Origin of the sequence: Flavobacterium ginsengiterrae, assembly GCF_039539785.1 — a bacterium.
Classification (GTDB): Bacteria; Bacteroidota; Bacteroidia; order Flavobacteriales; family Flavobacteriaceae; genus Flavobacterium; species Flavobacterium ginsengiterrae.
On sequence record NZ_BAABDU010000011.1, the window covers coordinates 288,357 to 346,027 of the forward strand.

The 57,671-nt window shown below is 33.6% G+C and carries 58 protein-coding genes and 1 riboswitch (2 of these 59 cut by a window edge); of the genes, 35 read left to right on the top strand and 23 right to left on the bottom strand.

The features are described 5' to 3' along the window. From ABD859_RS23710 to ABD859_RS23720, 3 genes are all read right to left on the bottom strand, one after another. Positions 1 to 2,375 carry the 5' portion of a TonB-dependent siderophore receptor gene (locus tag ABD859_RS23710; protein WP_345147333.1) on the bottom strand. 70 nt of this gene lie to the left of the window's left edge, so only the first 2,375 of its 2,445 coding nucleotides appear in the window; it begins with the start codon at positions 2,373 to 2,375; the stop codon falls past the left edge of the window. A 169-nt stretch (positions 2,376 to 2,544) separates the two neighbouring features. Then, a complete protein-coding gene (locus ABD859_RS23715) occupies positions 2,545 to 3,408 on the bottom strand; it encodes a DMT family transporter (RefSeq protein WP_345147334.1) in 864 nt (287 codons plus the stop codon). A 229-nt stretch (positions 3,409 to 3,637) separates the two neighbouring features. Then, positions 3,638 to 4,000, bottom strand: a complete 363-nt coding sequence (locus ABD859_RS23720; protein WP_345147336.1) for a winged helix-turn-helix transcriptional regulator — start codon at positions 3,998 to 4,000, stop codon at positions 3,638 to 3,640. A gap of 117 nt (positions 4,001 to 4,117) precedes the next feature. Between ABD859_RS23720 and ABD859_RS23725 the strand changes: the two genes are divergently transcribed. The 3 genes from ABD859_RS23725 to ABD859_RS23735 all read left to right on the top strand — a co-directional run bounded on the left by ABD859_RS23725 (position 4,118) and on the right by ABD859_RS23735 (position 6,413). Then, complete coding sequence (locus ABD859_RS23725) at positions 4,118 to 4,606, top strand: GNAT family N-acetyltransferase (protein ID WP_345147337.1); 489 nt, start codon at positions 4,118 to 4,120, stop codon at positions 4,604 to 4,606. 5 nt (positions 4,607 to 4,611) lie between these two features. Then, the gene (locus ABD859_RS23730; protein ID WP_345147338.1) at positions 4,612 to 5,097 is read left to right on the top strand and encodes a MarR family winged helix-turn-helix transcriptional regulator; all 486 of its coding nucleotides are present in this window, start codon (positions 4,612 to 4,614) and stop codon (positions 5,095 to 5,097) included. A 344-nt stretch (positions 5,098 to 5,441) separates the two neighbouring features. Further along, on the top strand, positions 5,442 to 6,413 hold the full coding sequence (locus tag ABD859_RS23735) for a hydrogen peroxide-inducible genes activator (RefSeq protein ID WP_345147339.1): 972 nt from the start codon (positions 5,442 to 5,444) through the stop codon (positions 6,411 to 6,413). 87 nt (positions 6,414 to 6,500) lie between these two features. Here ABD859_RS23735 and ABD859_RS23740 read toward each other — a convergent pair whose 3' ends face one another. From ABD859_RS23740 to tssD, 11 genes are all read right to left on the bottom strand, one after another. After that, entirely contained in the window at positions 6,501 to 7,280 is a 780-nt protein-coding gene (locus tag ABD859_RS23740; protein WP_345147340.1) for an alpha/beta hydrolase, read from the bottom strand. 131 nt (positions 7,281 to 7,411) lie between these two features. Further along, positions 7,412 to 7,828 (bottom strand): OsmC family protein, encoded by a 417-nt coding sequence (locus tag ABD859_RS23745; RefSeq protein WP_345147341.1) that lies wholly within the window; start codon positions 7,826 to 7,828, stop codon positions 7,412 to 7,414. A gap of 226 nt (positions 7,829 to 8,054) precedes the next feature. Continuing rightward, the gene (locus ABD859_RS23750) at positions 8,055 to 8,288 is read right to left on the bottom strand and encodes a hypothetical protein (protein WP_345147342.1); all 234 of its coding nucleotides are present in this window, start codon (positions 8,286 to 8,288) and stop codon (positions 8,055 to 8,057) included. A 2,363-nt stretch (positions 8,289 to 10,651) separates the two neighbouring features. Continuing rightward, entirely contained in the window at positions 10,652 to 11,254 is a 603-nt protein-coding gene (locus ABD859_RS23755; RefSeq protein WP_345147343.1) for a hypothetical protein, read from the bottom strand. A 272-nt stretch (positions 11,255 to 11,526) separates the two neighbouring features. Next, positions 11,527 to 12,255 carry a hypothetical protein gene (locus ABD859_RS23760; RefSeq protein ID WP_345147344.1) on the bottom strand — a complete coding sequence of 243 codons (729 nt, stop codon included), beginning with the start codon at positions 12,253 to 12,255 and terminating at the stop codon, positions 11,527 to 11,529. A 256-nt stretch (positions 12,256 to 12,511) separates the two neighbouring features. Further along, a complete protein-coding gene (locus ABD859_RS23765) occupies positions 12,512 to 13,072 on the bottom strand; it encodes a hypothetical protein (protein WP_345147346.1) in 561 nt (186 codons plus the stop codon). A 5-nt stretch (positions 13,073 to 13,077) separates the two neighbouring features. Continuing rightward, on the bottom strand, positions 13,078 to 13,644 hold the full coding sequence (locus tag ABD859_RS23770; protein ID WP_345147348.1) for a hypothetical protein: 567 nt from the start codon (positions 13,642 to 13,644) through the stop codon (positions 13,078 to 13,080). Positions 13,645 to 13,698: 54 nt separating this feature from the next. Further along, on the bottom strand, positions 13,699 to 14,259 hold the full coding sequence (locus ABD859_RS23775) for a hypothetical protein (protein WP_345147349.1): 561 nt from the start codon (positions 14,257 to 14,259) through the stop codon (positions 13,699 to 13,701). Positions 14,260 to 14,262: 3 nt separating this feature from the next. Continuing rightward, positions 14,263 to 15,321 carry a hypothetical protein gene (locus ABD859_RS23780; protein ID WP_345147350.1) on the bottom strand — a complete coding sequence of 353 codons (1,059 nt, stop codon included), beginning with the start codon at positions 15,319 to 15,321 and terminating at the stop codon, positions 14,263 to 14,265. 2 nt (positions 15,322 to 15,323) lie between these two features. Beyond that, positions 15,324 to 17,135 (bottom strand): type VI secretion system Vgr family protein, encoded by a 1,812-nt coding sequence (locus tag ABD859_RS23785; RefSeq protein WP_345147352.1) that lies wholly within the window; start codon positions 17,133 to 17,135, stop codon positions 15,324 to 15,326. A gap of 27 nt (positions 17,136 to 17,162) precedes the next feature. Further along, entirely contained in the window at positions 17,163 to 17,558 is a 396-nt protein-coding gene (gene tssD / locus ABD859_RS23790) for a type VI secretion system tube protein TssD (RefSeq protein WP_345147354.1), read from the bottom strand. A 317-nt stretch (positions 17,559 to 17,875) separates the two neighbouring features. Here tssD and ABD859_RS23795 point away from each other — a divergent pair, with 317 nt between their 5' ends. The 8 genes from ABD859_RS23795 (at position 17,876) to ABD859_RS23830 (ending at position 25,510) form a co-directional block, all read left to right on the top strand. Then, complete coding sequence (locus tag ABD859_RS23795; protein WP_345147355.1) at positions 17,876 to 18,619, top strand: SDR family oxidoreductase; 744 nt, start codon at positions 17,876 to 17,878, stop codon at positions 18,617 to 18,619. Positions 18,620 to 18,920: 301 nt separating this feature from the next. Continuing rightward, entirely contained in the window at positions 18,921 to 20,222 is a 1,302-nt protein-coding gene (locus tag ABD859_RS23800; RefSeq protein WP_345147356.1) for an epoxide hydrolase family protein, read from the top strand. 76 nt (positions 20,223 to 20,298) lie between these two features. Beyond that, on the top strand, positions 20,299 to 20,712 hold the full coding sequence (locus ABD859_RS23805) for a cupin domain-containing protein (protein ID WP_345147357.1): 414 nt from the start codon (positions 20,299 to 20,301) through the stop codon (positions 20,710 to 20,712). Between the two features lie 393 nt (positions 20,713 to 21,105). Then, positions 21,106 to 22,107, top strand: coding sequence for an alpha/beta fold hydrolase (locus ABD859_RS23810; protein WP_345147359.1), 1,002 nt, complete (start codon positions 21,106 to 21,108; stop codon positions 22,105 to 22,107). A gap of 112 nt (positions 22,108 to 22,219) precedes the next feature. Further along, positions 22,220 to 22,630 carry an organic hydroperoxide resistance protein gene (locus tag ABD859_RS23815; protein ID WP_345147360.1) on the top strand — a complete coding sequence of 137 codons (411 nt, stop codon included), beginning with the start codon at positions 22,220 to 22,222 and terminating at the stop codon, positions 22,628 to 22,630. A 111-nt stretch (positions 22,631 to 22,741) separates the two neighbouring features. Further along, positions 22,742 to 23,482: a DUF1223 domain-containing protein gene (locus tag ABD859_RS23820; RefSeq protein ID WP_345147361.1), complete on the top strand. Its 741-nt coding sequence runs from the start codon at positions 22,742 to 22,744 to the stop codon at positions 23,480 to 23,482. Between the two features lie 263 nt (positions 23,483 to 23,745). After that, a complete protein-coding gene (locus ABD859_RS23825; protein ID WP_345147362.1) occupies positions 23,746 to 24,762 on the top strand; it encodes a sensor histidine kinase in 1,017 nt (338 codons plus the stop codon). Continuing rightward, the gene (locus tag ABD859_RS23830; protein ID WP_345147363.1) at positions 24,743 to 25,510 is read left to right on the top strand and encodes a LytR/AlgR family response regulator transcription factor; all 768 of its coding nucleotides are present in this window, start codon (positions 24,743 to 24,745) and stop codon (positions 25,508 to 25,510) included. The genes ABD859_RS23825 and ABD859_RS23830 overlap by 20 nt, the downstream gene beginning before the upstream one ends. A gap of 390 nt (positions 25,511 to 25,900) precedes the next feature. Here the strand turns inward: ABD859_RS23830 and ABD859_RS23835 are convergent, their stop codons facing one another. From ABD859_RS23835 to ABD859_RS23845, 3 genes are all read right to left on the bottom strand, one after another. Then, positions 25,901 to 26,713: a helix-turn-helix domain-containing protein gene (locus tag ABD859_RS23835; RefSeq protein ID WP_345147364.1), complete on the bottom strand. Its 813-nt coding sequence runs from the start codon at positions 26,711 to 26,713 to the stop codon at positions 25,901 to 25,903. Between the two features lie 128 nt (positions 26,714 to 26,841). After that, positions 26,842 to 27,720: an oxidoreductase gene (locus tag ABD859_RS23840; RefSeq protein ID WP_345147366.1), complete on the bottom strand. Its 879-nt coding sequence runs from the start codon at positions 27,718 to 27,720 to the stop codon at positions 26,842 to 26,844. A 205-nt stretch (positions 27,721 to 27,925) separates the two neighbouring features. Continuing rightward, positions 27,926 to 28,327, bottom strand: a complete 402-nt coding sequence (locus ABD859_RS23845) for a DoxX family protein (protein ID WP_345147367.1) — start codon at positions 28,325 to 28,327, stop codon at positions 27,926 to 27,928. Positions 28,328 to 28,486: 159 nt separating this feature from the next. Here ABD859_RS23845 and ABD859_RS23850 point away from each other — a divergent pair, with 159 nt between their 5' ends. The 12 genes from ABD859_RS23850 to metQ all read left to right on the top strand — a co-directional run bounded on the left by ABD859_RS23850 (position 28,487) and on the right by metQ (position 39,185). Beyond that, positions 28,487 to 29,062, top strand: a complete 576-nt coding sequence (locus ABD859_RS23850; protein WP_345147368.1) for a Crp/Fnr family transcriptional regulator — start codon at positions 28,487 to 28,489, stop codon at positions 29,060 to 29,062. Between the two features lie 156 nt (positions 29,063 to 29,218). Next, positions 29,219 to 29,773: a YceI family protein gene (locus ABD859_RS23855; RefSeq protein WP_345147369.1), complete on the top strand. Its 555-nt coding sequence runs from the start codon at positions 29,219 to 29,221 to the stop codon at positions 29,771 to 29,773. Between the two features lie 5 nt (positions 29,774 to 29,778). Next, the gene (locus ABD859_RS23860; protein WP_345147370.1) at positions 29,779 to 29,997 is read left to right on the top strand and encodes a tautomerase family protein; all 219 of its coding nucleotides are present in this window, start codon (positions 29,779 to 29,781) and stop codon (positions 29,995 to 29,997) included. Positions 29,998 to 30,002: 5 nt separating this feature from the next. Next, positions 30,003 to 30,737, top strand: a complete 735-nt coding sequence (locus ABD859_RS23865; protein ID WP_345147371.1) for an SDR family NAD(P)-dependent oxidoreductase — start codon at positions 30,003 to 30,005, stop codon at positions 30,735 to 30,737. Then, positions 30,738 to 31,187, top strand: a complete 450-nt coding sequence (locus tag ABD859_RS23870; protein WP_345147372.1) for a nuclear transport factor 2 family protein — start codon at positions 30,738 to 30,740, stop codon at positions 31,185 to 31,187. A gap of 16 nt (positions 31,188 to 31,203) precedes the next feature. Beyond that, entirely contained in the window at positions 31,204 to 32,289 is a 1,086-nt protein-coding gene (locus tag ABD859_RS23875) for an NAD(P)H-dependent flavin oxidoreductase (protein WP_345147373.1), read from the top strand. A 650-nt stretch (positions 32,290 to 32,939) separates the two neighbouring features. After that, positions 32,940 to 33,039: riboswitch (SAM riboswitch) on the top strand. A gap of 241 nt (positions 33,040 to 33,280) precedes the next feature. Next, positions 33,281 to 34,270: a redoxin domain-containing protein gene (locus tag ABD859_RS23880; RefSeq protein ID WP_345147374.1), complete on the top strand. Its 990-nt coding sequence runs from the start codon at positions 33,281 to 33,283 to the stop codon at positions 34,268 to 34,270. Between the two features lie 98 nt (positions 34,271 to 34,368). After that, entirely contained in the window at positions 34,369 to 35,883 is a 1,515-nt protein-coding gene (locus tag ABD859_RS23885) for an aminotransferase class V-fold PLP-dependent enzyme (protein WP_345147376.1), read from the top strand. Beyond that, the gene (locus ABD859_RS23890; RefSeq protein ID WP_345147377.1) at positions 35,880 to 36,353 is read left to right on the top strand and encodes a cupin domain-containing protein; all 474 of its coding nucleotides are present in this window, start codon (positions 35,880 to 35,882) and stop codon (positions 36,351 to 36,353) included. Before ABD859_RS23885 ends, ABD859_RS23890 begins: the two co-directional genes overlap by 4 nt. A gap of 276 nt (positions 36,354 to 36,629) precedes the next feature. Continuing rightward, the gene (metN, locus tag ABD859_RS23895; RefSeq protein ID WP_345147379.1) at positions 36,630 to 37,661 is read left to right on the top strand and encodes a methionine ABC transporter ATP-binding protein MetN; all 1,032 of its coding nucleotides are present in this window, start codon (positions 36,630 to 36,632) and stop codon (positions 37,659 to 37,661) included. Next, complete coding sequence (gene metI, locus ABD859_RS23900; protein ID WP_345147380.1) at positions 37,654 to 38,307, top strand: methionine ABC transporter permease MetI; 654 nt, start codon at positions 37,654 to 37,656, stop codon at positions 38,305 to 38,307. The genes metN and metI overlap by 8 nt, the downstream gene beginning before the upstream one ends. Before the next feature lie 65 nt (positions 38,308 to 38,372). Then, positions 38,373 to 39,185, top strand: coding sequence for a methionine ABC transporter substrate-binding lipoprotein MetQ (gene metQ / locus ABD859_RS23905; protein WP_345147381.1), 813 nt, complete (start codon positions 38,373 to 38,375; stop codon positions 39,183 to 39,185). A 124-nt stretch (positions 39,186 to 39,309) separates the two neighbouring features. Here metQ and ABD859_RS23910 read toward each other — a convergent pair whose 3' ends face one another. Genes ABD859_RS23910 through ABD859_RS23930 form a run of 5 tightly spaced genes read right to left on the bottom strand, consistent with a single transcriptional unit; the run spans position 39,310 to position 41,929 of the window. After that, positions 39,310 to 39,921 (bottom strand): hypothetical protein, encoded by a 612-nt coding sequence (locus ABD859_RS23910; RefSeq protein WP_345147382.1) that lies wholly within the window; start codon positions 39,919 to 39,921, stop codon positions 39,310 to 39,312. 12 nt (positions 39,922 to 39,933) lie between these two features. Then, positions 39,934 to 40,482 carry a hypothetical protein gene (locus ABD859_RS23915; RefSeq protein WP_345147384.1) on the bottom strand — a complete coding sequence of 183 codons (549 nt, stop codon included), beginning with the start codon at positions 40,480 to 40,482 and terminating at the stop codon, positions 39,934 to 39,936. A 16-nt stretch (positions 40,483 to 40,498) separates the two neighbouring features. Then, a complete protein-coding gene (locus ABD859_RS23920; RefSeq protein ID WP_345147385.1) occupies positions 40,499 to 41,011 on the bottom strand; it encodes a hypothetical protein in 513 nt (170 codons plus the stop codon). Beyond that, the gene (locus ABD859_RS23925; protein ID WP_345147386.1) at positions 40,998 to 41,456 is read right to left on the bottom strand and encodes a hypothetical protein; all 459 of its coding nucleotides are present in this window, start codon (positions 41,454 to 41,456) and stop codon (positions 40,998 to 41,000) included. Before ABD859_RS23925 ends, ABD859_RS23920 begins: the two co-directional genes overlap by 14 nt. A gap of 17 nt (positions 41,457 to 41,473) precedes the next feature. After that, positions 41,474 to 41,929, bottom strand: a complete 456-nt coding sequence (locus ABD859_RS23930; protein ID WP_345147387.1) for a hypothetical protein — start codon at positions 41,927 to 41,929, stop codon at positions 41,474 to 41,476. Positions 41,930 to 42,299: 370 nt separating this feature from the next. Here ABD859_RS23930 and ABD859_RS23935 point away from each other — a divergent pair, with 370 nt between their 5' ends. From ABD859_RS23935 to ABD859_RS23970, 8 genes are all read left to right on the top strand, one after another. Further along, positions 42,300 to 44,204, top strand: a complete 1,905-nt coding sequence (locus ABD859_RS23935; RefSeq protein ID WP_345147388.1) for a sensor histidine kinase — start codon at positions 42,300 to 42,302, stop codon at positions 44,202 to 44,204. Further along, entirely contained in the window at positions 44,201 to 44,944 is a 744-nt protein-coding gene (locus tag ABD859_RS23940; protein WP_345147389.1) for a LytR/AlgR family response regulator transcription factor, read from the top strand. Before ABD859_RS23935 ends, ABD859_RS23940 begins: the two co-directional genes overlap by 4 nt. Positions 44,945 to 45,074: 130 nt before the next feature. Beyond that, positions 45,075 to 45,404 (top strand): DUF4870 domain-containing protein, encoded by a 330-nt coding sequence (locus ABD859_RS23945; RefSeq protein ID WP_345147390.1) that lies wholly within the window; start codon positions 45,075 to 45,077, stop codon positions 45,402 to 45,404. A 469-nt stretch (positions 45,405 to 45,873) separates the two neighbouring features. Then, entirely contained in the window at positions 45,874 to 46,716 is an 843-nt protein-coding gene (locus tag ABD859_RS23950; RefSeq protein WP_345147391.1) for an STAS domain-containing protein, read from the top strand. Positions 46,717 to 46,731: 15 nt separating this feature from the next. Next, positions 46,732 to 47,130: an STAS domain-containing protein gene (locus ABD859_RS23955; RefSeq protein ID WP_345147392.1), complete on the top strand. Its 399-nt coding sequence runs from the start codon at positions 46,732 to 46,734 to the stop codon at positions 47,128 to 47,130. Next, on the top strand, positions 47,111 to 47,527 hold the full coding sequence (locus ABD859_RS23960) for an anti-sigma regulatory factor (RefSeq protein ID WP_345147393.1): 417 nt from the start codon (positions 47,111 to 47,113) through the stop codon (positions 47,525 to 47,527). Before ABD859_RS23955 ends, ABD859_RS23960 begins: the two co-directional genes overlap by 20 nt. Next, positions 47,520 to 48,533: an ATP-binding protein gene (locus ABD859_RS23965; RefSeq protein ID WP_345147394.1), complete on the top strand. Its 1,014-nt coding sequence runs from the start codon at positions 47,520 to 47,522 to the stop codon at positions 48,531 to 48,533. The genes ABD859_RS23960 and ABD859_RS23965 overlap by 8 nt, the downstream gene beginning before the upstream one ends. A 4-nt stretch (positions 48,534 to 48,537) precedes the next feature. After that, positions 48,538 to 50,154 carry a sensor histidine kinase gene (locus ABD859_RS23970; RefSeq protein ID WP_345147396.1) on the top strand — a complete coding sequence of 539 codons (1,617 nt, stop codon included), beginning with the start codon at positions 48,538 to 48,540 and terminating at the stop codon, positions 50,152 to 50,154. Between the two features lie 74 nt (positions 50,155 to 50,228). Here ABD859_RS23970 and nagA read toward each other — a convergent pair whose 3' ends face one another. After that, positions 50,229 to 51,344, bottom strand: coding sequence for an N-acetylglucosamine-6-phosphate deacetylase (gene nagA, locus ABD859_RS23975; protein ID WP_345147397.1), 1,116 nt, complete (start codon positions 51,342 to 51,344; stop codon positions 50,229 to 50,231). A gap of 207 nt (positions 51,345 to 51,551) precedes the next feature. On the opposite strand from nagA, the gene ABD859_RS23980 reads away from it, so the two are divergent. The 4 genes from ABD859_RS23980 to ABD859_RS23995 form a co-directional block, all read left to right on the top strand. Beyond that, complete coding sequence (locus ABD859_RS23980; protein ID WP_345147398.1) at positions 51,552 to 53,732, top strand: HAD-IIB family hydrolase; 2,181 nt, start codon at positions 51,552 to 51,554, stop codon at positions 53,730 to 53,732. An 8-nt stretch (positions 53,733 to 53,740) separates the two neighbouring features. After that, entirely contained in the window at positions 53,741 to 55,258 is a 1,518-nt protein-coding gene (locus ABD859_RS23985) for a glycoside hydrolase family protein (protein ID WP_345147400.1), read from the top strand. Between the two features lie 160 nt (positions 55,259 to 55,418). Beyond that, positions 55,419 to 57,227: a type VI secretion system Vgr family protein gene (locus ABD859_RS23990; RefSeq protein ID WP_345147401.1), complete on the top strand. Its 1,809-nt coding sequence runs from the start codon at positions 55,419 to 55,421 to the stop codon at positions 57,225 to 57,227. A 2-nt stretch (positions 57,228 to 57,229) separates the two neighbouring features. Next, a protein-coding gene (locus ABD859_RS23995) for a zinc metalloprotease (RefSeq protein ID WP_345147402.1) crosses the window boundary here: on the top strand, positions 57,230 to 57,671 show its 5' end (the start). The gene runs 1,331 nt beyond the window's last position; the window shows 442 of its 1,773 coding nt (coding positions 1–442); its start codon is at positions 57,230 to 57,232; the stop codon falls past the right edge of the window.

The following is a 57,671-nucleotide window of genomic DNA, read 5'->3' on the forward strand; positions in this document are numbered from 1 at the left end:
CCGCCCACCCAGTAGGTTTTATTTAAAATATTATTAGCATTCAGCTGAATTTTAAATTTATTGATGTTGTAATACAAAGCACCATTAAACAAAGTATATCCGGGAAGTGTCTGCGTATTGGTCTGGCTCAGCGTACGAGTTGTAGCAAAGTTTGATCCTAATGCCACTCCAAAATCTTTTAAAGCGCCATCTGTAAAGTTGTAACGAGTCCAGATATTTCCCTGTTGTTTTGGCGTGTTTGGTTTTTGTCTTCCAATTTCTTCAGCCAATGGACTATCTGTAATAGAAGCTTCATTGTAAGTATAAGCAGCAGAAATACTCCAGTTGCGGGTAATATTTCCGTTAAGGTCAATTTCAATACCTTTAGATTCTTCCTGACCAATAGAACGCATTAAATCTGGATTTGCCGGATCATTTGCCGGATATAAAGTGTTTTTTTGCTGAATTTTAAACAAAGCCACAGTCACAAAAAGTTTTTCTTTAAACCAAGAAGATTTTCCTCCAAACTCAATCATGTTGCTTTCCAATGGATCAAACGGACCTCCGGCATTTGGATTTGCCAATGTAGAAGCTGTCTGCGGGTTGTATCCTTTTACGTAAGTTCCGTAAAGGTTGATATTAGGATTCATAGTATACGTTAAACCAAAACGTGGTAAAAATGAATGTTGTTTAACCTTCGTTTCATTTGCTTTTTTAAAGTTTACTTTATCTGAATACTCATCGTAACGAATACCAATTAAAGCCTGAAAAGCTCCAAATTTAACATGATCCTGAAGATATACGCCATATAATGAGTAATACGTTGGATCAAACGGACGCGCGACATAAAAATATTTACTCATATCTTTTAATTGCTGCGATCCAGATGGATTTGTCAAGTCAAAATGCGCTACGTTTGGTACCGGATTTCCTTTAGAATCCAATAAATAATTTGCTTTGTTAGCAGGATTATAAGTAGCAATAAAACCATTATTGGCTGCATTTCTGTAACCGCTGGCCTGTAATTGAGAACCTCCTGCAGGTACTTGTTCCTGAGCGTAGTCGAAACCGGCAATTAAGTTATGATCTAAAGCTCCGGTTTTAGCCTGATATTTAAAAAATGTAGAAAGATTATCAATATAACGCTTACGCTTACGCTGAAAAACCTGCATTTCAATAGCTGTCGGGATAGACGATCCGTCTCCTGCAGAAGCATATTTATTAGCACCACGGTGTTCCAAAAGATCTTCTGAATAACCTGTACGAATATATGAAGCCGAAAATGACAAACGATCTGTAAACTGATGATTTAATGAAGTTGTCACGATATACGTTTCTTCATTTAAATAATCATTTGTAGAATTTAATGAGTTTGAAATTTTTGTAGAATATAAATTATCCTCATAAGTAGACTGTCCTCTGTCTAAGTTACTTTTTGACCCCGTATAAATTAAGTCAAAGTTTAAACTTGTTTTATCGTTCGGCAGGAAAGACAGGGAAGGAGCAATCACAATATTTTTATCGAACTGTAAATCTCTAAATGAATTTGCGTTTTCATATCCAAGATTTAAACGATATAAAAGCGATTTATCTTCTGTAAGCGGTCCTGTAAAATCTGCTAAAGCTCTTAAAGTGTTAAAACTTCCTGTAGAAAAACTTACGCTGTTTGCGGCTTGGTCAAGAGGTTTTTTTGTAACACGGTTTAAAACCCCTCCCGGAGAAGCATTTCCAAATAAAGCAGAAGAAGGTCCTTTTAAAACCTCTACACGCTCTAAATAGTTAGCAAGAGGCTGTTTCCAGAAACCAGTAGAAGTTCTCATTCCGTTTAATAACTGCGTGTTGCTTCCTCCGTTAATTCTAAAACCTCTTATTGAGATATCATCATAAAAAGTAAACTGACTCACACCACTGAAGTTTTTTACAACATCGCCTACGCGAATAGCGCCCTGATCTGCAATTAATTCTTTAGTAGCATACGAAACAGCCTGCGGAAGATCTTTCAATGCAATTTCGGTTTTGGCACCAATAAAAGATTTTGTGTTTCGGTATGATTTTTCTTTTCGACCTGTAATCTCTACAGTTTGTAATGTATTTACACTTTCCTGTAAAACGATTGAAAGTTCAAGATTTTCATTTTCATGAAGTTCAACGGTTTTTTCCTGAACTGAAAATCCCATGGCAGAAAAATAAACGGTATAATTTCCAGGTGAAAGATTGTTGATTTCAAAATTTCCCTTATCATCAGAACTAGCGTTCTTTTTAGGACTTTTAATTGATATTGAAGCATAAGAGACGGCTTCATTGTTTTCGGAAACGACTTTTCCGGTAATTCTGGCATTTTGCGCCTGGCCTATATTAAAAAAGGCTAGAAGCAAAAACAAATAGATACATTTCATGAGGGCGATTAATTAAATTTTTGCGCAAATCTAGTTTATTTAGATTAATTACAAATAGTTAATTTTAAATAATTTATCTTTAAATCAGAATAGTTTTAAGAAATCGTTATAGATGTAAGAATAATAAAACAAGCCTCTTTCAAAATACAGAAGAGGCTTGTTTTGTTTTTTATTTTCTAATTGAAATTATAGTTTGCGATATTACAGAAGTAATAACAAAAAGGAGCCCAATGTAAAAGAAAAGATTTACTTCTTTACTTTCGTTAAAAAACAGAAATGCCATAATAATAGCATAAACAGGCTCCAGATTAAAAGTAAGATTTACAGTAAAGGCAGAAAGCTTTTTTAGAACTTCGGCAAACAAAACATACAAACCAACAGTGCAAAATGATGCCAGAATTATGAGATAAAAAATATCTTTTGAACTTGGTAAAAAACTTGCCGTTGGAAAAAAGTATAAATAAACAGGCAAAAGTATTCCTAATCCTAAAGTACCGCCTGTCATTTGATAATAATTAATGAGTCTGCTGTCGTAAATCGTTACCAGTCTTTCGTTAAAAATCGTATAAAGCGCAGCAAATGCCGATGAAATTACACCTAAAACAATGCCAAGCTGATAGGAAGAATCAAAGTGAAAAATAAGTGCAATTCCGGCCAAAGTCAACATACTGAGCAATAATTCTGTAATATTAAATTTCTTTTTGTTGATTAACGGAGCAAACAAAGCAGTAAACAAACTTGTTAAACAATAACACACAACTCCCACAGAAATATTAGAATATTTGATACTGGCATAAAAGAAAATCCAGTGTACGGTAATTAAAAGTCCGGCTTTTGCAATATTGAATTTTTCTCTTAACGAAATATCCTTTGAAACTTTAAATAATTTCAGAATTATAAATAAAATTATAGAAGAAAACAGAACTCGGTACCAAACTAAAAGTCCTTCATTAAGCGAAATAAGTTTACCAAAAACGCCAGTAAAACCGGCAAGTATTACCGCGATGTGTAATAATATATATGATTTTTTCATAAGATTGTCTAAATGTCTAAAAAGACAGGATTATAAATTAATTTAAAAATTGACTTATATGCATAGCAATAACCCCGATGAAATTTCGGTGTAAAACTTACTATAAAGTCTGTGATTAATTTATAATCAAGGAGGAGAAAGACAACCTTTTAGGCTCATAATTTTTGGAGTTTGCCCAAAAATATTTAAAATTTTTTCCTGAGACAAATTTGCAGTAAAAATTAAACAATTAAATACCTGCCTGTTGATTTTTGATATGTTTTCGGTGTGAAATTCCCCATTTAATCATTTCAGAAATAATAGGGCCGAAAGATTTACAATACGAAGTCGATTCATACAGAATTGGAATTTCGGCATCTGGATCTTCTGTTCTTTTTACCATATTATTCAGTTCCATATCTTTCAATTCTTTAGACAACATTCGCGATGTAATTCCCGGAATACTTTCTTTGATATCTTTAAAACGATTATTTCCATTGCAAATCGAATTGATAATTGGCAGTTTCCATTTTCCGCCCAAAACATACAAAGTATCCTGAAGCGCCTGAAATTCTTCTTTTTGATTTCTTACTGGTTGTGTTTCCTGTGCCATATAAATAAAATTAACTGTGAAACTAAAAGAATACAGTAAAACAAAAATATAAATAAATCATAAATATTTTTATTTATGTATTTAACTACGTAGTTTTGTATTGTAAAATTAAATAACATGAAACCTGTAATAAAAAGCATCGCAAACAAATACGAAAACCACGCAGCCAATTTGATCATTAACATACAGCAAAATGAATTTGGAGTACCTATAACCTTAAAAGACCAGCCGGATTTATTCGATATCCAGAATTTTTATTATTCCGGAGGAGGAGGATTTTGGGGAGCTTTTATTGATGATGAATTGGTAGGAACTATTGCTTTGGTAAAATTTGAAGACCATAAAGCTGCGATTCGAAAAATGTTTGTAAAGAAAGAATTTCGAGGAAAAGAATTTTCTATAGCGCAGAAATTGCTGGATACTCTACTTGAATATTGCAGGGAAAACCAAATAAACGATATATATTTAGGAACCGTTTCTATTCTTGAAGCCGCACTTCGTTTTTACGAAAAGAATAACTTTGTGGATATTCAAAAGGATGTACTGCCGGAAAAGTTTCCTTTAATGGCGCCAGACAACGTTTTCCGACACTTAACGCTAAAATAATAAAGATGAATATAATTGACGAATCAGGAATATTAGCCATTTCAACGCGTTTGCAGCGCTTAAGCGAGCAATTACGAAAAGACGGCACTTTATTTTATAAATCATACGGAATTGATTTTGAACCCAAATGGTTTCCGGTGATTTATACTTTATATCATAAAGAAGTTTTAAGTGTGGTTGAAATTGCCAATGAAATAGGGTATACGCATCCGTCTACAATAAGCCTTCTTAAGGAATTGGAAAAACAAAAACTGATTCGGTCTAAAAAAGATAAGGTTGATGAACGTAAAAGACTCATTCAGCTTACTGCAAAAGGGCAGGAATTAATAGAGCAAATGAAACCTGTTTGGGATGTTATGAAAAAAGCCCTGAGCGATATTGCAGATAATCAAAATAATCTTCTTCAGGCTATTAATGAAGCCGAGAATAAAATTATGCATCAAAGTTTTCTGCAAAGGGCATTGCAGATAAAAAGTGAAACAGGGAAATAAAAGAAAAGCGATCTATTACAGATCGCTTTTTTGTTGCTTAAAATTATTTAAGTGGAACTAAATGATAATTCAAGAACGATAAATCCAACATGCTCCAAAAACTACTCCATTTGAATTTACAGCATTCCTAAACCTCATTTCTTATACGTACGATAAACTTTACTTTTTGGATTTCAAAAAATTGAAAAAACTGAATATTTAACATTCTTTTTACTTTTTTGCCTTTACGTAAAAAAGAATCATAGAGAAAACTTTCATTAAGTTCTAATAGAAACAGTCCTCAAAATAAGAAATTAAGGCAACATCTTAGTAACTTAGCATCTCAGTATCTAAGAAACTTATTTATGACCATCCAGCAATTAAAATATATTGTAGCCCTCGACGAAGAACGTCATTTCGCTCGTGCAGCCGAAGTTTGTATGGTTACGCAGCCCGGACTTACGATTCAGTTAAAAAATCTGGAAGAAGAAATAGGAATCAAGATTTTTGACCGAAATAAAGTACCCCTTACGCCTACAGTTTTAGGAACTGAAATTATAACAAAAGCCAAAAAGATTCTTCGCGAAGTTGACGAAATTCGTGACTTTGTTGTAAACCAAAAAAATCTGCTGGAAGGAGAGTTAAAACTGGGTATTATTTCAACTTTATCACCATATCTTATTCCGCTGTTTATTCAGGCTATGAAAGAAGCGGCGCCAAAAGTCCATTTTATTATTAAAGAAGCCAATACAGGTCAGTTAATGAAAGATCTCGAAACCGGAGCACTCGATGTGGTTATTATGGCCACGCCAACCGGAAATCCTAATTTAATCGAGCATCCTATTTTTAAAGAACCTTTCGTAGCGTATTTAAATCAAACGCACCCAATGGCAAATGACGAATTTTATGAAATGCAGCCCGGAGATAAAACCGAATTGTTATTGCTTCATAACGAATTCTGTTACAATGCACAGCTTTTGGATATCTGCGGATTAAAAACTTCTGATAAAATAAAAGAACAATTTACGTATGATATCAGCTCGATAGAAACTTTAAAAAATCTTGTTCGTGCCCATTTAGGATTTGCCATTATTCCGCAGCTTTCTATTTTAAACGAAGCACCTTCGGCACTTTTTAAACCATTTAAAGAACCAATGCCCGTACGAGAAATCAGCCTTGTTGTTTCAGATTCGTTTTCAAAGAAATTACTTCTAGAAAAAATGAACGAAGCCATTTGGAACTGCCTTCCGGAATCGCTCAAAAAAGATTTCACTTACCGAAAAATACGCTGGAACGATTCGCCTTATTTTATTAAGGCAGTCAGCAAGTTTTCTTGAAAAATCTAAATACAAAAAAATCCAAACTCCAACTATAGTAAAAGATTGGAATTCGGATTTTAAAAATTGAAATTTAATTTTTTAGATTTATTTTTTTGAATTTGATGCATCTATAATCACATTTGCCACTTTTTCCGGCTGTGAAATAAATACTACGTGACTACCTTTTATTTCAGTGATTTTTGTGTTCGAACGTTTGTACATTGCATATTGTATACTTGGTGTAATACTTTTATCTTCAGTTGCTACAACGCCGTATGAAGGTTTAGTTCTCCATGCCGCTTTTGTAATTGGTGTTCCAAAGCCCTGAGCGTAAAAAGCACCTTGCGAAGCAAACATAAAATCAGCATCTTCCTTGCTTAAATCGCCTGCAAAACCTGCATGAAATTTCGCTTTATCATAATAAGCAATTCCTTTATCATCTGGAGCCAAAACACCATTTTCGGGAGCAGGAGGCGCAGTTTGTAACCATTGAACTGAATTTTCGCCATTATCAGGCTGTAAAGCTGCAACATAAACCAAAGCCGCAACTTTTGGATGATTTCCTGCTTCTGTAATTACAGTTCCTCCCCATGAGTGACCTACTAAAATTGTTGGTCCGTCTTGTTTGTCCAGAGCCAGATTTGTTGCTCTAACATCGTCTTCTAAAGAACTTAACGGATTTTGAACGATAGTTACATTATATCCTTTTTTGCTCAAAATCTGGTACAAACCTTTCCATCCTGAACCGTCGGCAAAAGCACCGTGAACCAATACTACGTTTTTAATTTGTGGAACTGCTTTTTGTGCGTTTACATGTACTGTAGAAAGTAAGAAAGCAAAGATTATTGCTGCGAATGCTAAATAGCTTTTATATAGTGTTTTCATTTTATTTTTAGATTTTAGATTAATAGAGATTCCAAATTCCAAACTGATTTACCATTTCTACAAGAGACGGAAATCACACAAGTAATTCCTCAAAGCGATTTGGAATTTGGAGTTTAAAAATTGTGATTTATTTATATTAAATTGATTGATAAAGTAATTTCAGTATTTAACAACTTAGAAATTGGACAAATTTCTTTTGCTTTTTGAGCTGTTTTCTGAAAGTCTTCTTCAGAAATTCCAGGAACTTTTCCTGTAAGTTCTAACTGAATTAAAGTAATAGTTCCGTCTTCAAAAGTTACTTTGGCAGTTGTATTTAAATCTTCCGGTACAAAACCCGCTTCAGATAATAAAAAGCTTAACTGCATTGTAAAACATCCAGAATGTGCTGCTGCGATTAATTCTTCAGGATTAGTTCCTACACCTTGTTCGAAACGAGTTTTAAAAGATAATTGTGCGTTGTCTAAAGTTGTGCTTTGGGTACTAATAGTTCCTTTTCCTTCCATTCCTGTACCTTTCCAGTTTGCGTTTGCTCTTCTTGTAAATTTCATGATTTCTATTTTTTAAGATTAAATTTTTAGATGATCAAATCATTTCTTTGATTTTGATGAGACAAAGGTATAGGGAAGGTGTTTATTAATCAAATTAATAATTTTTAGTAGTTATAAAATAAATTTATAAGTTTTGATTTTAAAGGGATTGAAAGGTTTTGTATGAAATAAAAAAAATAAAACCCTCAATCACAAGATTAAGGGTTTTCAATTTTTGCGTGATAATTTACTCCAAATCTAAATATGGATTCAAAACTTCTGCCAGTTCATTTAACCAATAAAAACTGTTTTCGAGTTTATTGATTTCCTGCTGCATGGTTTCGTTTTCCCGAATTAAGCCCAGAGCAAGTACAAAATTAACCTGCCTGATTGCTTTTGCCATTTGTTCAGGATCGACTGTGTTGTTGAAAAAAGTGAGTAATCTTTTTTCGGTTTCTTTTGAAAGGGTGTTTGTACTCATGATCTTAACTTTTAGGGAATATAAAGCCCGTATAGCTGCAGGTGTCCTACGCTGTTAAGAGAGCGTTGCAGTTGTTTCCAATACCGCCACCATACCACACGGGCAAACTTTTTTTCTGAAATCATGTCTTAACTTTTAGGACTGCAAATATATCAAAAAAGGATCAATCTAAATAAGTAAGAAAAAGATTAAAAGAAGTTTTTCAAAATCATTAGCTGTTACTTTCGAAAATGACCGTAAACTAAAAACCCCGATTTTAAAATCGGGGTTTTTGATATTTGTTTAAGCTGAATATCTTGATTTTGTGCACAATTTACAATGATAGATTTCTTATAATAGTTCTTCAATAATTTACACTTTTATGTAAACCTATTTTAGGACAATACACTTATTATCAGTTGCGAACTTTTCATTGCTTATAACTGATGTATAGAATTATACATGCTATAAATAAAGTTATAGAATATCCAGTCCATACATTTCTATTTTCATATTTTTTAATGTATTGATTATTAATATTTCCTTTAAATCCATTAATGATCCAAAAGAAAAATCCTCCAATCCAAATTGAAGTCAATTTAGCCGCAAAAGGTTCTTTTGCCATATTTTATTCCTTATTTTGTTGAAGTTACTTTTAATTTTATTTAGTGCTTTATAAAAAATGTTATAAATTATTTCCTCCTGCTGGCGCGAGCGTCCCGCTCGTGAACATCAAGTTTTGAAGTAATTTGGATTGCGCACACGAGCGGGACGCTCGCGTCAGCGGGTGACAACTATCTTGTTTTACATTTTGAGAAATTACTGGAAAATAAAAAAAACTTATAATTATTGTTTTTTTCAAAATATTGATCATTGAAGAATATAGTTTTGATTATCAAATATTTTGTCTTGATTAGAAGTGAGTTTATTATTTTTCCTGTCCCGTATCCCCTGCTGGCGCGAGCGTCTCGCTCGTGAACATCAAGTTTTGAAGTAATTTTGGATTGCACAATGAGCGCCAGCGGAGTGCATAGACTTTCTGTTAAACATTATCATTTTTAATTTTTACCTGTCGTTTTAGATGTATATAATTTATTTATTACATAAAAAGTTAAAGCTAATTCAAAGACAAAATAACTAGAAATCATCACTATAGATAAAGCATCAAATGATAAATCATCATTGAATAAATTGTATTCAAAAAATGCTATGTAATAAAATTGAAAAATGCTATGTAAATTAAGAATAAGCAAGTACACATATTTTAATTTTGTATCAACAATTTTTTCAATAAAAGCCATTATAAAAATAATGTAACATGCAATGAACGATATTATCAATTCTAAAGCAATTGCAAAAGGACTACCGGAGGTATTCAGAGGAGTATAATGATCTAACGAACTAAATAAACCTCTCAATAAAAAAAAATGAACAAAGAATATTAATATTATAAAAATTATTGTTTTTTTTATTAAAATTTTAATCATGATCATCATATAGTTTATTGAGAATATAAAAGGTCAAAGCCAATTCAAAAGCAAAATAGATTAAAACAATTATTATCGATAAATTATTAAAACGTTCAGGACTTGAAAACAATTTATACTCACTAAACGAGCACAAATAAAATCCTAGAAAGCAGTTTCCAAATACAAGAAAAAGCATTATATTTTTATAATTAAATTTCATCCGATATTCAATAACAGCTACAATAACAGTAAGAATATAAAGCATTAATGTATAAAATAATGCAACAATGAAATTTATACCATGGTCTGTATCTCCATTATATTTAGGATGTAAGCATCTAATCTACTAACTAAAAGTTCTAAAATAAATAAATGAACAAAAAACATTAGAAAAGTTATAGCTGCTATTTTTCTTGTAAAAATTTCATTTTTCAATCTCATTGGTTTTATATAGTTTAATAATAACATAATAAGTCAAAACCAATTCAAAAGCAAAATATATCAAAATGATTATAATTGCTGAAATATTATATCTTTCAGGACGAGTAAAAAGTTGAAATTGATAAAATGTGTTTATGTAAAACTCTAATAAACAGTTTGAGTACATTAAAAATAACATAATCCATTTATAACCAATTTTCATCTTATATTCTACTAGAACAAGAATAATCGAGACTATATAAATTATAAACGAAAAGAAAAGTGTTATAATTGAGTAAATACCATGATCATTACTTTCATAATGTTTAGGGACATATACGTTTAATCTTGTAAAAAAAACAAGTAAGATGAAAAAATGCACAAAAAACATTAAACATCCAATTGATAGTATTTTTTTCATTAGTATTTTAGTTTATAAGCATCGGTGATTTTGCTTGTCCAAATACTTTTCACTAATGATATTTAATCTGACTATTAAAATTTATAATCTTTTAATAAACAAACTTGACCTAGCGAATCTATCTTAATATTAGTAGAGTATTTTGACTTAAGAATTAATCTTTCATTGTTTAATTCATAATAATTAAGGGAATCCCTTATCTGATTTAGGAAAAATAAATTATGATTTCTAATTCCAAAAGCATTTGAAATTCCAGTGCCAGAAGAATTCCATTTTTTTAACAAGATCCTATTATTAGAAGCAATGATATTAAATGTATTATCTCCAATTCCTTGATGTAAAGTTCTGAACTGAAGTATGTATATTTTTTTTTTATTAAAATTTATAGAAAACACATCATCAAGGTTTAAAAAAATATTTTGTTTGTTTTTGTTTGTTTGAGAAAATGATATTTTCTTACTTTTTTTATTTAACCTAATAAATGATGAGGTATTTGATAAATATACTCTAACTTTATTGTCAATAATATAGGATTCTATTCCATGATTGTTTAGTTGTGTATATTTTACAGAGTTTACTGTGACTTTATTAGAAATTATATCTTCAATACCACTCAAACATTTGATAGATTGTCCAAAAGATAATGATGAGACTAATAAAAATAGAAATTTATACATTATTTATTCTTTTTATTTTCTAATTGTTTTTACTCTTTATATAGGATGAGTATCATAAAAAAATGTGACTTCTTCCTGATTTGGATTAGCTATTGAATAAATTTATATTCTGAGTTCTCATTATAAAAATCCCAAGTAAGGTTATCTTCATTTCCCTTTTTTCCCCTGCTGGCGAGCGTCTCGCTCGTTAACATCAAGTTTTGAAGTAATTGGGATTGCGCACAAGATCGCGACGCTTGCGCCAGCGGGAGATAAAGCTATTATAAATTCCATCAAAATTTAGCCTTTTCTAGAAGTTCTGTCATTCTGTCTTTTTCAGGTTCTAACTCAATCTTAAAAGCCCCTTCTATAAGGTAATAAGGATTATGATCTTTGGTTCTTTCAAATCTTGTTATATTAATATTTGGTTGATAATAAAAAACATAATCCGTTTTGTACGTTTTTGCCAGCCATTTTTTTTTATATGCAAATTTTTTAGTTCTATATTTTTCTATAAAATGAATACTATCTCCATTTATATATCCCACATCACAGTCATCACGCTCTTTACTTGAGAGTTCTCTTTCATTACGACTAACCTTTATCAAATTGTCCTGCAAATCAAAATTTCCTAAAAAATCCAGTTTAAGCTGTTTTTTAATTTTCAAATTTTCATCATCCGTTTTTATAATATATTCAGTACTTTTTTTGTTAATACGATTCAAATATACCTTGCTTTCATCAGAGAAAATACAAAATGTAATAACGTTCGGACCTTCATACATATAAACTTCATTTAATTTTAAAAAAGGATTTTTTGATAATGCACTCTTTGTTTTAAAGTCTAAAAAATCCATATAAAAGTCAGTATAATTGCTATCATCTAATTTTTCAATATTTATATTTCTTGATTCTAAATATTTTTGAAATGACATTCGGATTTCCTCAGATTTTTTTGCTGATTTACAACTTATTATAAGCAATACAAGAAATATCATTTGAATTTTTTTTATGATTTTCATATTTATCATAGCTTATTTTTTTCTTCAATTAAATAAAATTCTTTTAATAATTTCCCTTCTTCAGATTGTCCTGCGTACAAGAATTTTTTAAGTCTTTCCTGAACAACTTTATTACTAAAATCATATACCACATATAAATGATGAAAAGTTGGTTTTGATTTTAATCTTAAACTAACTTCCTCGCTCGTGCGAACAATCCAAATTACTTCAAAACTTGCGCACACGAGCGAGACGCTCGCGCTAGCAGGAGAGTTTGTTATTTTTCTTGTCCCGTCGCTTTCATATAATCTTTGAATTGTTGCTCCCAAATTGGACTTTCATAACTGATTTCTCCGTATATATATCGATCCTTTGTGTTATCATTATCAAACTGAAAATTTTTTTGACATTCTTTAGTTGTTTTCATATAATAATAACTATTCCCCTTAATAAACGTATTTTTATTTCGATCAATTAATTTTAATACATTATTATAATAAAGAGCAGCATTTTTGAAATTACCAATATTTATCTTAAATGAATATGCAACTAGTGTATCTTGATGAAATTTCAAATTATATTCTACTATTTTTTTTTGTTTAAGAAGAACTATGTTTTCAGTAAATGTTATAATATCAATCCCATAGACACTTTCTTTTATAAATTCCCTTTTATTTTTTTTACTTTCATTAAAGAAAACATTATATTTAGAACCAAGATTAAAATCTTTAATGCCTATTTCTGAAAAATATAATTGGCAATCATCTCGTTGTATGTTCTGAGAGATTAGAGGAAAGTAGAAAAAACTCAAAAAGATTATTAATGTTTTTTGTCTCATAGAAATTATTGTTTTTGTTCTATCTCTTCTATATAATCTTTAAACTGCTGCTCCCAAATTGGGCTTTCGTAGCTGATTCCTCCATAAAGAAAACTGGCATCTTTTTCTGTATTTAAACCAAAATTTTTAGAACATTTTTCACTAACAGTCATATAACTATGACTCTTGCCTTGAATAAAATAGTTTTTACTTTTATTTAATGATTTTAGAATTCTATTATAAAAATCAGGAGCAGTTCTAAAGTTTCCTATATTTATTTCAAAATCATAGGCCATAAGAATATTTTGTTTAAATTTTAAATTAAACATGATTTTTCTTCTTTCTTTTAATAGAATTATATTTTCTTTGAATGTCACGATGTCTATTCCATAGATTTTTTCTTTTTTAAATTTCCTTTTTAAAGCTTTACTGTCTTTCAAAAAATCTTTATAATTTGAACCTAGTACAAAATCTCTTATACCAATTTCTTTAAAAAATAATTGACAACTATCTTGTTTTACATTTTGAGAAATTGCTGGAAAATAAAAAAAACTTATAATTATAATTATTGTTTTTTTCAACATATTGATCATTGAAGAATATAGTTTTGATTATCAAATATTTTGTCTTGATTAGAAGTGAGTTTATTATCTTTCTTGTCCCGTATCTTTCATATAATCTTTGAATTGCTGCTCCCAAATTGGACTTACATAACCGATTCCACCTGAAATATAGTATTGACCTTCCTCTTGTTCAAGATTAAATTTTTTTTGACATTCTTTTGTTGTTTTCATAAATGAATAACCTCCTTTGTTTATAAAACTATTTTTATTATTTTTTTCTAGTAATTTTAATACTTTTTGGTAATAATAAGGCGCAACTCTGAAATTTCCTGCTTCTATTCTAAACGAATAATCCATAAGTACGTCACTATGAAATTTCAGATTATATTGTACAGTTTTCTTTTCTTTAAGAAGAATTATGCTTTTAGTGAATGTTACAATATCAATTCCATACACACTTTCTTTATTAAATTTTCTTTTCTTTTTTTTACTTTCATTTATAAAAGATTTATAGCTTGAGCCAAGATTAAAATCTTTTACACCTATTTCAGCGAAGTATAATTTACAATCATTATGTTTTGTAATTTGGGAGATAGCAGGTAAATAAAAAAGACTTAAAAGAATAATTAAAAGTTTTGATTTCATAATTTATTGTTTTTGTTTAGCATATTGATCATTAAGAAAAATTGTTTTTACTATTTTGCCTTCATCTGTATTTCTTATTAACATTGCTTCTGTTAGCATTTCTTCAATGGGAGAATTAGCATTAATTTTATCTAATTCTTTAGTAGATTTTACTTGTCCCGAAAGATAAGCAGCCATCGCAGTTGATGTTAAGGAGTATACATAATATTCTTTTAATATCTTAAATTTTGGTGACATTGTTTTTATATAATATTCGGTCATAACAACTCCTTTTTTTGTTTCAACTTCTTCGAGATGTTTTGCTATATAGGCATTAAATTCATTTATATCATTTTTAATTTGATTTTTCATAATTGCCAAAATTAATCCTGTAAATGGATTACCTCCAGCAGCTAAAGTTGGTATTGCCGCATCTAGTAATGGCATAGCATCCGGTTCACCTTTTTCGAAGGTTGCTCCCAAAAAAGAAATAGCAGTTAAAAAATAACCTGCATTTTCTCCTGCTTTTGCAACATATTTAGACCATTTTACAAGGTTTTTACTCCTAAAGGCTTCAATTTGATTTACTGTTTTGGTTGTAAAGTATTGATTTCCGAAATCTTTAGCTTTATAAAAAGCGACTTTTTGATTATCAGCCAAATCAGTTACAAATTTTGTTGCCAATTTTTTATACGTAACACCATTTGATCCCATTAGGTATCCTTGACCTAGTTTTTGAAATGCTACGCCATATGATAACGTATTAAATTTATCTTTCGCAATTTTAAGTGTAGTTGCAATAAAAAATTTTATGATCAACTTATTACCTGAAGTATTTTTTATTTCGGGAAAATCTTCTCCTGATTTTATATCTGCGATAAGTTTATCATTTTCATATATTTCATCTTCTTCTTCCTCTTTTTCTGGCGGTATATAATCATGATATGAAATTCCATTTTTTTCACCATGCCAACTATTTTGTTTGGCTGCTGAAGATATAAAATTACCATTCAAAATCTCAATTGTTGTATTACCTCTACTTGTTTTGGTTATACTGCCGCTAACTATTCTTGTTCTTGACATAACTATGAGTTTGTTGTATTTTCACCACTGTGATTTTTTATCTCATTTGAAGACTTAATATCTATATTCTCTTCAAAACTTTGCATATTGTATCCTTTGTTAGAAACTTCTTGTCTTTCTTGTTCAGTATGTGATTTTAAGTCACCTTCAATACGTTCATCAAAACTGCCTTTTACATGTAAAAAACTATCGCCACCTATAAGTACATTTTGTAATAATCCTATTGATGTTGATTTATTAGCCATTGCAATTTCTGCAATATCAGTTCCTGCTTTTAGAGTAATACTCTCGCTCGCTTCAAAAACAATATTTTTGGCTCGTATGGTAAAAGTTTCAGGAGTTGTGGCATTTATATTTTTTTTCTCCTGATCCAGATGAATTTCATTACCGCTAGGATCAGAAAGCCAGATTCCTATTTTTTCTATGAATTTAAAGAGCTGTCCAAAACGGAGTTTCCAGCCTTTAATGCTGTTGTTTTGATCAAAAAAGTCCGGCATTTCTTTCCCGTTATAATACGTTCCAGAAACATACGGACGTTTGGCGTTGCTGCCTTCAAAACTTACCTGAACTTCTTCGCCAATTTCAGGTCTGAAATAAAATCCTTTTCCAGAACCTCCATACGGCTGTACGACACGCATCCAGTCGCTTCTGTTTGCCCAGCCATTCCAGTAAAACTCGACTTTTACACGTCCCATTTTTTCAGGGTCGTTATTGTCAATTACTTTTGCCGGCTGACTGTCAGCCAGAGCAAATACATTTACGTTTGTGTAGTGCGGTGCCGGAACATCGGCAGGAATTGCTTTAAAATCACAGGTATAATTTCCGTTTACTTCAGAGCGGTGAATAATTTCAACTGCCAGTAAATGGTGTTCCACATTTTTGTTTTCAATAGAAAAAGTCTGCCCTAAACCAATAGGCAGGTAAGAGGTACCGCTGTAGAAAATACTGTTGGCATTGCGTCCTGCAGTCTGCATTTTTACCATTTCATCAATATCTTCTTTATTTTGGGCATTGCTTGTATAGGCACCGGTTTCCAATCCCGGCCTTACAATATAAGGTTGTTTAAAAACAGCCAGAGAAGCAAATCTGTCCTGACTTCCTTCGCTGGTTTTTTCAGCACCATTTTTTACAGCAGACGCATTGTTGTAATCGTAACTGCTGAACGAAGTTTTATGTGAAACCAAATTGGCTTCGATATTAAAGTTATGAAGCGATGATTCGTTTATTAGTTTAATATTGGTATTTTTAAGTTTACCAAACTGCATACGCATTCCGTCAAAATAAAACCATTGCGCATAACGGGCAGAGAGACGCTTAAGGAAATCAAAACTCGTTTCGTTATACTGCGTTTTAAATTTAAATTCTTTAGTATAAGTAGGAACAATAGATTCACGCTGATAAAATTCTCCTGAATTTTCTTCTGCAAGAATTTCAATTGCAATTTGCTGCAGGTTTTTTTCGAGAAAGATTCTCGATTTTGGCATATCATCAATGGCAACAGTATGGCTTATTCCTATTACGTGTAGTCCGGCAGGACTTCCGTGCCTGTCAATTGATTTTAATTTTGCAATTCGGCCTTTAGACATTAGGCGTATGCCGTTTACTTTAAAAGTAAAAATTACTTCACTGCCTATATAATTGCTAATGGCTTTTTCCTGATCTTTGGGTTCAATTATCGTTTTTCCGGTGTAATGCCAAAAGAATGAAAAATGATGGTGATCTGCCATTTTTTGTGATAATTCAAGATCATAATAAATGACATTCTGCGAAAAACCTTCTATAGTAATATGTACTTGTTCTGAAAATTGTGACATGTTTTTGGTGTTTTAAATTGGTAAAGATTAGGTAAGAGAAATCCATTTTTTGAAAAATTTGGCATCGCCAAAAACCAGCTCTTTGGCAGTTAACTCCATTGAGATAATCATTGGGATTTCGTTCGTGCTGTTAAATTCTTCGTAGTACGAAATGCAGTACGTTTTTTCAAAAACCAGTTCGCGCATTTTGCTCATCGCATCTCTTCTAAAAAAGGTGATTTTTCCGTCTTTAGTTAAATCACTGCTTAACATCCACGATAAGAAACTGGTGCTTTGGTTTGCCTCAATAGTTATTTTTACAGTACCTCCTTTGGTACTTCCTACAGGTTTATTTAAACTGTCAATTTCCTTGGAGAACTTTATATTAAAATCCAGTACATTAAATTCTTCTCCATCGATTTGTAGTTTTGCCAGAAAGCTCATTATTGTTTTTTTTAAGGTTAGTTTTATGCAATAGGTTCGTTATTCCAATTTCTCTTTGTCGAGAAGGAATAGTGTAATGTTTAATAGGAATGTTGTTGGATATACTGCCTGTATGCCAGCAGTTTTATGGTGTGGTATGGCAGGTAAACTTATATAAAGAGATAGAAAAGAATATCCCTTAAACGGTAAAAAAGTAACAGAATAAGCTTTTTACTAAACAGGTTCTCAAAACCAGGTTTGGTATACTCAATGATACCTCCAAAAAAGTAATCTGTTTTTGAATTTAACTTTGTCTCATTAATTTAAAAACATAAAAAATGGACAATTTAAAAGATAAAGTAGCAGTAATAACAGGCGGAAACAGCGGTATTGGTTATGCTGCTGCAAAAGAGCTTAAAGAAAAAGGAGCAAAGGTTATTATTACAGGAAGACGAAAAGAAGCCATAGAAAAAGCGGCACAGGAATTGGGCGTTACAGCCGTTACAGCAGATCAGGCAAGTATTGCGGATATTGAAAATCTGGTTTTGAAAGTAAAAGAAGATTTTGGTACAGTTGATATTCTTTTTATTAATGCGGGAATTGCGGGTCTGGGTACGATAGAACAGACAAGTGAAGAATTATTCGACAGTATTATGAATGTCAATTTCAAAGGAGCTTATTTTACGTTAAGTAAATTTATTCCGATTTTAAAAGACGGTGCTTCGGTGGTGTTTTTGTCTTCAAATACTGCAAGTATGCCAGGGCCGGGATCTTCGGTTTATTCAGCAAGTAAAACCGCTTTAAATTCGATTATGAAATCGGCTTCATTAGAATTAGCACCTCGAAAAATAAGAGTTAACTCTGTAAGTCCGGGTCCGACAGAAACGGAAGTAATGAAAAAAGTTGGATTAGACGAATCTACCGTAAAAGGTATTATGGATGTTGTAGTCGAAAAAATACCGCTTAAAGAAATGGGAAAAGCCGAAGATGTGGCCAGAATGGTTTCGTATTTAAGCAGTGAAAACGCTAAATTTATTACAGGCGCTGATTTTATTATGGATGGGGGAATGGTTTTGGCTTAATTATTAATTATGAGTTAGTGGTTTAAAACGCAAAGTGCGCTAAGATTTTCGCAAAGATCGCAAAGTTATTGAACAATAGCTTTGCGGTCTTTGTGTTTTTACAAAGCTCTTAATCAAAAGACCTTGGCGTTTTTTGCGTAAACCCTTGCGCTCTTTGCGGTTAAATTTCATTCGCAATTAAGCCAGTCCATTTCACCTGTTACTTTGTCCGTTTGGACTGTTTTCTGATTTCGTATGAAGGGTTATCGAAATACTTTTGACGAAGAAATTAACTGATAACAAATAATTCTAAATCAAAAAAATGAAAACACTTCAACGACACAAACACAGTTTTATAAATGCAGTTGCTGCAGGAACTTTTATGCTGGCAGGAATAACTTCTTTTGCCCAAAATAAAAACAAACAATCAGATGCTGAGTTAATACGTCCGTATCATATCAGCGTATCGCAGGAAGCGGTTACAGATCTTCGCAATCGTATCAATGCTACAAGATGGCCGGATCAGGAAACCGTAAAAGATCAGTCACAGGGTGTAAAACTAAACCAGATTCAAAGTCTTGTTAAATATTGGGGAACTGATTACGACTGGTACAAAGCCGAAGACAAATTAAACGCACTGCCTCAATTTGTAACCAATATCGACGGACTTGATATTCAGTTTGTACATGTAAAATCAAAACATAAAAATGCACTTCCGTTGATTATTACACACGGATGGCCAGGTTCGGTTTTTGAACTTTTAAAAGTGGTTGGTCCGCTTACAGATCCAACAGCTTATGGCGGAAAAGCCGAAGATGCTTTCGATTTAGTAATTCCATCAATGCCGGGTTACGGTTTTTCTGAAAAACCAAAAGGAACAGGCTGGGGGCCTGAAAAAATAGGAAATGCGTGGGATGTTTTAATGAAACGTTTAGGTTACAAACATTATGTTTCGCAAGGTGGTGACTGGGGTTCTGTTATTGCAGATGCCATGGGACGTCAGGCTCCGGAAGGTTTACTTGGAATTCACGTAAATATGCCGGCTACAGTTCCTGCTGATGTTGCCAAAGCATTAAAAGACGGCGATCCAGCTCCCGCAGGATTATCGGTTAAAGAAAAAGCAGCTTTTAATTCGCTGAATAAATTATATACAAAAGGCGGCGGTTATGCCGGAATGATGGTGACACGTCCGCAGACTTTAGGTTACGGATTAACAGATTCTCCAGTTGGTCTGGCTTCGTTTTTCTTAGATAAATTCAACGAGTGGACTTACAGCGGAGGAAATGCCGAAAAATCGCTTACAAAAGATGAAATGCTTGATGATATTTCATTGTACTGGTTAACAAATACGGCCAATTCTTCGGCGCAATTATATTGGGAAAATAACAATAACAACTTTAATGCTGTAGAACAAAGAACGGCCGAAATCAAAGTTCCGGTTGCCGTAACAGTATTTCCGGGAGAGATTTATCAGGCACCAAAAAGCTGGGCTGAAAAAGCATACAAAAACTTGTCTTACTATAATGAAGTAAGTAAAGGCGGACACTTTGCATCTTGGGAAGAACCACAAATTTTTACAGTGGAACTTCGATCTGCTTTTAAAGCATTGAGAGGAAAAAACTAAAAACACAAATATATCTGACTATGCCTGACAGGTTTTTAAAACCTGTTGGGATACTAAATCACTAAAAATAAAAATTATGGAAACGAAAAAACAAAAAACTTGGGTTATTATCGCAATTATCATTTTGGGAATCATCGCTTTTTTGATTCCGAATCAAATTGCAGCACAAACAGGAATAAAACGTACTGATTTACAAAAACACGATTTAAGTATTCCAGGACGTGAAGCCATCCAGGCCAGAATTGATTTTGACGGACATTCGGCCTTTGGAAAACATTTTCATCCGGGTGAAGAAATTATCTATGTACTCGAAGGTTCTCTGGAATATGAAGTTGAAGGACAGGCTCCGGTAACTCTAAAAGCAGGTGAAGTTCTGTTTATTCCGGCTGGCGTTGTACATTCTGCTAAAAATAATACCAATCTAAAAGCTTCTGAACTGGCAACGTATGTGGTAGAAAAAGGAAAACCTGTTTTGACCTTGAAGAAATAGGTTTTTGTTTCAGGTTTCAGGTTTCAGGTTTCAAGTTGAAATGAGGATGGTTTAACCGCAAAGGGCGCTAAGGATTTTCGCAAAGAGCGCTAAGTTCTTTTTTTGAGATTAATTGATTGACGATAAGTTCACAAAGCTTTGCGCTCTTTTTAAAGACTTAATAAAAAACATTTCTTGCGTGCTTTGCGGTAAAATAGCAACAGTAAAAAACTTTGTGTCCTTTGCGAAAATCCTTAGCGCTCTTTGCGGTTTAAAAAAACACTACCAAAAGTTCTGTCCGTTTCGCCTTTTACTTTGTCCACTTCACCTTTTTTCTTCTTTAAAAACGACGATTACCGAGATACCTTTGACGAAGAAATTAACTGATAATCAACTAATCAAAAAATAAAAATTATGAAAACTTTATTAAAAAATGCCAAATTAATTTTAATCGCTGTTTTTTCTACAGCTACAGCTTTAGTGAGCGCACAAGCTCCCAAACAAACTATTCAAGTAAACAGTTCACTTGGAACTTTAAAACAAATCAATGCCGGATTATTAAACGTAGGCTATACAGAAGCAGGTCTTTCAAACGGAACTCCGGTTATTCTGCTTCACGGCTGGCCTTATGATATTCACAGCTATGAAGAAGTTGTTCCAATTTTGGTTTCAAAAGGATATCACGTTTATACACCTTATTTAAGAGGATTCGGAACAACAACTTTCCTTTCAAAAGATACTTTTAGAAACGGACAGCAGGCAGCATTAGCAAGCGATATTATTGCTTTTATGGATGCACTGAAAATCGACAAAGCCGTAATTGGGGGTTTCGACTGGGGAGCAAGAACAGCAGTTGTAGTATCTGCACTGTGGCCGGAACGTGTAAAAGGTTTAGTATCTGTAAGCGGTTATTTGGTCGTAAATCTGGAAGCCAACCTAAAACCATTACCTCCAAAAGCAGAACTAGGATGGTGGTACCAGTATTATTTCGCTACCGAAAGAGGAAAATCAGGGTACACCCAAAATACTTATGAGTTTAACAAACAAATCTGGCAGATCGCTTCTCCATTATGGAACTTCAGCAAAGTAGCTTACGATCAGACAGCGAAGTCTTTTGACAATCCTGATCATGTAGCAATCGTAATTCACAATTACAGATGGAGACAATCTCTGGAAGCCGGAGAATCTAAATATGATGTTTTTGAAAAACGTCTGGCGGCTAAACCGGAAATTAAAGTTCCAGCAATCACAATAGGTAGTGACTTTGACGGCGCTTTCGCAGATGGAAAAGCGTATGCTAATAAATTCACAGGAAAATACGAACACAGAATTTTAAAAGGAATTGGCCACAACGTGCCGCAGGAAGATCCAAAAGCATTTGCACAGGCAATTATTGATGTGGACAGCTTGAAATAAATTTCAATTTTTTTTAAAATTCCAAATTCCAATTGCAATATCAAATATCAAAAATCAATAACAATTATAATAATCTAAAATCTAAAATCAACAATCTAAAATTATACATATCATGAACACAAAAGTATTATACACAGGAAAAACGCATACAACAGGTGGTAGAGAAGGAGCTTCTCAAAGTTCAGACGAACAATTGAATATCAAATTAAGCGCACCGGGATCATCACGTCCGGGAACAAATCCGGAACAGTTATTTGCTGCAGGATGGTCGGCTTGTTTTATTGGAGCTTTAGGAATTGCAGCTTCAAAATTGGGAGTTAGACTTCCGGCAGAAACAGCGGTAGACGCAGAAGTTGATTTATGTGTAACCGAAGGCGAATATTCTTTACAGGCTCGTTTAAACATCAGCCTTCCGGGAATTGATCGTGAAAAAGCAGAAGCTTTAGCGGCTCAGGCACATCAGACTTGTCCGTATTCTAAAGCGACAAGAGGAAATATAAACGTAGAGCTTAATATACTTTAATCGCTAAGCTGTCAACCTGCAGGGTTTCTAAAACCTTGTAGGTTTAAAATATTAGACTTAATAAAAATACCTACAAGGTTTTAGAAACCTTGCAGGAATAAAATAAGAATTATGAAAAAGATAAAAATAATAAGTGCTTTTGTGATGTTGTTTTTCTTAACTGGAAACATCATTTTTGCACAAAGCAACCCCGATAAAAAAGGTTTCGCCCTTTTAGAATTATATACATCAGAAGGATGTTCAAGCTGTCCGCCGGCTGATGAATTGTCTGGAAGAATTCAGAACGAATTAAAAGACAAAAATGTTTACGTATTAGCTTATCACGTTGATTATTGGGACAAACAAGGCTGGAAAGATATTTTCAGCAATGCCGATTATACCAAAAGACAATATGATTACGCCAAATTTATGGGTAAAGATCCTATTTATACACCGCAGGTAATCATTAACGGAAAAATAGATTATGTAGGTTCTCAGGAAACAAGTTTAAGAAACGGAATCAAATCGGCACTTGTAAAACCGGCTTTCGCAAATGTAAGTTTAGAAACGAATCAGACAGATAACAATCTTTCTGTAAATTACAATGTAGAAGGAACTTCGAAAAACAGCCGATTGTTTATTGCAGTTATTCAAAAAGAAGCCAAAAGCAATGTAAAAAGAGGCGAGAATGCCAATCGTGTTTTAACGCATTATCAAATCGTTCGTCAGCTTCAGTCGGTTGATTTGTATAAAGTAAAGAAAGGAACAGCAAATATTCATCTGCCTAAAAACTTCAATACACAGGATTTTGAAATTATTGGTTTTGTGCAGGATATGAATTCCGGAGCTATTTTAGGAGCAAAACGTGGTTAAGATTTTGTTTCATACAGATATGAAAAGAATACTTCGTCATATTGTCATTTCGACGTAAGGAGACCCGAGCGATAGCGAATAGGCGAAGCAAACCTCCAAAAGTAACTCCGCACAGAATGTTCGCCAATCTTTGTAGAGCTTCTCGCGGAGATTTCTCCTTACGTCGAAATGACATTACTTTGGCTGAATTTTCAATCTTCGAGAAATAATTTTTTCAAAATAAACCTATCTTTGACAGTCAGGATAACCAAACAAAAACAAATATGGAAAAAGCAAAACGTTTTCAGGTTTCGCTCAAAGTCATTTGGGGAAGTTCTATTGCACTTGCCATTATGGCTTCAATTCCCAAATTATTCGACGCCGATTCTACACCTGGAGACCTTATAATAAATTCTTCAATTACGCTCTTGTTTTCCCTTTTTATATGGTATTACAATATTTACAGCCTGCCAAAATTCTCTTCACAGAGAACCAATAAAAGCCTTTTTAACTGGAGACTTTTGCTGAGTGTTGTAATGGGTATTCTTTTGATGGTAATCCTGGTAATTGCCCATCAGGAGCTTTTTCAGGTTTCAAAAATGGATGCGCCGATTATGTTTGAACTTCGGGGTGTCTTGATCAATTTGATTGTTTATATGTTTCTTCATCTTCTTTTTCAGAATTACCAAACCCAGCAAATGGGAGTTGAACTGGAACGTACCAAAGCGTTAAATCTGGGTGCGCAATACGAATTACTGAAACAGCAGGTTAATCCGCATTTTTTGTTTAACAGCCTAAATACCCTTAAATCGATGGTGGATATGCAGGATCCGCAGAGTTCTGATTTTATCCTGAAATTGTCTGATTTTTATCGTTTTACGCTAGAAAGCCGAAAACTGGATTTAATTTCCCTAAAAGAAGAACTTCAGATTTTAGATTCGTATGTTTATTTGCTGAAAGCCCGCTTTGAAGACGGATTTGATGTTGTAAAAGAAATAGATTCTAAACAATACGATTGTGCAATTCCGCCTTTTTCACTTCAGTTATTGGTTGAAAACTGTATAAAACACAATGTTGTTTCGCTTGATAAACCTTTGCAGATAAAATTATATACCGAGAATGATTTTCTAGTTATCGAAAACCCAATTCAGCTTAAACGCGGTACCTTGTCTACCGGAGTTGGACTGAATAATATCAATCAGCGTTTTCAGCATTTGGTTCACAAAGAAATTGAAATTGATAAAACCGAAACCCTTTTTAAAGTTAAAATACCACTAATTTATGACTATCATAATAATTGAAGATGAAGTAAAGACGGCCAAAGCACTTGGCCAGCTTATTTTGAGTATTCGTCCGGATGCTCAGATTTTATCGTACATACAAAGTATTGACGGTGCTGTGAGTTATCTTTTAGAAAACGATCAGCCCGATTTGATTTTTATGGATATTCAGCTGGCAGACGGATTAAGTTTTGAAATCTTTAAAAACGTTGAGGTTTTATCTCCGGTTATTTTCTGCACTGCTTTTGATGATTATGCAATTGATGCTTTTAAATCAAACGGAATTGATTATGTACTGAAACCTTTTTCAAGAGAAAGCATTTCGCAGGCCATTAAAAAAGCGGGCGAGTTGAAAAACTTCTTCCAAAGAAATAAAAAAATGATGCCCGATTTTGATTATCTTCTGACCAGAACGGGAGAGAACAAAGGGAAAAGCAGTTTTTTGGTTTTCAAAAACAATAAATACCAGACTATTTTAACCGAAAATATTGCTTTTTTCTACATCAAAAATGAAACTCCTACGATTGTCACTTTTGATAAAACCGAATATCAAATCACACAATCTCTCGATGAGGTGCATAAATTATTATCGCCAATTCAGTTCTTTAGAACCAACAGACAATATCTGGTAAATTTCTCAGCCATACGAGAAGCTGAACATTATTTTTCAAGAAAATTAATCATCAAATTAACCATTCCAACCGAAGAAAAATTATTGGTAGGGAAGGAAAAGGCGACCGCTTTTTTGAGCTGGCTGGAGAATCGTTGATTGTATTTAACCGCAAAGAACGCTAAGTTTTTTTGAGCTGTAGTTTTTATAAAAATGCAAAGAACGCAAAGCTATATCAATAAGCTTTGCGTTCTTTTGAATATTCTTTTTGCACAGATCGTAAGAACAAAAAACTTTGTGTCCTTTGCGTAAATCCTTGTGTTCTTTGCGGTTAAATCAAACCCAACCGAAGAAAAATTATTGGTAGGGAAGGAAAAGGCGACCGCTTTTTTGAGCTGGCTTGAAAACCGTTAAATATATTTAACCGCAAAGCACGCAAAGATTTTTAAGTAAGATTTATATAAAACGCAAAGTTCGCAAAGCTATATTTAAACTTTGCGAACTTTGCGTATATACTTGTGAACTTTGCGGTTAACTTGAAGCCTGAAACTAAATTTTAGAAGGAGGCATTCCAAATTGCTTTTTAAACGCAAATGAAAAATGCGATAAATCTTCAAATCCCACTTCCAGATATACTTCAGATGGAGTTTTTCCTCTTTCTTTAATTTGATAATACGCTTCCTGTAGTCTTTTTTGTAACAGCCATCGACTTGGTGAATTATCGAATATACGTTGGAAATCTCTTTTAAAAGTTGCCAGACTTCTTCCCGTTAAATAGGCAAAGCGATCGAGCTGAACATTAAAATGGAAATTCTTTTTCATAAAAGCTTCCAGATCAATTTTTCCGGGTTCGCTGAAATCGAATAAAATATCTTTCAGCTCAGGATTACATTGCAGTAAGATGGTAATTGCTTCGTTTACTTTTAGGTTTTGAAGTTCTTTATTAATTAACTGGTCTTCGTTGATGTATGGAATCAGCGAATTCATAAAACTTTTAAGCAGGGAAGTTTCTTTTAACTGAAAAACCGTTTCAGTTTCAGGACTTTTTATCAGATTCGTTTTTTGATTGTACTGAATAGAATAATCCCGAAGGGCCTGCTGGCTTAAATAAATCGAAATAGACTGAAAAGCCACATTAGGATCGGGCTGTTTGATAAATTTAATAAGCTGGTTTCTTCTTATAAATCGGAAATCTCCAGGATTAAAAATATATTCTTTACTGCCGTTGTTCAAAGTCAGTATTCCCGAAATCTGAAAACTCAAAACATGTTCAGCAGCAAACTGCTCGCCCTCTCTGTTTTGGGAGTGATAACAGGAATAAGCAATAGGCGATGTTTTTTGAGTTGATTTTGAAGTATCCATATCACAAATTTATAAAAAATCAAACAGCACCTTGCGATAGAAGATGCTGTTTAAATTGTATAGAAAAATTTTTACGCAGATTTCAATGATTAAACATTGAATTTTGTCATTGAAATTGCCAGTGCTTTTTATTTCTTGCTAGTATACCATTTTCCTTGTCCGGAATCATAAAAACTTCCGGAATCTTCATGATCTGTAGATAAACTTACATTCATCCATTTTTCCATTTCCTCGGTTCTGGCTTCGTCGGCATTTTTTAAAATTGTGATGGCTTCGCTTCCTAAAACAAGATGCATTGGCGGATTAGGATGAGAAACCAAATCAACCATAACTTTTGCAGCTTTTTCAGGATCACCAACCGGAACAAAATTGCCGCCTTTAAAAAAATCACTACGCTGTTTGACCATTTCATAACCTTCAATTTCTTCTGCATAAGTCATGGAAGCGCCTGCCCAATCGGTACGGAATCCGCCTGGTTCTACGCTGGTAACAAAAATACCAAGCGGTGCAACTTCTTTGGCCAAAGCTTCGGTAAAACCGCCTAAACCAAATTTAGCCGCCTGATACATCGTTAAACCAGGATTTCCAACACGTCCGCCAACAGAACTAATTTGTAAAATACGTCCTGATTTTTGTTTTCTCATAATTGGAAGTACGGCACGCGTAACCTCAATTGGTGCAAATAAATTAGTTTCTAACTGACTGCGGACTTGTTCCTGTGTGTACGCTTCTGCAGCGCCAATGATTCCGAATCCTGCATTGTTTACCAATACATCAATACGGCCAAAATGCGTTACAGCTTTATTAACTGCGTCATGAATCTGATCATAATTATTTACATCTAATGCTAAAGGCAGAATTTGATCGTTATATTTTTCTTTTAAATCAGCTAACTGATTAATGTCTCGCGCAGTTGCAGCAACTTTGTCACCGATGTTTAATACTGCTTCGGTAAGATTACGACCTAATCCGCGAGAGCTTCCTGTGATAAACCATATTTTATTCATTGTAATTGTGTTTTAAATTCTTTACAAATTTACGTCGGGAGAAAGCTTTGTTAGTTTGTTGAAAAGCTCAAGTTAGTTTGTTTTGAAGTTCAAAGTAATAGAGGATTTGGTTTACTAATAACAGAATCTCGCAAAGACGCAGAGACGCTAAGTTTAATTTTCTTTGCATCTTCGCGCCTTCGCGAGATTTAAAAAAAGAAGAAGCTTAATTTTCTTCAGAAACATTAATAGTATAAGATGCTGTATATAATCTTCTAAACATAGCATAAGTTACACTTACCATCACAAAAGCAATAATTGCATCGATAGTTGCCGGGAAACCTAATACAACTAATTTTGAAAAGAAGGCGAAAATAATGTCGAAAAATACTCCCGCAAATACCCATTCTTTTAATCGTAATAATTTGTTTGGAATTAAAAGCGTAATAACTCCCGAAATTTTCATAACTCCCAAGATGTAAATAAAATGTGCAGGATAACCCAAAAGCTGTGTAATTTCCCAAACCAGTTTGTTGGTTGTTAATTCAAAAAAACCGCTGGCACCAAACCATAAAGAAGTTAAAATAATTCCTGTCCAATAAATAATTTTTGTTGTTTTTGCATTCATGATTTTAAATTTTAAGTTGTTAAACAGGACAAAATTGCGTCAACAGCGATCGATTTCATATCACAAATTAGGTGAAACGGACAAAACGATTTCTGAAACAGACAATCCAAAAGTTCATCTGATTTTATAACTTTACCAAACCGAATTACTTTTATTTTGATGATGGAAGCCAAAGCCATTTTGCAAGAACATATTGCCAAAACCGTCTCGCTCACACAAGATGAGTTTGATTACTTTTATTCCCACTTTAAACCATTGTCTTTTAAAAAAGGACAAACGATTATAAGTACGGGAGATAAAGTAAACTGTGAGTATTTTGTAATTTCCGGCTGTTTAAAAACTTTCTTTATTAATGATGAAATCAAAATGTATATCCTTCAGTTTGCCATGCCAACCTGGTGGGCTTCTGATTATAATGCGCTTTACAACCAGACTCCAGCTTCTATAAATGTCGATTGTATAACAGATGCTGAGGTTTTATGCCTTTCGAATGAAGACCGCGAAAAACTCTGCGCTGAATTTCATCAGATAGAACATTTCTTCCGTTGGAGAACCAATAAAGGATATATCGCGACTCAAAAACGTCTGTTGTCATTTATGAATAATAATGTCAAAACACGTTACGAAGAACTTTTGGCATTATATCCACAATTGTACAATCTCGTTCCAAAGCATTTAATTGCAGCTTATCTGGGCGTTTCCAGAGAAACCTTAAGCCGGCTTCATAATTCTTGATTTGTCTCATTTCGGACAAAGGAAGAAAATGAGAAATAAACTTAGCCGCTTAGCCTCTTAGTAACTTAGAAGCTAAAAAAAAAACAGTGATCTACATCACGTAACCAATCTTTATAACCGCCGTTCCTTTGTATTGTACTTTTAAATACAATAAAAATGGAAACAATAAATTATACTATCGTAAGCTCACAAAGCAGAATCGATTGGACCGGAAGAAAAGTAACCGGTGCACACAATGGTACAATTGGTATCAAAAATGGTAATTTCATCTTAAACGGTGGAAAAATAAAAGGTGGAAATGTTGTTATCGATACAACTTCTATAAAAATTCTGGATGTGACAGATCCGGCAACGAATACTCAATTTGCAGGACATCTTGCATCTGATGATTTTTTCTCTATCGAAAAATTTCCAACTGCATCTTTTGAAGTTTTAAACGTAAAAGAGCTTCCAAATGGTAATTTTCATCTTGAAGGAAACTTAACCATTAAAGACATCACGCATCCTGCAGGATTTGAAGTGTCGCTTCAAAATCATTCAAATGGTATTTCACTTGCAGGGAAATTAATTATCGATCGTACCAAATACGACATTAAATTTCGTTCTGGAAATTTCTTCAAAGATTTGGGAGACACTTTAATCTACAACGACTTTGAACTTGATTTTAATATCAATGCCGAAGCTGTTTTTTCAGGACAATCTCAAAACTAAAAATCATGCCTTATGTAAAGCTCGAATTGACTCGTGAGGGCGTTACCCGCGAGCAAAAACAGAAACTAATAAGCGGTATTACCGATTTAATTACCGAAGTATTAAACAAAGACCCGCATTTAACCCATGTAGTAATTCAGGAAATTGAATTAGACGACTGGGGGTACGCAGGAGAACAAGTATCAGTATTAAGAGAAAAAGGCATAACAGCCGATAAAAAATAAACATCATGAAAAAACAAACTATAATCGTTACCGGAGCAGCATCTGGTATAGGAAAAGGAATTGCTAAATATTTTTTAGACAGAGGCGATAATGTAGTCATCAATTCACTAACAGAAAGTGCATTAGAAAAAACGTTCAACGAATTTGGAGCAGGAAGCAATCTTGCAAAATTTGCCGGAGATGTAAGCGATAAAAACACAGGCGAACAACTGGTAAAAATTGCTTTAGAGAAATTTGGTTCGGTCGATGTATTAATTAATAATGCAGGAATTTTTGCCAGTAAACCTTTTTTAGAAGTCGATGAAGCGTATTTAGACAGCTTTTTAAAAACCAATCTAAAAGGAACTTATTTTACTACACAATCTGTAATACCGCAAATGCTTAAACAACAAGGCGGAGTAGTAATAAACATAGGAACACCATTAGTGAATCATGGTTTGGGCGGATGGCCCGCAACAGCGCCAATTGCCAGTAAAGGAGCAATACATGCATTGACCATTCAGTTAGCAGCCGAATTTGGTAAAAAAAATATCCGTGTTAATACTGTTGCTCCCGGAGTAATTCGTACACCAATGCACGGCGATAACGCAGATCAAAGTGCCGGTTTGCATTTATTAAACAGAGTAGGAGAGATTGATGATGTTGCCGAAATGGTTTACACAGTTGCCAAAAGCAATTTTATTACAGGCACTATTATCAATGTTGATGGCGGAAAAGGCGCCGGACACAATTTAAATTAAATGAAAACTATTTTATTAACTGCTTTTATGCTTTGGACTTTCCAGAGCATAAAAGCTCAAAATACAGAAAAAATGGAAAATCAAATAGAAATTCAGAAGATTACCGATGTAATAGAAAACTATTATTTTAAAGGTATTTATGAAGGAGATGAACTATTGCTTGGAAAAGCTTTTCAACCGGGAACACTGCTTTTTGGAGATATAAAAGGCGAGCCTTATTTTAAAACCGTTGATTTATATTTAAACGGCATAAAAAACAGACAAAGTCCTAAAGATTCCGGTAAACCTTTTAAAGGTGAAATTCTGCATATAAGTGTTGTAAATTCTATAGCTGTGGCAGAATTAAATGTTAAAATGTACGACTTTAATTATCGGGATTTTTTATCTTTCCATAAGATAAACGGACAATGGCTTATTGTCAATAAAATGCTGACAGATACAAGCAGATAATTTAAAATTTTAAGCAATGTGGTACAATACAAAAGCTAAAGAATTATTAGGAATCGATTATCCAATTCTGCAGGGACCTTTTGGAGGAAATCTATCTACAGTTAAACTGACAGCAGCGGTTTCTAATGCTGGCGGATTAGGCGGATACGGAGCTTATACCAATAGTCCGCAGGAAATATACGAAATAGACAAACAGATAAAAGCGGCCACCAATAAGCCGTATAATATTAACCTTTGGGTGTCTGATCATGATATTCCCGAAGGAGGTTTAATCGATGAACAGTTTGAGAAAACAAAAGCTCTTTATAAACCCTATTATGATGAAGCCGGAATTCCATTACCTGAAAAACCGGTACCTTTTCAATCCCGATTTGAAAATCAGTTAGAAGTTATTTTAGACATTCGGCCAAAAGTTTTCAGTTTTATGTTTGGCGTGCCTTCAGACGATGTTCTGGAAAAATGCCGTCAATTAGGGATTGTAACCGTAGGCGCTGCCACGACTCTCGACGAAGCTGTTTTTCTGGACAGCAAAGGAGTAGATATGATTATTGCTTCGGGTTTTGAAGCAGGCGGTCACAGACCTTCATTTTTAAAAGATGCAGAATCATCTGTAACCGGAACTTTTGTTTTATTACAGTTAATGCGCGAGAAAATTAAAACGCCTATTATTGCCGCAGGAGGAATTGCAGACGGAAAAGGAATTGCCGCCGCCTTAACTTTAGGCGCAAGTGCAGCGCAGATAGGAACGGCTTTTTTAGCTACAGATGAATCAAACGCTTTACCTGTTCATAGAGAAATGCTGTTTTCTGATGCAGCAAAATACACAACACTTTCACGTGCTTATACCGGAAGACTCGGACGTGGAATAACAAGCCGTCTTGCAAAAGATATTATAGGGAAAGAATCCAGTATTTTGCCTTTTCCGCTTCAGACTACTTTTATTGCACCGCTTAGAAAAGCCGCAATCGAACAGCAAAAATGGGATATGATTTTATTTTGGGGCGGGCAGATTTCTCCTATTTTAAAACACACTAAAGCTTCTGCCTTAATGAATGCTTTAATTGAAGAAACAACAGCTTATTTTGAAGCGTTGAAATCGTAAATATATTTCGCTTCTCAGAAGCTCTTTTTTCTTAATCATTAATAAATTTCTATAAAATATTAAGCCCTTCCAGGGCTTCTTTAATTTTGTTATGTCGCTTCTCTGAAGCTCTTTTTCTTAAATCATTAATAAATTTCTATAAATATTAAGCCCTTCCAGGGCTTCTTTAATTTTGTTATGTCGCTTCTCTGAAGCTCTTTTTTCTTAAATCATTAATAAATTTCTATAAATATTAAGCCCTTCCAGGGCTTTGTAAATTTACTCCAAAGGAGTTAAATATTGGTAATTCTATAGATGTTTAATCTGCAAATTTACTCCGGAGGAGTTAAATATCTATAGAAATAGAGAATTGATATCAGAAAATAAGCCCCAGCGGGGCGGCACATTTTTATTACAATACACCCATTTCAAAATATAAATGGGTTTTGTTATATATATATCAATTACCATATTTGTTGAACTAAACGAATGAATTTTCATTATAAAACACTCGGTTTGTCAAATTTATGATTTTTATTAATTTGTTTAAAAACTGCTGTTTATGATGTTTTAAATAACCTTTTATCAAAAAAATAAAAAAAAGTTATTTTATACTTGACTAATTCGGTAGAATTAATATATATTTGTATCGCAGAAAATTTATATAATGATACTTATCCAGAAAGACTGAGGGAATAGGCCCTGTGAAGTCTTAGCAACCTGTTGCCGAATAAGGTGCTAAATCCTTCCGTTTTTGCGGACAGATAAGAAAGATTTTTTCAGAAAATCTGTTTAAGATCATCCATATTAAAATGTATTAAAATGAAAACAGAATCGACTTTATACGCAGGATACGAACTTTTGAATTTAATTTTCGAACAAAATAGTCTGGCCGTTTTCCGAATGCGAAAGCATTAATTCTCTCTTAGATTTCCTTTTTTAATACCATATACTAATGGCTTTTGGTCATTGGTCCGAAATTCTTTTGTCTAATCTAAAAACTAAAAATAACATGAAAAAAATACTATTGGGGCTTGTTGTACTTCTTGGAGTTGTTCAAACTCAGGCTCAGGAAAATAATTTACAATTAAAAGGAACTGTTACAGATACTGTGGCGCAATATGTTTATCTGCAAAAATTCCACAATAAAATGTTTACCACTATTGATTCGGTAAAAGTAAAAGACGGAAATTTCAGTTTTAAGACAAAAGTAAAAACGCCAGAGTTATACGGACTAAGCGTTAATAAAGATAGTTCACCGTTATATATTTTTCTTGAAAAAGACCCAATTACAGTAAAACTAAGTCCAAAGAAGTATTATACAGCTTCTGTAGTCGAAGGTTCTGCTTCTCAGGATTTGTTTGAAACGTACAAAAAATCGAAAGATGTAGAAATCAGCAAATTCATTACAGAAAACCCAAAATCGATTGTTTCTGCTTATGTATTATACAGAAACTGGTCTTACAGACTGTCTCCGGAACAAATCACACAAAATATTGCTTTGCTTGATAAAAGTCTTCAAAGTACCACTTATGTAAAAGAATTAAAAGAACTGGCTGTCGTATTAGATGGTTTAGCGGTTGGTAAAAAAGCTCCAGATTTCACGGCCAATGATCCTCAGGGAAAGCCAGTTCGTTTTTACGATAATCTAAAAGGTTACACATTAGTTGATTTTTGGGCTTCTTGGTGCGGACCGTGTCGTAGAGAAAACCCAAATATTGTAGCCGCCTATAAAGAATTTCATGATAAAGGATTCAATATAATTGCAATTTCATTAGACAAAAAGAAAGAAAACTGGATTAAAGGCATTCAGGATGATAATTTAACATGGACACACGTTTCTGATTTGCTTTTTTGGAATAGTGCTGTTGCCAAATTATACGGTGTAAGAGCTATTCCTGGGAATTATTTAGTGGATTCAAAAGGAATAATCGTTGCTAAAAACCTTCACGGAGAAGAATTGCAAAATACACTAAAAACGCTTTTAGAGAATAAAATTTAAGAAAGAAAAAATACACAATCTTGTCATCCTGATGTAAGGACGAAAATTTCTCCTTTGTCGAAAGGACAAGATTGAATAATACAATTAGTTAATTTAAAATGATAAAGGAAATGAATGCTATTGAGCCAACAACAAAACCAACAGAATCTGAGTGTTATTTTTCTAAATTTAGAGAAAATACAGTAGGAATTGATCATACTTTCGAATCGGTTTACGGAGAACAAAATCTGGTATATGCAGACTGGGTTGCCAGCGGAAGATTATATCACCCGATAGAGGATATTATGCTCAATAAAATTGGTCCAATGATTGCCAATACGCATTCGCTTTCAAGTCAAACAGGAAAAACTTCTACGTATGCTTATCAGCATGCGAGAGATATTATTAAAAAGTCGGTTAATGCCAATGAATCGGATGTTTTGGTAACAACCGGAAGCGGCATGACGGCTGCTTTATCAAAATTGCAGCGTATTATGGCATTGCGAACAAAATCAGATCTTGACAAACCTGTAGTTTTTATCACGCACATGGAACATCATTCTAATCAGGTTTCGTGGTATGAAACAAATGCTGAGGTTGTGATTCTGCCTCCGGATGAAAACAATTTAGTCGATCCAAAAGTTCTTTCTCACGTAATTAAAAAATATGCAGACCGAAGCATAAAGATTGGCTCTTTTACCGCTTGTTCTAATGTTACGGGAATTATCACACCTTATCATGAACTGGCAAAAATTATGCATCAAAACGACGGGCTTTGTTTTGTTGATTTTGCTGCGTCGGCGCCGTATGTTAAAATCGATATGCATCCCAAAAATCCCGAAGAACAATTAGATGCAATTTTCTTTTCGCCTCATAAATTTTTGGGCGGACCGGGAACCTGCGGTATTTTGGTTTTTAATGAAAAATTATACCAGTCTGATTTTCCTGATAATCCGGGCGGAGGAAATGTAAAATGGACTAATCCGCTTGGGAAATACTGTTACAGCGATGTAATAGAAGTAAGGGAAGACGGTGGAACTCCGGGATTTCTGCAGGTTATTAGAACAGCTTTGGCTTTGGAATTAAAAGAGCAGATGGGAGTAGAGAATATCAAAAACAGAGAAAAAGAACTACTTGATCTTTGTTTTTCAAGACTTCAAAAAATACAGGGATTATCAATTTTAGGAGATTTAATAACAGAGCGTATAGGCTGCGTTTCTTTTGTAATTGAAGATATTCATTATAATTTGATCGTAAGACTTTTAAATGATCGTTTTGGGATTCAGGTTCGTGGCGGCTGGTCTTGTGCGAGTACATATGCACATTATCTTTTTAATATCAATGAAAAGAAATCGGCAGAAATTACTAATGAATTATTACAGCGAAATCAAGCCAATAAACCGGGCTGGGTTCGTTTGTCTCTGCATCCTATTATGAGTAACGAAGAACTTTTTTATATCTGCGATGCGATTGAGAAAATAGCTTTAAACTATAAAAAGTGGAAGAAAGATTATATTTATAATCCGGTTTCTAATGAATTTGAAAATCCTGAAATTAAAGATAGTATTGCAAATGAAGTAAATGATTGGTTTAAGTTGTCTTCAGGAATTAATAATGCAAATCAATACATATGAAAACAATTCCAAGACGAATCGTAACAGGTTTACGAAACGGCAAATCAATTATCGAAAAAGACGAAATTGTTAGGAATGTATCTGAACATTTTCCCGGTTTGATCATTTCAGATATTTGGTCAACAGACACTACTCCTACAGGTTTTGAAGAAAAAATAATCGAAAACACAGCTTTTCCAAATACACCAAAAAATGGAAGTTATTTTCGTTATGTGCAGATTCCGCCTGATAAAGATTTAGGAATAGAAACACCTAAAGGTCAGCCTCATCCGCTAATGCATCAAACTAATACTTTAGATTACATCGTCATTTTGTCAGGAGAGATTTATTTGATTTTGGATCAAGAAGAAACGCTTTTACAAGCTGGCGATATTGTAATTCAAAGAGGCACAAATCATGCATGGAGTAATAAATCAGATTCGCCTTGTATACAATTGGCGATTTTAATTGATGCCAAAAAAGAAGAATAATTTTAGATAAATCGATATAGTAATCTACTATTTTGATAGGTTAATAAAAGTTTTGTGTTTTTTACATAAAAATTAAAATTATCTGTTTAAATTTGCAACCGCAATGAGAAACAAGAACCAGAATTTGAATTATTATTATAGCTGCAGTATGATGTGCTGTGTTACTGCTATGAAATTCAATGATCTGGCTTATATATAAATAAATACGATTTATTTCAAAAAGCCTTTCATGAAGATTTGAAAGGCTTTTTTGTTTTTAAACTTGAATTTGAACAAATGATTGAATTAAAAAATGTTACCAAAACTTTTCACCAGAAAGACAGAATTGTTTCTGCTTTGTCTGATGTTTCGCTAAAAGTACCTGTTGGGAAAATTTTTGGCGTAATTGGAACTTCGGGAGCAGGAAAAAGTACACTGATTCGATGTGTAAACCTTTTGGAAAGACCAACATCCGGAGAAATTATTGTAGACGGTAAAGCTCTGTTAAAGCTTTCAAATGCAGAATTAGCAATTGAAAGAAGACAGATTGGAATGATTTTTCAGCATTTTAACCTGCTTTCGTCACGAAATGTATTTCAAAATGTGGCTTTTCCGCTTGAATTGACAGGAACTCCAAAAAGCGAAATCAAAACACGTGTTTTAGAATTATTAAAATTGGTTGGTTTAGCAGAAAAAGCATACGATTATCCGGCGAGTCTTTCGGGTGGACAAAAACAAAGAGTAGCCATTGCAAGAACTTTGGCTAATAATCCAAAAGTTTTGTTGTGTGATGAAGCTACAAGCGCGCTCGATCCTGCAACAACGCGTTCGATTTTAAATTTACTGAAAGACATTAACCGTCGATTAAATATTACGGTTTTATTGATTACACACCAAATGGAAGTTGTAAAATCAATTTGTGATGAAGTAGCGGTAATCAGCCACGGAAAATTAATCGAGCAGGGAAGTGTAGGAGAGATTTTTGCCGATCCAAAACATGAACTGACAAAAGAATTTATTTCGTCGTCTCTGCATTTGGAAATTCCGAGCGTTTATGAAGAAAAGTTACAAAAAGAAGATAACGGAAGCTTAAATCCGTTATTAAAGCTGGAAATGACCGGAAAATCAGTTAATGAGCCTGTTATTTCAGAAGTTTCAAGACTATTCGATACCAACTTTAAAATCGTAAGCGCACAAATGGATCAGGCCGGTGAAGTTAATTTTGGTGTTATGTTGATTGAATTATCAGGAAAACGCGAGAATTATGATGCGGCGATTCAATATTTTATTTCAAAACATATTAAAACAGAAATTATAGGTTATGTCTGATACATTTATAGATTTATTGTTAAAAGGAACTTGGGAAACCATTGTCATGACTTTTGTATCGGGCTTTTTTGGTTTCGCAATCGGACTTCCAACAGGAGTTTTGCTTTTCCTTACCCGAAAAAATCAAATACTGGAACAGCCGGTTTTAAACAAAACATTATCGGTTTTGGTAAACATTTTTCGTTCTATTCCGTTCATCATTTTGATCGTTTGGATGATTCCGTTTACACGAGCAATTGTTGGAACTTCGATTGGAGTAAGTGCTGCTTTAGTTCCGTTAAGTATTGGCGCGGCACCGTTTATTGCCCGTTTGGTTGAAAACAGTTTATTAAGTCTTCCTTCGGGATTAATTGAAGCGGCAAGAGCCTTAGGTGCAACACCTTTCCAGATTGTATATAAAGTTTTACTTCCGGAAGCTTTGCCTTCTTTAATAAACGCAGCATCGATTACTTTGATTACACTTGTAGGTTATTCTGCAATGGGCGGTGCCGTTGGAGCAGGTGGTTTAGGTCAGGTTGGTTATCAATATGGATATATTGGTTATGATGCTGTAATTATGAATTCAGTTTTGATTTTATTAGTCATTCTGGTATTTCTAATTCAGTTTGCCGGAGATGCTTTATCGAAACGATTTGATCATAGATAGAATTTAGTTAATTGTTGATGCGGATGATTTTTTATTAAAATATAGATTAAAATAAATAGAATGTTATGAAAATAAATTTTTTGAAAACGGCTGGAGTTTTGGCTTTGGCGCTTGTTTTATCAAATTGCGGAAAGAGCAAAAATAATGATCCTCATTTCATAAAAGTGGGTGTGGCTTCGGGACCAGAATTAAAAGTTGCAGAAGCAGCAAAAAAAGTTGCCAAAGAAAAATTTGGATTAGAAGTTGAACTGGTTTCTTTTAACGATTATGTGATTCCAAATGAAGCTTTAAGCCAAGGCGATATCGATGCGAATGCTTTTCAGCATAAACCGTATTTGGATGAACAGTCTAAACAGCGTGGTTACAAATTAGCTATTATTGGTAATACATTTGTTTACCCAATTGCAGGATATTCTAAAAAAATCAAATCGCTTGCTGAACTGCAAAATCAAAGTACAATCATTATTCCAAATGACCCAACAAACGGTGGGCGTTCGTTATTGCTTTTGCAGAAAAACGGTTTATTAAAACTAAAAGAAAATGTGGGTTTATTACCTAAAGTAACAGATATAGTAAGTAATCCTAAAAACCTAAAAATATTAGAATTAGAAGCGCCTCAATTACCTCGTGCATTAGATGATGCAAATGTTTCTATAGCTATTATTAACAATACTTTTGCCTCTGCAGCAGGATTGGTTCCGTCACGCGATGCTTTGTTTGTAGAAGATAAAGATTCGCCTTATGTAAACTTAGTTGTAAGCCGAGAAGACAATAAAAATGAAGAAAAAGTAAAACAGTTTTTACAAGCTTTTCAATCTCCAGAAGTAGAAAAAGCAGCAGAACGCGAATTTAAAGGCGGTGCTGTGAAAGGCTGGTAATTTTTAATAGAGAATTAGAAGTTATGAATTGACTTTTGACCATAAATAACATTGGTTGATAAAGAAAGACAGATGAAAAAATAATCATCTGTCTTTTTTATTGATAGGCATTTTAGGTCTAAATTTATGGCTCCTGGCTTATAACTTTTAGCCTTTTAAACTCATCTTCAATTTCTTTTTGAAGTTCATTTAAATATTCGCTGTCAAAAGGTGCTCCGCAGTCTTCACTGTCTGTGTGATGAACTAATTTATCATTTAAGAAATAATATCGCGTTTCTGTTATTACCGCTTTTTTGAGATCGAAAAACTCTGTGTCGTTATTGCTTTTCATGGCGATAGAGTCATAAAAAACAGGGCGATTGTATTGATAAAACTTGTCAAAAACAAAAGATAATTTTTCGTTTGATAAGTGATATACCGTTATTTTCTGGAAGGTTTCTCCTAAATAATGCGTAGTAATTTTTTCCAGTTTTCCGTTCTTGTAATACAATTTAGCTTCACCGCCTTCGGCAGTATCCATAAGATTTGAGGATTTAATTTCCGCCCATTTTTTTATGGAATTAATTCGTTTAGAATTTTCAAGAACGGGTTCTAAACGCTGTTTTAAATCATCATTTAAATAAATGGTATCATGAGAAGCATTTTCGGCTGACAATTTTGAATTGAAAGCCGAATTGCAACTTACAAGCATCAGCATCATGATAATAATAAAAAGGTATTTCAAAATGCTTTTCATGATGTATGTGTTTTAGAATTTTTTGTACTCAACGCCATGTTTATCGGCATAAGGCAAAAGAAGATTCATTACATTCTTGTATTTTTTGTCCAGTTCGACGCCTTTGGTATCGTCAAGTTTTCTGGCTGCGAGATCAATTTCTTCATCGGATTTTCCGTCATCGATCATTTTTGCAATTTTAGGAAAATCATCATTTTGAACTTTCTGTGCATATTCAAACATGTCGATGGCCGCTTCGATAATAGGTTTGGTTTCATCGGTTTTATCAAGCGCATTAATTTTCTTGATATCTTCTTTAAAAGTGGCGCCATAGTAAAAATTAACGGCTTCTACACAAGTCGATGAGCGCATTGTTTTTTTGTCATCGGCAAGTGTCTGTAGAGATCCGTTGGCTTTCATTTGTCGGTATTCTTTAAAAACGCGTTCAAAGCTCGAAGGAATTTTATTGGCATTTAATCCAATAAGCTGAAAAACTCTGTCCGGCGAATTATCAGTAAAAAAACTACATGAAAAAAATAGGGTTGATATAAATAATAAGGCGAATATTTTGTGAATTTTCATATATAAATAATTAAAGTTAAACGCTTTGAACAGAGTCGATCATGTTGTAAATTACAGCTAAAATATGGTTTTCATATTGGGCTTGTTTTTGATCGCTTTTTTTGCCGGAACTAAAGTTTTCACTAATAAAATAACTTTTAATAAATTGACTTTTTTTAGCGCCTAAACTGTAATGCCAGCTTCCCATTTCGGAACTTACAAAGATAACTGCTTCATTTAATTTCATAATTTTTTTATTAGAAAAGAAAGGAACCATTCTGTAAATCGAATTGTTTTGGCGGTCAAAGGTGTAACGAATTCCCGCACGGACATAAATATCATACAAACTGTGCAGAATTCCGTAGGCAGATAAAACAAATAGAGAATGATACCAAACTTGATTCAGTATTCTTGCAAACAACGGAAGTGCAATCGCGATAACAACAGTACCGTAGAAAAACCACTGCGATATTTTTTTACGCGGTTTTGCAGGCTCAAACGAAAATGAACTGCTGGTTTCTTTTATATTGTATTTTTCACGAATGTTCATTGCTTAGTAAAATTTCGTCAATTTCGTTAGCTATTTTCTGCATTGATTTACTTGTCATGCCTTGTGCAATTGCGGCTTCTTTTTGTTTTCCGTCTTTTAAATAACAAATAATCAAATAGGTATTGGTCGTTATAAAGTATTGCTTCATTCGAACCAATTTAAAGCTTTGAAAATCTTCAAAAGGAATTTCAACACGTTTACCAATTAATCCCACTTTCACGACAAATTCTTTTTCATCCATGTCAATGAGAACCAGTTTTGACCAGATTGAAATAAAGCAAACAACAGCCAGAATACCAAAAAACCAACTTACTATAGGTTCTTTAATCCGCACGCCAAGAATAGTTAATCCAAGCAATGCCAAACAAACCATCAGTAAAAAAACATAATCACGTTTCATTGTATATTGATTTCCGATTGCTGTAAAATATTTCAAATTGTTCATTTTAATCCGTTTTTTTATTATTCAATTTTTATGCCGTCAATAATAAGCAAATTACAGTAAAAAGAAAAATAAGAACTAGAATAATCTCCGGTAAGCTGATCGCTTAATGCGTCTAATTTGGCTGCTTTAAACTCAATTTTTCTGGTTGGTGTTTTTCCATACGTATCTACCATTGTAATTTGCCCGTCAAGACCATTTTTGCTGCCGGCAACCGCGCGAAGTAAATTAATGTCCTGTTTTTCCATATCAATGTTTAAATAATAACTTCTGTTATCGGTTTTATCTTCAGGATCTTTATAATTGGCTCCTTTGGTAAAAGATATCGTTGCAGAACGCAAAGGAACAGTCAGCATTTTGTTTCCGTCTTTTACAGAAATTTCAATTTTGGTACGTTTTTCATCAATTTGTCCAAACGAAATTTGAGTTAAAAAACAAAAGCAGATTAATAATAATGAAAGTATTTTCTTATTCATAATAAAAGGGATTTTAAAATTATTTTACACTACAAGATTACTTCATGAACAATCTATTAACAATTACAAATTTGTAAACGGAGCATTTAGATTTTTATTTGGTTAATTCTGAAATATATCAGGAATAACGGGCTTTTAAGAGTTTCAATAAGATGTTCTGAGTAAGGATTTTATAGCGTAAAAAGCCTTGTAAATTGTTTGGTTACTCGAATCACAATTTGTACTTTGCCGTCAATTACCGCTAAAGATGTTCCAAAAAAATAGATTTTCTTCTAAAAAATGCACCAAAAAAAGCCTGTTATTTTTCGGGTTATTTTTACTGTTATTTACTTCAAAAATCCAGTCGCAGCATATTTCTCCCGTAGAAAAAATGGCAGCAGAAGGATATGCAAAACGTTTTTCTGATACTGTATCGAGTATCAATATTCAGAAAAAAGCACTTGCTCTTGCTCAAAAAAACAAAAATAAAGGAGATGAAGTAATTTGTTACGCCTATTTAGCGCTTACACAAAGACGTCTGCTTCATTTAAAAGAGTTTATGCATTATGCGGATACTGCTTTTTATTTATCGCAAAATGTAAATAAAATCAGGGTAAAAGCACATGCCTATACTGCAATGGGATGCTTAAAATCGTATATTGATGATAAACCTCAGGCGCTTAATTATCTGCTCGAAGCGTATACATTATTTTCTAAAGCCAATGCCAATGATCAATGTGCAAAAATAGCATCGGATATATCGTATTTATTTTCTCCGGCATCGCCGGAAAAAGTAGAAAAATATGCCAAAGAAGCCATGATTCACGCTCAGAAATCCGGCGATCCGGAAAGTGAATTGTATGCAAGGCTGGCAATGGGCGGTTTTTTGACTGATAATTTAGATGCCAATGGAATGGAAGAATGGCTTAAGGCACTTCATTTTTTTGTAGAAACGGTTTCTCTTGCAGAAAAAAATGCAGATAAAATTGTGAGCAAAAGCAACATAGGGATTGCTTATTTAAATCTCGCCGATTTATATACAAAAGGTCCAAAACCAATTGATGAGAAAGCTTTTTTACTTAATTTGGAAAAAGCTACCGCAATTGCCAAAAAGTACAATATCAAGATTATTTATCGCAGTGCCATAGGCCTTAAAGGTTTTTATTTAACCCAAAAAGGTGATTATGCAAAAGCAGAACTTTTGTTTATAGAAGGAATTAATTATCAAAAAAGCCTTCCGTATACAGATAATTATCTTTTTGCTGCTTTTTACAAAAGTTTAAAAGATGTGGCCATAAAAAGAAAGGATTATCAGGCTTATTATGGTTACGACACGCTTTTTGATAAATACACACAATTAAAATACAAAGAATCAACGCAGTCACAGCTTCAAAATGCTGACGCAAGGTACGAATCTGCTAAAAAAGCCGAAAGAATAAAACAGCTTGAATTTGAAAAAGAACTGGAACAAAAAAATAAATTACTGGGTTACGGAATTGCTGGTGTTTTATTAATTGGACTTGTATTTATGTTTCGTTCTTATCATTACCGCCAGCGTTATTATCAAAACAGAGAAGATTTTCTACAGCAGGAACAAGCCAACAATGAGCTTAAAATGCAGTTAATGGAAAAAGAAACCATTGAAAATCTTGCCGCAAGATTATCTCTCGAAAGAAGATTACTGCGTTCGCAGATGGATCCGCATTTTATTTTTAATGCATTGGGAAATATTCAAAGCATGATTTTACAAAAAGATACGCTTCCGGCAGTTTCCTATTTAAACAAGTTTGCCAAACTTACCAGACAGGTTTTAGAACAATCACGCAAAGAAACTATTTCTCTTGATGAAGAAATAAGCACTTTAAAAAATTATATAGAACTGCAGCAGCTTCGCTTAAACAATGGTTTTGATTACGTAATTGAATGTGATGAAAATGTAGAAACCGATGTTTTGATTCCGCCTTTACTCATTCAGCCGTTTATAGAAAATGCGGTTGAACACGGGTTAAAGCCTCAGGAAAACAGCGTAAGAGGCTTGATCGAAATTTATTTTAAAGAAGATGAAACCCAGCAAAGCTTAATTTGTACAATTAAAGATAACGGAATAGGCTTAGCGGCTTCAAGAAAATTAAAAATAAACGATACACATCAGTCACTTTCGACAACTATTACAGACGAAAGATTGTCTAAAATGCAGAGAGAAAATCCAAATGCAGGTTTTACCGTTACAGAAAGAGACGGCGAAACAGACGGTAATGGCTGTATAGTAATTATAAATATTCCCATTTTAATATGATTTATAAAACGATAATTATTGAAGACGAACATCGATTAAGAGAAGCTTTGTCGATTATGCTCGAAATGGTTTCAGGCGATTCTGTACAGATTGTGGGATATGCCGAAAGTGTTGATGAAGCAGTAAAAATGATTGACAGGCTGAAACCTGATTTGGTTTTTATGGATATTATGCTCAAAAACGGAACTGGTTTTGATGTTTTACAACAGATTTCATTTAATGCTTTTCATCTTATTTTTACAACGGCTTATGAACAGCACGCGATTAATGCGTTTAAATACAGTGCAATTGATTATTTATTGAAACCCGTAGATCCGCAGGAATTAAAAACTGCGATTGACCGTATTGCTGTTTTAGAAGAAAGAGTTTTGGAAAAACAACAGATTACAGAACTGCACACAAATCTATCTAAAACGCCGGACAGAATCGTTCTGCCAACTCAGGAAGCGATGTATGTCGTAAAACTGGAACAAATTCTGCGATGCGAAACTTCGGGATCTTATACGACTTTCTTTTTAACCGACGGCCGAAAAATAATGGTTTCAAAACCTTTAAAGAATTATGAAGATATTTTGCTTCAGCCTATGTTTTTCAGGGTTCATCAATCGCATTTAATAAATGTAAATTCAATTTTGAGTTATTCCAGAGAAGGAATGGTGCATATGAACGACAAATCGGTTGTGCCTATTTCCAGAGGAAAAAAAGAACAGTTTTTTAAATTAATGAAAGATGAAATTTAATTGTTGATAGTTCCTGACAGTTTATATATTCAATTTATTCAAATACCAATCAAAAGCTACCATTGACAAAGTAAAGGTTTTGGAGCTTTGTTATTGTGTCTACTTTTGACCTGTAACAAATAATTAAACCATGAATAATAAAACTTTATCAATCCTGAGCTATGTAACAATCATTGGCTGGATTATAGCTTTTGTACAAAGCAAAGATGCATCACCAAAAAGTGATCTTGTAACGTATCACCTTAAACAAGGTTTCGGAATTTTTCTATTTTCATTAATTGTCAATATTGCACTTTCAGTAGTAGTAATGACCGTGCCTTCGCTTTATTTCTTAAGCTACATTGGTTACGTAATTTTTATTTTATGGATTTTCGGAATCATAAATGCGGCTAATGAACAAAAGAAACCAATTCCGGTAATAGGACAGTTGTTTGAAAATAAATTTGGTTTTATAAACTAAGATTTATTTTGCCTATTAAGATGTTTTTTATTTTTTTGGTCAGCATTTTTACTAATTCATTTCACGTCAAAAACGTGAAATAATACTAAAAAACTTACATTTATAAAATTTAACTTGTAATTTTTGATTATCGAATATGTTTTTTAGAGGGTTTAAATGCTGTAGATAATTTTGAATTTGATTATTTTATTAAAAAGAGGCTGGTGTTTTTCAGCCTCTTTTTTTGTTTTTAATTGTTTGATTATACATTGTAAAATAATAGTTTACACGATGTTTAACGAATTATAGTTATATTTTTTAGCTGCATAAAATTTTAAATTTTAACATTTGATAGTTGCTGTTTTGTAATATTTATTATTTTTTACTATAAATTGTTAAATTTTTTATTCTTTTCGTTTTAACAAATCTTTTCTCAACATACAGATTTTAATCCTATATTTGTTAATAAACAAATCTAAATTTAACCCAAATGCAAAACAACGTACTAGGTGTTTTAAAAGAGCACGAAAACAAATTATTAACGATATGGTCTCAAATTCTCTTAGACAGCGGATCTGGTGATGGAGCTATGGAAGAAGAAGAGTCAAAAGAATTTGCTTCGCTTTTTTTAAGTGCGTTGGCTAACTCTGATGAAAAATATCAGGATTCTCAGGAATTTGAAAAAGTTGAAGATCTAATTGTTGGAATCGCATCTTCAAGAGGAAAACGCGGTTTTTCACCAAGAGAAAATGCACAATATCTGATTTCGTTTAAAGAGGCAGCTTCGCAGATTCTTTCAGAATTAATTACAGATCCTGCACTGCTATATGATGCGAATTTAAAATTCAATACAATTTTAGATAATATGATGATTATGACATTTGAATCTTTCATGAAAGGAAGAGAAGATGTTATATCAAGACAAGTTGATGAAATCAGCGAAATTTCTACACCGGTTATTACCGTTTGGGATGGTATTGTTGCTTTGCCTATTATTGGTACTTTAGATAGTTCAAGAACACAAACTGTAATGGAAAATCTTTTACAGCAAATTGTAGATACAGGAAGCTCAATCGCAATTCTGGATATTTCCGGAGTTCCGGCTGTAGATTCGCTTGTAGCACAGCATCTTATTAAAACAGTAAGTGCAACACGTTTAATGGGAGCAGAATGCATCATTAGCGGTATTCGTCCGGAAATTGCACAAACAGTAGTACATTTAGGAATAGATCTTACCGGAATTACGACAAAAGCATCGCTTGCCAGTGCACTGCAGACTGCTTTTGATATGTTGCAGCTGACTGTTGTGAAAAAAAGAAAAATTGTAGATTAAGATTTTATTATTGATATGGAAAGAATTCCTATACTAAAAATGGGGGATTTTTTGCTTGTTACGATACAAGTAGATTTATACGACCAGCTGGCAGAAAACCTCGAATCAGATTTAATAAATACGATAAGTAAACATAGTTCAAAAGGTGTATTAATTGATATTTCGGCAGTTTCGATAATAGATTCGTTTATGGGGCGAATTTTAGGAAACATTGCAGTAATGTCAAAAATAATGGATGCACAAACCGTAGTTGTTGGTATGCAGCCTGCTGTTGCCATTACGCTGGTAGAACTGGGGCTGTCCTTAAACGGAGTTATAAGCGCCCTGAATGTTGAAAAAGGTATGGATCTGCTGCGCTCAAAAATGCACTATAGTGATAACGAAGAGCAGGAGTATGACGACGATAACGAATAGTAAAGAAGAAGCCCTGATCATAAGAGAACAGGATGTAGTGCCATTACGCAATCGTGTAAAAGAATACGGTGTTAAAATTGGCATGAGCATTCTAAACCAAACCAAATTAATTACTGCTACCAGCGAGCTCGTTCGTAATCTTTTAAAATACGGCGGAGGCGGCAAAGTTATCATCGAATCTGTAAATAACGGACGCGAAAATGGCGTACGCGTAACTTTTATTGATAATGGTCCCGGAATAGCCGATATATCTCTGGCCATGCAAGACGGATACAGTACAGGAAAAAGTTTAGGTTTAGGACTGCCCGGAACAAAAAGACTTGTCAACGAATTTGACATTAAATCAGAACTTGGAAACGGAACAACCGTTACTATAACAAAATGGAAAAATGGATAATACGTTTTCCACCTACAAAATTGACGACCGAAGTCTAATTGCTTTTATAAAAAGAGAAATACACAATCTCGCACTTCAATTAGGATTTACTCCGCACAGAGCTGGTGAAACAGATATTATTGTAGCCGAATTAACTTCAAACCTTATTAAATATGCTAATGGGGGCGAACTCTTGTATCGTGCCCATTTAGATGGCGACTATAATGCAATCGAAATTTACTGCCTTGACAAAGGAGTAGGTTTTGATAATGTAGCCAAAATCATGAACGATGGTTATTCATCAACCAATACACTTGGTCATGGGTTAGGATCTATTAAAAGACTCAGTAATGAGTTTCAAATTTATTCCATAAAAAACTGGGGATGTGTACAATATGTTAGAATCACTGAAAAACCAGACGTTATTTCACCCGTTGTACAAAAAGGACTTAATTTCTCTACAATTGCTGTTAATTACCCAGGTGAAAAAGTTTGCGGAGATGGGTATTATATAAAACAAACCTCAAAAGGATTTCAGATATTTGTTGGTGATGGATTAGGACACGGTGAAAGTGCGCATGAAGCGGTTCAATTAGCGATTAAAGCTTTTAAACAGACTATTGAGTCTGATCCTGTGGCTGTTCTTAGGGATATCCATACAAAAGTTAAAAAGAGCAGAGGACTGGTAGCCACAATTGCATCTGTAGATTATAAAACAGAAGTTTGGAATATATGTGGCATAGGTAATATTAATACCCGTATTTACAATGGTCTGGAAAATAAAACCTATACGCCGTATAATGGTATTATAGGTCATAACATTCCACGAACGCTAAATAATACAATAGTGCCTTACAAAAAACATCAAATTATAATTATGCACAGTGATGGACTGCGTACAAGATGGAATTTAAATGAGCTTACTTCAATTGTAAAGCAAAGTCCGGGTATAATTGCATCATCATTATATAAAGAAAATATTAGAGGTACAGACGACGCTACGATTTTGGTAGGTAAAATAATGTAAGGAAATGAAAGAAATCATAAAGATAAATCTTGACAATGAAATGGACTTAATTTTAGCCCACAAACGATGCATGAAAATTGCTGAAATGTGTGGTATGCAGTCCTCTTTTCAAACAAGATTTTCTACTGCGGTTTCTGAAGTTGCCCGATGCTCTATTGCAAAAGGAAAAGATTCCCTGCTTGTATTAGGCATAAATATTATTAAAGCCACTCAAAAAGAAATTACAGCTATTATTACAGATGCTGTAGATTTAAAAAACTGCAATCCTGAAGCTTTTAATTATGCATCCAAAATTTCCGGAAATATCGAATACAGCTTTTTTGATAATCAATCAACAACAAAAATATCACAAACTGTACCATCGCCGGGACTTTTGTCTGAAACGAAGATAAAAACACTCATTGACTACTTTAAATTTGAACCGCCTTTATCGCCGTATGATGAAATCAGGAAAAAAAATATTGAACTGATTGCACTTTCGGAAAAACTTGCCGAAAGCGAAAATAAATACAAACAGCTTGCTAATTCTATTCCCGTTTTAATTTGTGTAATAAATGAGCGAAGCAATGTTTTATTAGCCAATGAATCGCTGGAAAGTTATTTAGAAGTACCTTTATTGGTATTCGACAGAAAAAATCTGAGTAATTTTATTCATACAAATGATATTGACAATGTTCTTGAAGGATGGAGCAAAGCAAAATCAAACCGTTCTGATTTTACTGCCGAAGTAAGAATTAGAAAAGACACACAATATATCTGGCATTTAGTTTCGATAATTCCAAATAAAGCAGAAGACGGGACATTTAACAGCTGGCTTGTTTATTTTGTTGATATCAATGCGCAGAAAATGATGGTTGAAACGCTGAAAGATAACACAGAACTAAAAGTGATTCAGCGCGAATTAGAAAATGCCAACCAAAAACTGGTTTTTAAAAATAAAGAATTAGAGCAGTTTGCTTACATCGCCAGTCATGATTTGCAGGAACCGCTCAGGAAAATTATGATTATGCTTTCGCGTGCCGGCGAACATTTAAGCGAAGATCAAAAGAAGGAATATTATTTTGACCGAATTACTTTAGCCGCCGGAAGATTATCAAATCTCATTACGGATGTCTTAAATTATTCGAGAATTGATAATAGAAATCAGGAGTTTAAAGAAGTAGATTTAAATGATGTTATTTCTGAAATTTTAGGTGATTTAAGCTTGGTTATAGAAGAAAAAAATGCCATTATAAACATCGATCCGTTACCTAAAGTTTTTGGACTTGATACACAGTTACGTCAATTGTTTTATAATTTGGTAAACAATGCACTGAAGTTTAATACCAAACAGCCTGCTGTAACAATTTCAGCCACGGAAAATCCGGATAATAAACGATTGGCTAATGTCGATAATTATCATGTTATTTCGATTTCAGATAACGGTATCGGAATGGACAGTCAATATTCAGGAAGAATTTTCGATATGTTCCAGCGTTTGCATGAACGCGACAAATACGGAGGAAACGGTATTGGTCTTGCTTTATGCCGAAGAATTATAGAAAACCACGACGGAATTATTGATTTTACGAGTAAACCTGGAGAAGGAACTATTTTTTGGATTTACCTTCCTAAAAAATAAAAATTCAATCGAATATTTTACAAATAAAAAAACTGCCTTTGAAGTTTCGGTTTCAAAGGCAGTTTTATTTGTTGTTATAACTTCAAGGTTTCTATTTCTGATAAGTCATTATTGAATTTTACAAAAGCGGCAGGAAATCCGGTTTTAATTTTTCCAATTTTGTTTTCCATGCCAATTGCAGTGGCTACTCTTGAAGAAGCCATTTTTAAAGCTTCATCTGCCGAAACGTTTAAATGGTTGTGAGCATTTTGCACCGCTTCGAGCATAGAAATAGTGGCACCTGCCAGATTTCCGTCTTCATTTCGGTAAAAGCCGTTTTCTAAATGAGCATCAAAATTATCCCATTTAAAATTTTCAACTTTTCGGCCCAAAAACGTAGCATCGCTTATTAAAAAGAATTTATCCTGTTTAAGCTTATATGCAATTTTTGCAGCTGCGTAATCGCAATGCGCTCCGTCTAAAATTATAGGAGCAAATACATTTTCATTTTCAAAAACAGCGCCTACTAATCCCGGTTCGCGGTGTCCAAACTGAGTCATGGCATTAAATAGATGCGTTACCAGATTAATTCCCTTAGAAAAATAATGTTGTGCTTCTTTATAACCCATTGTAGAATGTCCCGCCGAAATAATAATACCACTTTCAAGCAGCATATTCAATTGCTCTTCAGTAAAACATTCTGGAGCAATCGTAATTACCTTTATAATATCTTTTCCGTATTTGATAATTTCTTCAAGTTCAGCATTAGTCGGTTTTCGAACCTGATCAATACTGTGAGCACCTCGTTTTAAAGGATTTAAAAACGGGCCTTCCAAATGCATTCCAATCACACCGTTTTGATGTTTTTGAGTATAGTTTTTAACCGCTTCAATTCCTTCAAGTATGGTTTCTTTAGAAGAAGAAATTAAACAAGGCAAAACATGAGTTGTTCCATATTTAAGACTCGAATCATAAATATCCTGAATAGTTTCTTCATTTGGAGTCTGGCTGAAATAATGTTTTTCGCCGCCGTTGATTTGTATATCTATAAACCCTGCCGCAATATGTTTTCCTTGTAAATCGATCTTTTCAATATCAATTGGAATTTCTTTTTGTACAGAAACAATAATTCCGTTTTCAACTATAATAACTCCATTATCAATTATTTCATCACCAGTATGTACGATGGCATTCACAACAGCCTGTTTCATTATATTTCTCTTTGCTTTTTATTTTTTTCTAAAGATAGAAATCGAAACGATATTTTTATTTAAAAATTCTCTGTTTCGTTAAAGAATTTTAATAAATCAAATGTTAACAATAGGCGAAACATGGGAAATATGTAAATTTAAACTGTAATTATTTCGATAAAATCACCGCAGGCATAGTAACTTGAGCTTTCAAATAACAATGCACAAATGATGAAAAAATTACGAATATCATTAATTAATATACACGGACTTTTAAAAGGTTCAGGTCTTGAGATAGGAAGAGATGCTGATAATGGCGGACAAACCAAATATGTATATGAACTGGCAGAGTTTTTATCGCAGCATGAAGATGTAGAACATGTACATTTATTTACAAGATTGATTGATGATCCTGCACTTTCGCCGGAATACGCAGTTCCAATTGAAAAAATTAATGAAAAACTAGATATACGCCGAATTCCGTTTTTAGGAAAAAAATACAAAGCAAAAGAACAATTGTGGGAAGGGCTGGATACTTTTGTAAGCGGAGTTATGCAGCACATAAAAACTCATAACATTTTTCCGGACTGGATTCACTCGCATTATGGCGATGCCGGCTACGTAGCGGCAGAATTATCGGCAGTATTAAACATACCTTTTGCTCACACCGGACATTCACTTGGATTTTATAAAAAGAAAAAATTACTGGAAAGCGGTCTCAGCGAAGAAGAAGCAGAAAAACGATTTAAGTTTAAAGAAAGAATCGCCGCAGAAGAAAAAACATTAGAATTATCTGAATTTATTGTGACTTCCACAGAGCAGGAAATTGAAACCTACAAAGCCTACAAAAACTTTGAATTAGGAAAATACCACGCGATTTCTCCCGGAATTGATACCCGAAAATTTGCTCCGTATTATTTTCAGGAAACTGATATGGATAAACAAATGGAAGAAACACAGCGTAAATACTGGGTTTCTGAAACCATTTCTAAATTTCTTACCAATCCGCATAAACCCTTTATTCTCGCACTTTCACGACCAGACCGTCATAAAAATCTTCATACGCTTATTGATGTGTATGGAAAAGACAAAGAACTGCAGAGCATTGCCAATCTTGTCATTTTTGCCGGAATTCGAAAAGATATTGCCAAGATGCCCGAATCTGAAAAAGACGTTCTGACTGATTTACTGCTTTTGATGGATAAATACGATTTGTACGGAAAAATGGCAATTCCTAAAAAACACGATGTCGAAAACGAAGTTTCGATTATTTACCGTTATGCAGCCGAAAAAAGAGGTGTTTTTGTGAATCTTGCGCTGCATGAAAATTTCGGTTTAACCGTAATAGAATCAGCAAGTTCCGGACTTCCGGTTGTGGTTACTAAAAACGGAGGACCATCTGAAATTATTCCGGTCTGTCAAAACGGAGAACTGGTTGATCCTCAAAACGAAAGCCAGATAAAAAAAGCACTTCGAAATATTTTGACGGATGAAAATCAATGGAAATATTATTCTAATAACGGCGCCATCAACATTCAAAAATATTACAGCTGGCTGAGTCATGTCAATCAATACATTGACTTGGTTAAAGAGAATCTGTCGGTTTCATCTGGTGCGGGAATTAAAAAACAGCATTATCCTAATATTAACGTAGGTCGCTTAAAAAGAAAAATCGATCATTTGCTGGTTTCAGATATTGACGGAACTTTAATTGAACCCAAATTCGATAATCCAGGGCTTCATGATTTAAAAACACATCTTATAAACCGAACCGAAAAAATGGCTTTTGCCATGGCTTCGGGCAGAAATTTAGAGCTTGTGAAAAAGGTAATCGACGAGGAACAATTTCCGCTTCCGGATTTTATAATCTGTTCTGTGGGGACTGAGATTTATTATACCAACGGCACAGATTATATTCTTGATAAAGGATGGGCTAAATTCCTTTCGGGAAGATGGAAAAGAGACGATATCGTAAATCGTTTAAAAGAAGTAAAATGGATAAAAGCTCAGGAAGATAATGCCCAGAATCCTTATAAGATTTCCTATTATTATGAAAAAGAACAGTATGACCATGATGAACTAATCAGGGTTTTGGGGCCAAACTGGTACAAAGTGAATATTATACCAAGTCACGGACAATTTTTGGATTTTATTCCTAAAAGAGCTTCAAAAGGAAATGCCATTAAGTTTTTGTGCCGCAAATGGGCCATTCCGCTTATAAATGTAATTGCTGCAGGAGATTCCGGAAATGATATTGATATGTTCAGAGGGCCCGTAAAAGGCATTATTGTAGGGAACAGAAGCGCAGAACTGGCAGAATATGAAACTACAAAAAGTATTTACGTAGCCAAAACCTTTGCATCAGAAGGTATTTTAGAAGGATTAAAACACTATAAAATAATTAAATAAATAATAAAATGTATTCAGGATCAGGATTTAACAACTGGGAAATAGGAGACGTTGATATATTTATTGATGAAAACGGAATTCATCATTTATTTCATTTAATCATTCCTAATCACGATTATATTGCACACGCGGTATCAAAAGACGGACTTTCATGGAAAAGAGTTAAAAATGCGCTTTGGGTAGGAGAGCCCGGCGAATGGGACGATGATATGCTCTGGACCATGCATGTAAGTAAAAAATCAGACGGGAAAGGTTATGAAATGTATTATACAGGACTCAAACGTCAGGACAAAGGAATTGAACAAAAAGTTGGAAGAGCAGTTTCTAAAGATTTAATTATCTGGAAAAAAGAAAACTTACACGGACTGCCGTTTAAAAGTGAAGCACCGCATTATGAAAGTCCATCAAATAATCCCAGAGAATGGATTAGTTTTCGCGACCCTTTTAAATACAATTATGAAGGAGAAGATTATTTGCTTATTTGTGCCCGAAGCGCTTCGGGGCCAACGTACAGACGCGGCTGTATAGGTGTTGCCAAACTCGAAAAAGAAGGTTTCGTGCTTCAAAAACCACTTCACATTCCGTATGTGTATGATGATGTAGAATGTCCGTGTGTGTTCGAAATAAAAGGAACACATTATTTACTGGGATCTATACGTGAAGACATTAAAGTCAGATATTGGTCGGCTCCTAATTTTAGAGCAGAATATTGTGCTTTTCACAATAACGTTTTACTGCCGCAAGGAAATTACGCCGCAAGAGTGGTGAAGGACGGAGAACATTTCCTGCTTTATAATTTTTATTTTGCCGATGGAAATGTAAACACACACCGTGTTATTCCGCCGCCAAAAGAACTTGATATTGATAAAAGCGGAAGGCTTTTGCTTAAAACGTACCATCATTGGGAAAATCTGTATCAAAAAACCATTTTACAGAAAGATCTTCCTCAGCCAATGCCCGTTCTGGGAAATCCAACAGCCGAGTTTGAAATCGAAAATGAAAACAAATGGAGGTTTGGATGCCGAAGCGGTTATGAAATTTACTGTTTCGAAAAGCCTTCAATGGATTTTGTCTGGGAAGGCACACTATCTGTAGAAGGAATGGGAAAGACCGGATTTGTAATTGAATGTGATAAAGAAGGAACCGGATATTATATTTCTATAGATTTTATGAACGGTTTTGTGCAATTTAGAGCCTGGGGTTTTAACGAAAAAGATGTTAAGAATAATTTCATTTTTGAAAACATACAAACCAATCAATTTGAAATTCATGAAAAGAAAGAAATCTATTTTAAAATAATACGCTACGGAAATTATTATGAACTTTCCATCAATGAAATTGTAAAACTTACATTGCTTGATTTTAAATACAGCGAAGGAAAAATTGGGGTTTATGTTTGTTCTGCCGTAGTTGCTGTAACTGATTCTAAAATCCATAAAATTCCGGAACCTGAAAATGAATACGCAGCATCTGACCCAGATAAATATCTAAAAGATTATATGCGGATTACGCAGATTCCAAACTGATTTAAAATAGAAAAACGCCCAAATAACTTTGGGCGTTTTTTGTTTTTATTACTGAATTTTAAAAATACCTTATTCTGATACAATAATAACTTTTAGCGGCTAAAAATCTGGATTTGTAAATATATGTTTACAAAAGTGTTAATTATTAAAACAGGTTTTTATGACAAGATTTTCTGAACAGGTTAAAATAACTATAGATGATTTTACAAAAACAGTTATTTATTATGACCTGCAAATTACCCAAAAAATGATGGATCATCATCATTTCTCTTTTGTCTGGCAGCATACAGCTGAAACAATAATTAATCCCGTAAATCAGGCGGCCGCAATTCGAAGATATCAGGGAAGAGAAGTTATTTTTACTTTTAAAAGTCTTACCGGTATACAGTTAATGGCCAAAGGAATTATTACAAATCTTAATTCTGATGCAACTCATGGAGATCCTGCTCTTCGGGTAGAAGGAATCAGTCATACCATACTGCTGGATGACCTGAAAAAAGCCAGAACTTTTCTAGATAACAGTCTGCAGGAAATAGCACTTCAAATATTTGCCGATGAAACAGCAGGCGAATTTTACCAGAGACAAGCCATCGTGCCAACGTATACCAAAATTTTTGATTACAAAGCACAATACAACGAAACAAGTTTTAATTTTTTAAAACGTCTTTCAGCACGTTACGGACAATGGTTTTATTTTGACGGAATGCGTATGCAGTTCGGTCAGCTTAAAAACAGTAAAGTAAAACTCATTAACGAATCTTCACTTCATAAATTTGGCATTCAAACGCATTTAGCCTCACATAAAATATCTTTTGGGGCATACGATCCTGATAATGCCAAACAGATTGTAAATTCTCAGTCCAAAACTAATCAGGGTAGTGCTGATAGTTTTTCAAAAGTAGTTTTAGACAGACAGGCTTCTGTGGCACAGCCTCAATTATATGTAGCGGCATATACCAATCAGGTCAAAAATGCATCTGAAATAGAAGAAATGGTGAAACTACAGACGGCTGGAAGAGATGCAAATAGTGTTTTTTACACCGGAGTTTCTTATCTGCCTATTGGTGTTGGGCAGATTTTTACCATTCAAAACCAAACTGTCGAACACGAACTTGTCGCTGTGGAAGTAATACATCGTTCTGAACTTCACGGAAATTATAACTGCGAATTTAAAGCCATTCCTGCCGATGTTTCCGCTCCTTATTATACTAATGTTGAAGTTTTTGCAAAAGCTGACTGCCAGCCCGCAATTGTAACAGACAATAATGATCCCGAAGCATTAGGACGTGTAAAAGTCAGTTTTTATTGGGGAGCAGGAAGTACAAAAACTGAATGGATGCGGGTAATTCAGCATTTTGCAGGACACAATAGAGGAGCATACTGGATACCGGAAATAGGCGATGAAGTATTGGTAAGTTTTGAAAATGGCAATGTAGACTTTCCTTATGTTTCCGGTTCGCATTATAACGGACAGGCAAAACCTGAGTTTTTTGATAGTAAAAACAATACAAAAGGCTGGAAACTCCGTTTTGGTCAGCTCTTAAAATTCATAGAAAAAATAGGGATTTGGCTTTCTGACCCAAGCGGTAATGAAATTCATCTGGATGAAAAAGGCAAAAATCTTAATGTAACAAGTCCCGAGACTGTTACAATACGTGCTAAAAATATTGTACTTGAAGCTGAAGAAAGTATTACATTTTCTGCGGGAACACATATTACTGAATCTGCCGGTTTAAACAAATCGACAAATGTTGGCGGGGTTTTAAGTACTTATGTTGGAGGAGATTTTAATACCGTTGTAGAAGGTAAATATAGTGAACATATTAAAGGGAATTTGGAATCTACAACTGAAAATGATAGACATGATAACAGTAAAGATGGTTTGAATCATAATACTGAAGGCAGTATAAATAAAAATGCTCAAAAACAAATAAAATATAACAGCAGCGAAGACACAACACAAAATTAATTATGAGTAGAATAAGAATTGTTGAAGGAACAATAACAATAAATACCAAAGGAGATCATTATATGTATTCTGAAGGAAATATTGTTTTTAATGCCGGTGGTTCCATTAATGAAACTGCCGAAAGCTATATTTATAGTGATAAACCTCTTAAAGCACCTGAACATTTTCTAGAAAAAAAAGACGTCGATTTTATTGTTTACCCAAGAGTTTGGTTGGATAATCCTATGATGATGAATTATAATCTTGATTGGGATAGAAATAAAGACGAAAGCTTCAATATACGTTCAAAAAAACATTTTGAAATATTTGATAATTGTATCCGTGGGAAAGATATTTTTACATCTTTTTATGAGAAAGCTAAAATTCAAATAAAGAATAAAGACTATTCACCGCCTTTTTTAAGAATGTTCAAGAACCATGATATTGTAACGGGACATGATGTTA

Coding starts and splice junctions, on each gene's coding strand:
- ABD859_RS23715 (WP_345147334.1), bottom strand. CDS start 3,408: ATGAAAAAATCATATATATTATTACACATCGCGGTAATACTTGCCGGT.
- ABD859_RS23720 (WP_345147336.1), bottom strand. CDS start 4,000: ATGGCACAGGAAACACAACCAGTAAGAAATCAAAAAGAAGAATTTCAG.
- ABD859_RS23725 (WP_345147337.1), top strand. CDS start 4,118: ATGAAACCTGTAATAAAAAGCATCGCAAACAAATACGAAAACCACGCA.
- ABD859_RS23730 (WP_345147338.1), top strand. CDS start 4,612: ATGAATATAATTGACGAATCAGGAATATTAGCCATTTCAACGCGTTTG.
- ABD859_RS23735 (WP_345147339.1), top strand. CDS start 5,442: ATGACCATCCAGCAATTAAAATATATTGTAGCCCTCGACGAAGAACGT.
- ABD859_RS23740 (WP_345147340.1), bottom strand. CDS start 7,280: ATGAAAACACTATATAAAAGCTATTTAGCATTCGCAGCAATAATCTTT.
- ABD859_RS23745 (WP_345147341.1), bottom strand. CDS start 7,828: ATGAAATTTACAAGAAGAGCAAACGCAAACTGGAAAGGTACAGGAATG.
- ABD859_RS23750 (WP_345147342.1), bottom strand. CDS start 8,288: ATGAGTACAAACACCCTTTCAAAAGAAACCGAAAAAAGATTACTCACT.
- ABD859_RS23755 (WP_345147343.1), bottom strand. CDS start 11,254: ATGTATAAATTTCTATTTTTATTAGTCTCATCATTATCTTTTGGACAA.
- ABD859_RS23760 (WP_345147344.1), bottom strand. CDS start 12,255: ATGAAAATCATAAAAAAAATTCAAATGATATTTCTTGTATTGCTTATA.
- ABD859_RS23765 (WP_345147346.1), bottom strand. CDS start 13,072: ATGAGACAAAAAACATTAATAATCTTTTTGAGTTTTTTCTACTTTCCT.
- ABD859_RS23770 (WP_345147348.1), bottom strand. CDS start 13,644: ATGATCAATATGTTGAAAAAAACAATAATTATAATTATAAGTTTTTTT.
- ABD859_RS23775 (WP_345147349.1), bottom strand. CDS start 14,259: ATGAAATCAAAACTTTTAATTATTCTTTTAAGTCTTTTTTATTTACCT.
- ABD859_RS23780 (WP_345147350.1), bottom strand. CDS start 15,321: ATGTCAAGAACAAGAATAGTTAGCGGCAGTATAACCAAAACAAGTAGA.
- ABD859_RS23785 (WP_345147352.1), bottom strand. CDS start 17,135: ATGTCACAATTTTCAGAACAAGTACATATTACTATAGAAGGTTTTTCG.
- tssD (WP_345147354.1), bottom strand. CDS start 17,558: ATGAGCTTTCTGGCAAAACTACAAATCGATGGAGAAGAATTTAATGTA.
- ABD859_RS23795 (WP_345147355.1), top strand. CDS start 17,876: ATGGACAATTTAAAAGATAAAGTAGCAGTAATAACAGGCGGAAACAGC.
- ABD859_RS23800 (WP_345147356.1), top strand. CDS start 18,921: ATGAAAACACTTCAACGACACAAACACAGTTTTATAAATGCAGTTGCT.
- ABD859_RS23805 (WP_345147357.1), top strand. CDS start 20,299: ATGGAAACGAAAAAACAAAAAACTTGGGTTATTATCGCAATTATCATT.
- ABD859_RS23810 (WP_345147359.1), top strand. CDS start 21,106: ATGAAAACTTTATTAAAAAATGCCAAATTAATTTTAATCGCTGTTTTT.
- ABD859_RS23815 (WP_345147360.1), top strand. CDS start 22,220: ATGAACACAAAAGTATTATACACAGGAAAAACGCATACAACAGGTGGT.
- ABD859_RS23820 (WP_345147361.1), top strand. CDS start 22,742: ATGAAAAAGATAAAAATAATAAGTGCTTTTGTGATGTTGTTTTTCTTA.
- ABD859_RS23825 (WP_345147362.1), top strand. CDS start 23,746: ATGGAAAAAGCAAAACGTTTTCAGGTTTCGCTCAAAGTCATTTGGGGA.
- ABD859_RS23830 (WP_345147363.1), top strand. CDS start 24,743: ATGACTATCATAATAATTGAAGATGAAGTAAAGACGGCCAAAGCACTT.
- ABD859_RS23835 (WP_345147364.1), bottom strand. CDS start 26,713: ATGGATACTTCAAAATCAACTCAAAAAACATCGCCTATTGCTTATTCC.
- ABD859_RS23840 (WP_345147366.1), bottom strand. CDS start 27,720: ATGAATAAAATATGGTTTATCACAGGAAGCTCTCGCGGATTAGGTCGT.
- ABD859_RS23845 (WP_345147367.1), bottom strand. CDS start 28,327: ATGAATGCAAAAACAACAAAAATTATTTATTGGACAGGAATTATTTTA.
- ABD859_RS23850 (WP_345147368.1), top strand. CDS start 28,487: ATGATGGAAGCCAAAGCCATTTTGCAAGAACATATTGCCAAAACCGTC.
- ABD859_RS23855 (WP_345147369.1), top strand. CDS start 29,219: ATGGAAACAATAAATTATACTATCGTAAGCTCACAAAGCAGAATCGAT.
- ABD859_RS23860 (WP_345147370.1), top strand. CDS start 29,779: ATGCCTTATGTAAAGCTCGAATTGACTCGTGAGGGCGTTACCCGCGAG.
- ABD859_RS23865 (WP_345147371.1), top strand. CDS start 30,003: ATGAAAAAACAAACTATAATCGTTACCGGAGCAGCATCTGGTATAGGA.
- ABD859_RS23870 (WP_345147372.1), top strand. CDS start 30,738: ATGAAAACTATTTTATTAACTGCTTTTATGCTTTGGACTTTCCAGAGC.
- ABD859_RS23875 (WP_345147373.1), top strand. CDS start 31,204: ATGTGGTACAATACAAAAGCTAAAGAATTATTAGGAATCGATTATCCA.
- ABD859_RS23880 (WP_345147374.1), top strand. CDS start 33,281: ATGAAAAAAATACTATTGGGGCTTGTTGTACTTCTTGGAGTTGTTCAA.
- ABD859_RS23885 (WP_345147376.1), top strand. CDS start 34,369: ATGATAAAGGAAATGAATGCTATTGAGCCAACAACAAAACCAACAGAA.
- ABD859_RS23890 (WP_345147377.1), top strand. CDS start 35,880: ATGAAAACAATTCCAAGACGAATCGTAACAGGTTTACGAAACGGCAAA.
- metN (WP_345147379.1), top strand. CDS start 36,630: ATGATTGAATTAAAAAATGTTACCAAAACTTTTCACCAGAAAGACAGA.
- metI (WP_345147380.1), top strand. CDS start 37,654: ATGTCTGATACATTTATAGATTTATTGTTAAAAGGAACTTGGGAAACC.
- metQ (WP_345147381.1), top strand. CDS start 38,373: ATGAAAATAAATTTTTTGAAAACGGCTGGAGTTTTGGCTTTGGCGCTT.
- ABD859_RS23910 (WP_345147382.1), bottom strand. CDS start 39,921: ATGAAAAGCATTTTGAAATACCTTTTTATTATTATCATGATGCTGATG.
- ABD859_RS23915 (WP_345147384.1), bottom strand. CDS start 40,482: ATGAAAATTCACAAAATATTCGCCTTATTATTTATATCAACCCTATTT.
- ABD859_RS23920 (WP_345147385.1), bottom strand. CDS start 41,011: ATGAACATTCGTGAAAAATACAATATAAAAGAAACCAGCAGTTCATTT.
- ABD859_RS23925 (WP_345147386.1), bottom strand. CDS start 41,456: ATGAACAATTTGAAATATTTTACAGCAATCGGAAATCAATATACAATG.
- ABD859_RS23930 (WP_345147387.1), bottom strand. CDS start 41,929: ATGAATAAGAAAATACTTTCATTATTATTAATCTGCTTTTGTTTTTTA.
- ABD859_RS23935 (WP_345147388.1), top strand. CDS start 42,300: ATGGCAGCAGAAGGATATGCAAAACGTTTTTCTGATACTGTATCGAGT.
- ABD859_RS23940 (WP_345147389.1), top strand. CDS start 44,201: ATGATTTATAAAACGATAATTATTGAAGACGAACATCGATTAAGAGAA.
- ABD859_RS23945 (WP_345147390.1), top strand. CDS start 45,075: ATGAATAATAAAACTTTATCAATCCTGAGCTATGTAACAATCATTGGC.
- ABD859_RS23950 (WP_345147391.1), top strand. CDS start 45,874: ATGCAAAACAACGTACTAGGTGTTTTAAAAGAGCACGAAAACAAATTA.
- ABD859_RS23955 (WP_345147392.1), top strand. CDS start 46,732: ATGGAAAGAATTCCTATACTAAAAATGGGGGATTTTTTGCTTGTTACG.
- ABD859_RS23960 (WP_345147393.1), top strand. CDS start 47,111: ATGACGACGATAACGAATAGTAAAGAAGAAGCCCTGATCATAAGAGAA.
- ABD859_RS23965 (WP_345147394.1), top strand. CDS start 47,520: ATGGATAATACGTTTTCCACCTACAAAATTGACGACCGAAGTCTAATT.
- ABD859_RS23970 (WP_345147396.1), top strand. CDS start 48,538: ATGAAAGAAATCATAAAGATAAATCTTGACAATGAAATGGACTTAATT.
- nagA (WP_345147397.1), bottom strand. CDS start 51,344: ATGAAACAGGCTGTTGTGAATGCCATCGTACATACTGGTGATGAAATA.
- ABD859_RS23980 (WP_345147398.1), top strand. CDS start 51,552: ATGATGAAAAAATTACGAATATCATTAATTAATATACACGGACTTTTA.
- ABD859_RS23985 (WP_345147400.1), top strand. CDS start 53,741: ATGTATTCAGGATCAGGATTTAACAACTGGGAAATAGGAGACGTTGAT.
- ABD859_RS23990 (WP_345147401.1), top strand. CDS start 55,419: ATGACAAGATTTTCTGAACAGGTTAAAATAACTATAGATGATTTTACA.